Here is a 56,819-nt window from a genome sequence, read left to right on the forward strand (position 1 = left end):
CGTCCGGGCTACCCTCGCCCGGTGCAGAAGGGGACATCGACGGCGGCCGGGCTGCTATTGGGATTCGCGCTCGACCGGGTCTTCGCCGACCCGCGCCGCTGGCATCCGGTGGCCGGATTCGGCACGGCGGCAGCGGCCTTGGAGCAGCGTACCTATCTCGACGCGCGCGCGGCCGGGGTGGTGCACGAGGTGATCGCGGTGGGGTCGGTCGTCGGATTCGGGGTGCTGGCCGCGCGCGGCGGCACGGTGGCCACGGCGCTGGCCACCTGGACCGCGCTCGGCGGCCGCAGCCTGGCCAGGGCCGGTCGTGACATGGCCGACAAGCTCGACGCCGATGACCTGACCGGTGCCCGCGCGCTGCTCCCGTCGCTGTGTGGCCGCGATCCGTCGGTGCTCGATGCCGACGGCCTGGCCCGCGCCGCCCTGGAATCCATCGCCGAGAACACCTCCGACGCGACCGTCGCCCCGCTGCTGTGGGGCGGGGTCGCCGGGGTACCCGGCCTGCTCGGCTACCGCGCGGTGAACACCCTCGACGCCATGATCGGCTACCGCGACGAGCGCTACCGCAAGTTCGGCTGGGCCGCCGCCCGCGTCGACGACGCCGCCAACCTGGCCCCCGCCCGCCTCACCGGGATGCTGACCGTGCTGCTCGCGCCGCTGGTGGGCGGTACACCGGTGGCCGCGTGGCGGGCCTGGCGCCGGGACGCGGCCAAACATCCGAGCCCGAACGCGGGAGTCGTCGAGGCGTCGATGGCCGGTGCGCTCGGTGTCCAGCTGGGCGGTCGCACCCGATACCGGCACGGCGTCGAACTCCGGCCGACCCTCGGCGACGGTCGCCCGCCGACAACGACGGATCTGCGCCGGGCGGTACGGATGTCCGAAGCGGTGCAGTGCGGCGCCCTGGTCGTCGCGGTGCTGACCGCTGCCCTCGAACGGCGCCGGTGTTCGCGAGGATCGGGGTCCTGACCTGGCACCCGGGCGCTATATCGGCAAACACCCCGGCAGCGGGGCGTCGCCCGCGCTGAACGTGCCGTACGTCAGCAGCGAGTTGAGCAGGCACTCCGGGTTGCCGAAGTAACCGGCCGAGCCGGTGCCGGTGTCCGCGGCGGACACCGCGGCGGCGCCGATCACGAGCCCTGCCGCCGCGACCGCCACAAACGAACCTCGTGCGAATTCCCGCATGGTGACTTCCTTTCCCGGTGTCCGCGACCAACCTAGAGGAACCTCGGGCGGTGGGCCTGCCCCCAGTTTCCCCGGCTGCGGGCGGAGACTGCGGCGGTGTTGCCCGGGGCGGGCATCGGTCAGCGGTTGCGGCCGTAGCGGTCGGCGAGGCGGGCTTCGGTAGTGGTTTCCGCGGGGACCGGGGTCGGCTCGGTGGTGGTCTCGGGGTTCGGGGCGGCCGGGGTCTCGGCGCGTTCGCGGCGGCGGGCGCGGAGTTCGGCGAAGACGAAGTAGCCGAGGCCGAGCGGAGCCATGATGCCGAAGGCGAGCCATTGGAGGCCGTAGGAGAGGTAGGGGCCCGCGTCGAGCTGGGGGAGGGGTGACGGGGTGAAGGCGCCGGGCTGGCCCGCGTCGAGCTGGAGGTAGCCGCCCTTGTCGGTGCCGGTGGGGACGGGGGTCAGGGCGATGCCGAGGACGGTCGATTCCTGGGTGGTGTCGACCGTGTAGACCTGGCGATAGCCGTCCTGGGTGCTCGGCGCCTTGTCGGGGACCACGCCCTCCGACGCGCGAACCCGGGCCTCGAGCCGCTGCGGACCGGCCGGGGGCTCGGCGATCGTGGGCGGGCGGGTGCCGTCGACGGCGGCGACCAGGCCGCGGTCGACCAGGATCGTGCGGCCGTCGTCGAGACGGAATGCCGAGAGCACCGCGTAGCCGGGGGCGCCGTCGAGATGACGCAACCGGACCAGCACGGTCGAATCCGGCACATAACCGCCGGTCGCGGTCACCTTGCGCCATTCGGTGTGGGTGTCCGGATCGCCGGCGAGCACCTCGGTGACGGCGACCGGATCGGCCTGCACCGAGTCGGCGATGAGCTGGTTGCGGTGTTCGGTGCTGGTGTTCTTGCCCAGCTGCCAGGGCGCGAGCACGGTGAAGCACAGGTAGGCGAACGCGGCGACGATCACCGCGAGGATCAGCCAGCTGGGCCGCAGCAGGAAGGTGAGCCTGCGCATCAGTGCGGCGCGTTCGCTGGGGTGCGGGCGTCGAGTTCGGCGCGCACCCACTCGAGCAGACCGGGCACGGCGGCCTCGATCTGGTCGCGGACCAGGTCGAAGCCGGACTGGTCGCCGTAGTAGGGGTCGGGCACGTCGGGGCCGTCGGCGTCGGGGTCGAAGCTGCGCAGCAGCCTGCGCTGCTCGGTGGGGACGCCGCGGTGGGCCAGCTCCCGGTCGTGGCCGGTGTCGAGGGCCACGATCAGGTCGGCGTCGCGGTGCTCGGCGCCGAAGGTGGCGGCGATGTGCTCGGTGGCGTAACCGGCCCGGCGCAGGGTCGCCTCGGTGCGCGGGTCGGCCGGATCGCCGACATGCCACGCGCCGGTCCCCGCGCTGGTGACCCGCACGCGATTCGCCAGGCCCGCCCGGTACAGATGCGCCGCGAACATGTTCGCGGCCATCGGCGAGCGACAGATGTTCCCGGTACAGACAAACGTCACGTGAATCGCTCCCACGGGACCCATTGTCGCCCGAGCCGCCGAATCGCCGCCACGTAGGGTGTTCAGTTGTGTTCGAGGACTCGGTCGACCCCGCGATGCTGCGCCACCACGGTGACGTCGACGCGCGGCCGGGCATGCTCGACTTCGCGGTCAACGTCCAGGGCCTGGCCCCGCCGCCCTGGCTGCGCGCGCGCCTGGCCGCCCGCCTGGACGACCTCGGCCGCTACCCCGGCGCCGCCGACGACCTCGCCGCCCGCACCGCCGTCGCCGCCCGCCACGGCCGCACCCCCGACGAGGTCCTGCTGCTGTCCGGCGCCGCCGAGGGCTTCGCCCTGCTGCCCCGCCTGCGCCCCCGCCTGGCCGCCGTCGTCCACCCCTCCTTCACCGAGCCCGAACTGGCCCTGCGCGAGGCGGGCGTCCCGGTCACCCGCGTGATCCTCGACCGCCCCTACACGCTCGACCCGGACCTGGTCCCCGAGGAAGCCGACCTGGTCGTCCTCGGCAACCCCACCAACCCCACCTCGATCCTGCACCCCGCGCGCACTCTCCACGCCCTGCGCCGCCCCGGCCGCCTCCTCGTCGTCGACGAAGCCTTCGCCGACGCGGTGTTCGCCCCCACCCCCACCCCCGCGCAGTCCCGCGACCACCACCGAACCCCGCCCCGACCTGATCCCGCACCCACCGGCAACCTGCCTGCCGGTGCCGCGGCGAACGGCACGGTCGCGGGGCGTGACGCGGCGGATCAGGCGGGCTCGCGGCTCGGCGCTGCCGCGGCGAACGACATCGTGGCGGGCGCGGCGGCCCTCGGGGGCTCTGTGCCAGGTGCCCCGGCGAACGGTTCGGCCGCGAGTCGCGCGGACGAACCGGAATCCCTGGCCGGGATTGCCGCGCCCGATGTGCTGGTGTTGCGCAGTCTTACCAAGACCTGGGCGCTGGCCGGATTGCGCTGCGGCTATGCCCTCGGCGCCCCCGACGTGCTGGCCCGGCTGACCCACGGCCGCCCGCACTGGCCGCTGGGCACCCTCCAGCTCGAGGCCATCACCGCGACCGCCGAACCCGCCGCCGTCGCCGAGTCCCGGCGCTACGCCGCCCGCATCGCCACCGACCGCGCCGCCATGATCGAGCGCCTGACCGCCCTCGGCCTCGACGTGCACACCCCCGCCACCGGCCCCTTCCTCCTGCTGCGCGTCCCGGACGGCGCCCTCCTGCGCAAACGCCTCGCCGACCGAGGTATCGCGGTGCGCCGCGCCGACACCTTCCCCGGTCTCGGCCCCGACCACCTCCGCCTCGCGGTCCGCGGCCCGGCCGAGGTCGACCCGCTGATCGCCGCGCTGCGCGACGCGCTGTGGTGACCAGCCGGATGACCGCGGTGCTATCCGTCCTGTTCGCGTCGTGTGGTGACCAGCCGGATGACCGCAGGGCTGCCCGTCCTGTTCGCGTGCGCCCGGTTCGCGAGACAGGGTGCCGCACCTTCGGAGAACACGGTCGACCATGCTGGGGACGTACGGGATTCGGGGCATAGAACCATGACGTGGACTCAGGTGGAACGAAGGAGACAGTGGTGACCGACCTGGCCGAACTGATCGGGGTGCTCGACGCGGCGTATCCGCCGAAGCTGGCCGAGTCGTGGGACTCGGTCGGCCTCGTCTGCGGTGACCCCACTCAGCGGGTCGACAAGGTGGTCTTCGCCGTCGACGCCACCGCCGCCGTGGTCGACGAGGCGATCGCCTGGGGCGCACAGGCTCTCGTGGTGCACCACCCGCTGCTGCTGCGCGGAGTCGACACCGTCGCCGCCGACACCCCCAAAGGCGCGCTGCTGCACCGCCTGATCCGCTCGGGCTGCGCCCTGTTCTCCGCGCACACCAATGCCGACTCCGCCGACCCCGGCGTCTCCGACGCGCTCGCCGCCGCCGTCGGCCTCACCGTCACCGGCCCGCTCGACCCCAAACCCCTTGTCCCCGTGGACAAGTGGGTAATCCAGGTGCCGCAGACCCACACCGCCTCGCTGATGTCGGCGCTGTTCACCGCGGGCGCGGGCGCGATCGGCGACTATCGCGAGGCCGCCTGGTACACCGCGGGCACCGGCCAGTTCCGGCCGGTCGCGGGCGCGAACCCGGCGATCGGCAGCATCGGCACGGTGGAGACGGTCACCGAGGACGCCGTCGAGGTGGTGGCCCCGCCGACCTCGCGCCTGGCCGTGCTGGCGGCCCTGCGCGCCGCCCACCCCTACGAGGAACCCGCCTACCACGTCACCGAGCGCGTGCCACTGCCGTCCTCGCTCGGCATCGGCCGCATCGGCGAACTCCCCGAACCCGAGACCCTGCGCGCCTTCACCGAACGCGTCGGCGCTGGCCTGCCCCGCACGGTCTGGGGCGTGCGCGCCGCAGGCGACCCCGACCGTCTCGTCCAGCGGGTGGCCGTGTGCGGCGGCGCGGGCGACTCGTACCTGAACGCCGCGATCCGCGCGGGCGTGGACGCCTACCTCACCGCCGACCTGCGCCACCACCCCGTCGACGAACACCTGCGCCGCGGCGGCCCCGCCATCATCGACGCCGCCCACTGGGCCACCGAATTCCCCTGGTGCGGCCAGGCCGAACAGCTCGTCCGCACGGCCCTGCCCGACCTGACCACCCGGGTATCCACCCTGCGCACCGACCCGTGGACGGTCACCGGCTGACCAGCCGCACGCGCCGCCGGATCACCCGCCCCGGATGCCCGCCCGGTAAACCCCGGGATCGTTCCGCCTTCGTCGAGCCGTACCGCAATCCCGGGCCCGCGCCGTGCCGGGTGCCCGGCCCCGCCGCGTTCCCGGCCGTGCCCGTACCCGGCCCGCGCCCGGCCGCGTGGGTCCAGCCCGCGCCGTGCCCCTGGGTCCGGCCCGAGATCGTGCGCCCGGTGGGCGGAGGCGGATGCCCGGGTGAGCGGACCTTGTCACCGGGCCTGGTTCAGCCTCGAACAGGCCAGCGCGAAGTCCGGATGCACTGTGAGCGTGAGCGCGCTCGCGTCCGGCGTGATCGAGGCTGCGAGATAGCGGTCCATGCGGGCGAAGACCGAGGGACCGAGCACCACCGCGAGGGCCAGCACCAGCAGCCCGGCGGCACCGGTGAGCAGCGCGAACGACGACGGCGCGGCGAAATACAGCCCCACACCCAGCACCAGCGGGAACAGACTGCACACGTAGTAGGCGATCAGCGCCTTGACGCGCGTGTCCCGCCGCGCCACGCATCGCTCGCACTCCGGCCACGCGGCTTTGATCAGCGCTGTCGGTTCATTGCACTCGGCCACCAGCTTGCCGAGCGTCAGGCTCTTGACCGTCTCGAAGGTCCTGCGGCCGAACCCCTCCTGGCGATAGGCGCCGGGCTTGCCCCAGAACCGGAGGTATTCATCCTTGGGACCGGTGGCCGGGAGTCCGTGCACTGGGCATACCGGAGGTAAAGCGGTGGCCAGGGTCAGCTGGAGCTGCCGCTGCTCGCCCAGGGGATCGAAGGTGTGCGGGCGCAGGGGCAGGACCACATCGGTAGCGGGAGTCGAAGAGGTCATACGGACTTGGACGCATCCCGGCCCCGATCGGTTCCCTCGCATCCCCGGGTCCTTCGGGTCCTGGCATGACCACCCCCCTCGGCGCGGTACGGTTGACCAACCCATCCGTCCACCGTGTTCAGGAGTTCGTGCGCGTTGAATGTCGAACCGTCGGTCCAGTCCAAGCTGTTGCAGCTCGCCGCCGTCGATGCCGAGTTGACGCGGATCGCCCATCGCCGCACCGCGCTGCCCGAACAGCAGGAAGTGACCCGGCTGGCCGCCGAGCGCACCGGGTACAAGGACGCCGCCGTCGCCGTGGAGATCGGCATCGACGACCTCGATCGCGATATCCGCAAGCTCGAGGGTGAGGTCGAGGCCGTGCGTAAGCGCGAGGACCGCGACCGCGGCATGCTCACCGCGGGCACCGTCGCGGCCAAGCAGCTCTCGGAGATCCAGCACGAGCTGGGCAGCCTGGAGCGCCGCCGCTCGGTGCTCGAGGACGAGCTGCTGACCGTGATGGAGCAGCGCGAGGCGATGGCCGCCGACCATGATCACGCCGGTGCCCGGCTGAGCAAGGCCGAACAGGACCTCGCCGACGCCGAACGCCTGCGTGACGAGGCGATGGCCGATCTGGCCGTGGCCGAGCAGCGCTGCGACACCGACCGGGCCGGGCTGGTCGGGCTGTTCCCCGACGAACTGCTCGCCGTCTACGACAAGCAGCGCGCCGCGCACGGCGTTGGCGCGGCCCTGCTGCAGGCCCGCCGCTGCGGCGCCTGCCGGATCGAGATCGACCGCGGCGAGATGCAGCGCATCGCCAAGGCCGCCCCCGAGGCGGTGCTGCGCTGCCCCGAGTGCGGCGCGATCATGGTGCGTACCAAGGAATCCGGGCTGTGACGCGCCGATGACCGAGGTGATCGTCGAGGCCGACGGCGGCTCGCGTGGCAATCCCGGCCCGGCCGGGTACGGCGCGGTCGTCTTCGACGCCGACCACGCGCGGGTGCTCGCCGAGCGCAAGGAATACATCGGCGTCGCCACCAACAATGTGGCCGAATACCGCGGCCTGATCGCGGGTCTGGCGGCCGCGGCCGAACTCGGCGCCCGGGTGGTCGCGGTGCGGATGGACTCCAAGCTCGTCGTCGAGCAGATGTCGGGGCGCTGGAAGGTCAAGCACGCCTCGATGATCCCGCTCGCCGAACAGGCGCGGGCCCTGGTCGCCGGGTTCGACCGGGTGAGCTTCACCTGGATCCCGCGCGCGCGGAACTCCCACGCCGACCGGCTGGCCAACGAGGCCATGGACGACGGCGCGCTCACCGGCACGGTCCGCGCGGCCGTCGCCGCTGGCCACGCACCGGGCGATCAGGTCACCGCGCCCGATCCCGTCATCAACCAGCGCCAGCCCACGAAATCTACTGGTGCCCAATCGGTTTCGGCCCCGGGCTGGACCGGTGCCGTCGGCAGGCCGACCCGCCTGCTGCTGCTGCGCCACGGCCAGACCGCGCTGTCGGTGGAACGCCGCTACTCCGGCCGCGGCAACCCGCCGCTGACCGAGCTCGGCCGCGAACAGGCTGAACGCGCGGCGAAGATGCTGGCCGCCAAGGGCGATATCGCCGCCGTGGTGAGCTCCCCGCTGCAACGCGCCCGCTCGACCGCCGAGGCCGCTGCGGCCGCGCTGGGGGTCGGCGTGCGGGTCCTCGACGGGCTCATCGAGACCGATTTCGGCAGCTGGGAAGGACTCACCTTCGCCGAAGCGGCCCAGCGGGATCCGGAACTGCACAGCGCCTGGCTGGGCGACCCGTCGCTGCCCGCGCCCGGCGGCGAGAGCTTCGATCAGGTGCGCGAGCGCATCGAAGCGGTGCGCCGCGATCTGGTGGCGCTGTACCCGGAGCAGAACGTGGTGGTGGTCAGCCACGTCACCCCGATCAAGACACTGCTGCAGCTGGCGCTCGGTGTCGGCCCTTCGTTGCTGTACCGCCTGCACCTGGACCTCGCCTCACTGTGCGTCGCCGAGTTCTATCCCGACGGCGGCGCCTCGGTGCGGCTGGTCAACGACACCTCGTACCTGGCGGGCTAGCACCCCCTCGGGGTACGGTCGGCGCCGGCAGGCGGCCTGCGTAACGATCACGCGCGCGCACCCGAAAGGTTCACGGGCGCGCGGAATGCCGCGGCCATCGAGAAAGGTACTTGATGAGGTTTCTACGGATGGCGGCATTCGCGGCGGCCATCGCGGGGGCGCTCACCGCATCGGCCGGGGTGGGCAGCGTATCGGCCGACCCGAGCGTGGTGCTCGGCGCGGCCTCGGGCATCGTCTTCGACAACGACTCCGGCTGCTCGCTGACCACCATCGGTCACGACAACGCGGGCAGGCTGGTCGGCATCACCGCCGGGCACTGCGCCCCGACCGGGGCCAAGGTCGGCGCCGAGCAGGCGCTGCACGCCGGGGTGATCGGCACCGTCGCCTTCTCCGACGACGGCGACTACCTGGATTTCGCTGTGCTGCAGCTGGACGCGGCCAAGGTGCTGCCGGTGCGCACCGTCGGCCAGACCACCGTCGCCGGGATCGGTCCCGCGCCCGCTCCGGGCACCACGGTGTGCTCCGACGGCCGCACCAGCGGCCGCAGCTGCGGGGTGGTGTGGGGTGAGCTCGAGGGCACCTCGATCAACCAGTACTGCTCGCAGCCCGGCGATTCCGGCGGTCCGGTCGTCGTCGGCGACCGCCTGGTCGGCATGAACCAGGGCAGGCTCACCGGTCTCGGCCCGATCGACTTCGACGTGCCGTGCACCAACACCGCCAACCCGATCCACTCGCCCGCCTACTTCCAGCCCATCCAGGTCATCCTCGATGTGCTGAACCGCGCGGGTGGCGTCGGCGCGGGCTTCCAGCCCCTCTGATCGACCCGGCCGGGGCGCGGCAACCGATCCGGCTGCCGCGTCCCGCTGTTCATGGCCGCAGGACCGAGACCAGGAAATCGGTCTGGTCGCGCACGACCTGCTCGAAGACGTCGTCGAAGTACACGTCGAAGTGCCCGACCGGATACTGCTTGACCACCGCGTGCTTGGTGCGCTCGGCGGCCTTGCGGGTCGGCGCGGGCGGGGCGATCGAATCGTTCTCGGCGATCGCGTAGAACACCGGCACCTTCACCGCCTTGGCCCGGCGGCCCGGCGAATCGAACAGCGTCGAGAACGCCACGCGCGCCGAGACCTTCGGCTCGTAGGTGGCGCTCTCCTCGGCCAGCCTGCCGTACCCCTCCGGCACGTCCGAGGCGCTCATCAGCGCCGCCGAGCGCTTGCGCCCGGCCAGCCGGATACCGATCGGCTTGCGCCGGATCGGCCCCACCAGCAGGTCGGTGGCGGCGATGGTGGCCACCTTGGTCAGGCTGATCGGGCCCTTGGCCATCGACGAGGCCCACCCGCTGGTGAACGGCACCTGCGCCACCACCGCGGCGATGTAGTCGTCCTCGGGCGCCACCGCGAGCACGTGCCCGCCACCGAACGAGGTGCCCCACAACGCGATCCGGGTGGCATCGAAGCCCCGGATGCTGCGCGCGTAGGCGATCGCGGCCTTCCAGTCCTGCCGCTGACGGGCGATGTGCAGCAGCTGGCGCGGCGCGCCCTCACTGGCACCGAAATGCCGGTAGTCGAACGCCAGCACCCCCATCCCCGCCGCGACGAACCGCCGCGCATACCGATCCAACCCCATTTCGCGGGTTGCCCCCAGCCCGTGTCCCATGATCACCAACGGTCGCGGCCGGGGCGCGCCGTCGGGCAGGTAGAGCCAGGCAGCGCACTGCTGGTCACCCGAGGGGAAACTGACGTCGACACGTTCCATGAGAGATAACCGTACCGAGTAGGCTGTAGCGGCGGACGAGTCGGCCGGGCGACCGCGGCGACGGGAACGGGCACACAGTGCCGCTGCCCGTGGCCGAGGAAAGTCCGGACTCCACAGAGCAGGGCGGTTGTTAACGGCAACCCGGGGCGACCCGCGGGACAGTGCCACAGAAAACAAACCGCCGCGCGCACGCGCGGTAAGGGTGAAACGGTGCGGTAAGAGCGCACCAGCGCCCCGGGTGACCGGGGCGGCTAGGTAAACCCCGCCCGGAGCAAGGTCGAAGGTCGCACCTCGCGGTGCGGCTGCGCAGGTGTTCGAGGGCTGCTCGCCCGAGCCTGCGGGTGGACCGCTCGAGGCACCCGGCGACGGTGTGTCCAGATGGATGGTCGCCCCCCGGTGCGAACCGGGGACAGGATCCGGCTTACAGGTCGGCTCGTCCGCCCCCCGACGAACGACGAGGCGGCGCCCCCACCGTGGGAAGCGCCGCCTCGGCTCGCCGGGAACCGGCCTCAGCACATGAGTTTGGACATCTCGTAGATCGCCTGCGCCTCGTCGTTGGTCGCGGTGGTGGCGCCGTTGGTGGCGTTCTTCTCGATCCCGGCGACCACGTCGTCCTTGGACTTGCCCGCGGTGATGTCACCGCAGGTCTGGGCCAGCAGGCCGCTCAGGGCGGCGTCGTCGCGGCCGTCGGCCAGCTTCGGGAAGGCGTTGCGGTAACTCACCACGAACATGCCCGCCTTGCTCGCGTCGAGCTGGGCGGTGGGGGCGGCGGTGGTCGCCGCGGAATCGGTGGCCGCGGAATCGTCGCCGCAGCCTGCCAGCAGCAGGGCGAAGACGGTGGCACTGGCCGCGAGGGCGGCGGTAGTTCTACTCACGCAGCGGGATGCTAATACCCCGGAAAACGCGCCGCCTCCCGTCGGCGAGACGGGAGGCGGCAGGTCTGAGATCTGTTAGACGTCAGCTATGCCGGGTTGATCACCAGCAGCTGGGCCCAGTACGACGCCTGGTCCGGTCCGAGGATCGGCAACAGGTAATCGAAAAGCAGCGACGACATACGCGCGGAACTCCCCTTTATCGACGTGGGTGCCGCACCGTCCGGCGTCTGCCGGAGGTGCCGCCGACACAGTAACAACTGGCGCGCGGTGTATGTCGGGTCGGTGAAAATGCGCAGGAACTCGCCGGGAACGTGAGCGAGGTCATAGAGTGTTCGCCGTCGGCCCGGCTCGCCGCCGATCGTGGCGAGCCCAACACATTCGATCGCGGAAGCAGGTCACATACACATGCGGGTAGTTCGTTCCATTGTCGCCGGGGCACTGATCGCCGGAGCCGCGGCGGTTCTCACCTCGCTGGGCGCCGGCTCGGCGAGCGCGGTCGCGGTGACCCCGCTGGCCGGTGGGGTCCAGGTCGACCTCAGCCCGGCCGATACCGCCTGGGTCCACCAGACCCGCTTCGGCCTGACCGTCGCCGGGCTGCCGCACCCCTCGGCGGCCTCCTTCGGCCAGGCGCTCGACGCGGCGGCCGCGGTGTCCTCGGCGGTGCCCAACGGCCGGGTCACCTTCACCGTGTACGGCCCGTTCGATCAGCTCAACGGCACCATGCTGGCGCTGCAGTAATACGCTGCACGGATGGAACTCCATCCGCGGATCGTCTCGGCGCCGGTCGACTTCGGCGCCATCCGTTCCGAATTCGGGCTGGCCTCGGACTATCCGGCCGAGGCCGTCTCGGCGGCCCGCGACGCGGTGGACGCGTTCGCGGGCTCCCGGGTCGATCGCACCGACATCGAGTTCGTGACCATCGACCCACCCGGCGCCCTGGATCTGGACCAGGCGCTGCATCTGCTCCGCACCGACACCGGCTTCACCCTGCACTACGCGATCGCCGACCTCGGTGCCGTGATCGTGCCGGACGGCGCGCTCGCCCGCGAATCCCTCGCCCGCGGCCAGACCTTCTACCTGCCCGACGGCACCGTGCCGCTGCATCCGCCGGTGCTGTCCGAGGACACCGCCAGCCTGCTGCCCGGCGTCGACCGCCCCGCCACCCTCTGGACGATCGACCTCGACGCCGCCGCCGTGCCCCGCTCGGCCACGGTGACCCGCGCGCTGGTGCGCTCCCGCGCCCGGCTCGACTACGCCGGGGTCCAGGCCGACGCCGACGCGGGCACCCTGCATCCCTCGATCGCCGCGCTGCCCGAATTCGGCAAGCTGCGCATCGAGGACGGCTTCGACCGCGGCGCCATCTCACTGCGCCTACCCGCCCAGGACGTGGTCCGCGACGGCGAGAACTGGCGGCTGGAGCTGGAACCGCGCACCGAGGCCGACGACTGGAACGAACAGGTCTCCCTGCTCACCGGCATGTGCGCGGCCCGGATCATGCTGGAGCACAAGGGAACTCCGCTCGGCCTGCTGCGCACCATGCCCCCGCCCGCGCCGGGCGCCGTCGAGTCCATGCGCCGCACCGCCGCCGCCCTGGGCGTCACCTGGCCCGCCGACATGCCGGTGGGCCGGATGCTGGCCGGGCTCGACGCCAACTCCGCGGAGGCGCTGGTGCTGATGTCGGAGGCCACCTCGCTGCTGCGCGGCGCGGGCTACACCTCGCTCGCCGACCTCGACGACCAGAGCCCGGACCGCCTGACCCACAGCGCCATCGGCGCCCCCTACGCCCACGTCACGGCCCCCCTGCGCCGCCTGGCCGACCGCTACACCACCGAGATCTGCCTGGCCCACTGCGCGGGCACCGAGGTCCCCGCCTGGGTCCGTGACGGCCTCGACACCGCTGTGGACACCATGCGCCGCACCGACGCCCTCGCCAACAAGGTCGACCGCGCCTGCGTCGACCTCACCGAGGCCACCATCCTGCGCCCCCGCGTCGGCACCGGCTTCACCGCCGTCGTCCTGCGCGAGGCCACCGGCACCCGCGACGCCGAGATCTTCCTCCCCGAGCCGCCCATCCTGGCCCGCTGCACCGGCGAACCCCCCGAAGGCGCGACCGTCCCCGTCCGCCTCACCACCGCCGACCCCACCACCCGCACGATCGCCTTCACCTACGGGGATTGATCGTCACCGCCGACCTGTCGGTGCCCCCGGCTAGCGTGACCCGCGAAAGGGGTTCGGTACGGCGAGAAGGGGGCACGATGACGGTCGGCGCGCACCAGGAGAACCCGGCGTGAATACCGCGCGGCAGGCGGGTAGTTCACGCGAACACCCCGAGCGATTCGCCGCTCGGCCGAACGCGCTGATTCCGCCGGAGCAGCGGTACTGGATGGGCGCGACGCTCGCGCTGATGGTGTTCGCTGTGCTCGCGTCTGCGCTGGCGGGTAACCCAGGGGCCCCGCCGGGCCGAATTCGGTTCGGGTCAGGGGGTTCCGGTGATGAAGGCCGCGGCAGCGGGGTAGCGGGCCAGGGCATGGCCCGCGGCGGATTCCTCGGTGTCGGCGAGGAGTTCGAAGAGGGTGGCGCCGGTGGGGGAGAGGTCGGCCGCGGCGGCCTGAATCGCGTCGCGGGATTCGACGGCGTCGCGGTGGTCGCCCAGGACGGTCTGCAGGCGTTTGGCCTGGGTGCCAAGGGCGGCGGCGTCGGTACCAAGGAGGGGGGTGGCGGCCTCGGCGGAATACCGTAACCGCTTGGCGCTCTTACGGATGTCGTGCAGTAGTTCTATGCGGTCGGCGGGGGCGGCGGTGGGTTCGGCGAGGACCAGCTTGCGCAGGCGCTTGCGGTCGCGGCGCAGGACGTGGTCGAAGGCGGTGGCCGCGTCGGTGCGCGCCGCGTCGGCGGTGAGCGGGGGTGCGGTGCGCCAGGTGGTGAGGAGTTCGGCCAGGCGGCGGTAGCGGGGGCCGTCGAGGGTCGTGAGGATCTCGGCGTGGCCGGTCGCGTAGACGTGGCGGGAGGCGCCGACCAGGGCCCGGATCACCTCCACGGGGACCTCGTCGTAGCCGCGCAGCAGGGTGCGGAAGCGGGCGGCGCGCACCTCGGCGTCCCGGGCGACGCCGAGCAGGTCGGCCAGCCACTTCAGTTCGTGGCCGGTGGCCACCGCGTCCTCGGTGACGAACAGCGCGCGATAGGAGCGCAGCACGCTGCGCAGCCGCCGGGTGGCCACCCGCATCTGGTGCACCGAGTCGTCGGCGTCGGCGCGCACCTCGGGTTCGGCGGCCAGCAGCCGGTCGATGTCCTCGCACAGGGCGGTGCGCAGGGCGGTTGCGGCCGTGGGCGCCATGATTCAGTCTCGCTTCCCGAACGCGTCGGTCGCCGCCACCAGGTGGTGGGTGATGCCGGGCTCGTGCGCGGTGTGGCCCGCGTCCTCCACGATGTGCAGGGTCGAGCCGGGCCAGGCGGTGTGCAGGTCCCAGGCGCTGACCGCCGGGCACACGATGTCGTGACGGCCCTGCACGATCACCCCGGGGATGTCGGCGATCCGATCGATGTCACGCAGCAACTGTCCCTCGTCGAGGAATCCGCCGTGCCGGAAATAGTGGTTTTCGATGCGCGCGAAGGCCAGCGCGAAGCGCGCCTCGCCGGTCTCGGCGACCCGATCCGGTTGCGGCAGCAGCGAACTCGTCGCGCCCTCCCACGTCGACCAGGCGACCGCGGCGTCGAGCGCGACCTGCGGATCCTCGGCGTGCAGCAGCCGGTGATAGGCCGCCACCAGGTCGCCGTCGCGCTCCTCGACCGGCACCGGCGCCAGGAACTTCGCCCACTCGGCCGGGTAGACATTGCCCGCCGCGCCGTTGTAGTACCAGTCGATCTCCTTGCGCCGCAACAGGAAGATCCCGCGCAGCACCAGCTCGGTGACCCGCTCCGGATGCGCCTGCGCGTAGGCCAGCCCGAGGGTGGACCCCCACGACCCGCCGAACACCTGCCAGCCGTCGATCCCGAGCCGCTCGCGCAGCAGTTCCATGTCGGCGATCAGGTGCGCGGTGGTGTTGGTGGCCAGGCTCGCGCCATCGGCGATGTGCGGCACCGACTTCCCGCACCCACGCTGATCGAAGAGCACGATCCGGTACACCGCCGGATCGAAGAAGCGCCGCTGCATCGGGCCGGTGCCGCCGCCGGGCCCGCCGTGTACGAACACCACCGGCTTGCCCTGCGGATTCCCGCTGACCTCCCAGTACACCGACTGGCCGTCGCCCACGTCGAGCAGGCCCTGCTCGAACGGCTCGATCTCGGGGTAGAGAACGCGCATCAGAAGGCCAGTCCCGCAGCGAGATTCGGCAGCTCGAGGGCGGTGAGCGCCTCGTCGCGCACTTCGGCGCAGGTCCCCGTGGTGACCCGGTCGACGATCGCCTTGTCGGCCAGCACCTGCCCGTTGATCCCGCCGTTGCGCAGCGCCCACTCGTGCACCATCGCGTTGAGCGAGATCCGGCCCAGCGTCGGCCCCTGCACCCGGAAGTTCGACAGCTCGGGGCGGATCATCTCGCACAGCTGGGTGGCCGCGGCGTCACTGATGACCACCTCGCCGGGCTTGGCGGCCGTGGTGGTGGTCGCGACGGTGGTGGTGGTGGCCGCCGTGTCGTCCCGGGCCGGTTCGGCACCGCCGCAGGCGGTCAGACCTGCGACGGCGAGCGCTGCGGCCAGTGAAACGACGGTGCGGCATATCCCACGGCGGTGCATCGGTACCTCATGACTGGTCGGCGAAAGGTCGCCATCGAGTCTGCCAGGTCTGCTGGGCTTCGCGGGGAGTGCGAGTGGAACCAGGGTCTACCGCCCACAGAGGTTTGCGGCTGTGTTTGTTGGAGCGCTGGCGCGCTCGAGTCGCGGCCCCGAGGGGCCGCCGGTCAGCGCTCGAGACTCGCCTTCGGCATGCGCTTCGAGCGCTGACCGGCGACCCGGCCGCGACCGGCCACTTCGTGGCCGCCGCTCCTCGGGGTCGCGGGTGCGGGCCGGGAGTGCGGTCAGCTCAGAAGCTGTGTTCCGGTCCGGGGAAGGTGCCCTGGCGGACTTCCTCCGCGTACGCGGCCGCGGCGGAGCGCAGTTCGTCGCCGACATTGCCGAAGCGCTTGACGAACTTGGCGGTCTTGCCGCTGGTGTAGCCAGCCATGTCCTGCCAGACCAGCACCTGGGCATCGCAGTCGGCGCCCGCGCCGATGCCGACGGTGGGGATGGTGAGCTTGTGGGTCACCTGACCGGCCAGGTCGGCGGGGACCATCTCCATGACCACCGAGAAGGCACCGGCCTCCTGGACGGCGATGGCGTCGGCGATGAGCTGTTCGGCGCCGTCGCCGCGGCCCTGCACGCGGAAACCGCCCAGGGTGTTCACGCTCTGCGGGGTGAAGCCGATGTGCGCCATCACGGGGATGCCCGCGGCGGTGATCAGCGCGATCTGCTCGGCGACACGTTCGCCGCCCTCGAGCTTGACCGCGTGCGCGCCGCCCTCCTTCATGAACCGGGTGGCGGTGGCCAGCGCCTGCTGCGGGGAGGACTCGTAGGTGCCGAACGGCAGGTCAGCCACCACCAGCGCGTGCGGGGCGCCGCGGACCACCCCGCGCACCAGCGGGATCAGCTCGTCGACGGTGATCGGCACGGTGGTGTCGTAGCCGTAGACCACATTGGCGGCGGAATCGCCGACCAGCAGCACCGGAATGCCCGCCTCTTCGAACAGGCGCGCGGAGGAATAGTCGTAGGCGGTCAGCATGGACCAGCGTTCGCCCTCGGCCTTCATCTGCTGCAGATGCTGGACACGGGTCTTGCGGCGAGGTTTGGTTTCGGCGGGAGCGGCACCGTAGGCAGGGGTCTGCTCATCGGATACGGACATCATCGTCCCTTTCGTCTGGTTCCTCGAGGCCCGTAGCGGGTCCCCGGGTTTTTCTGACGAATCCAGTGTGCCACCCCGGCCGGGGGCCTTCTAAGGGGCCGAGCCGGTGTGATCGGTCACACCGGCGCTCGAGCTACCGTGACAGCGAGCCCCGTCGCTGGAACGGGCGCATCGTGCTGTGCGCCCCAGCGGCGCGGAAAGGTGGGCCCACTGTGCAGCGAGGCAGGCTCGTCGTACTCCTCGGCGCGATCAGCGCGTTGATCGTCACCGGGTGCTCGGCCACCGACGAGGCCGCTCCCGCCGCCCCGATGCCCGCGCCGCCTGCCGGACTGGACAGCTTCTATCAGCAGCAGATCGACTGGGGCTCGTGCGCGGAGTACGGCAGCCCCGATGACCGGCTGCCCCCCAACGCCGAGTGCGCGCGGGTCACGGTGCCCGTGGACTACGCGCGCCCTGACGGGGAGACCGCCCAGATCGCGCTCTCGCGCATCCCGGCCAGCGGTAAGAAACTCGGTTCGCTGCTGCTCAACCCCGGCGGACCGGGTGTCTCGGGCCTGTCCATGGTCGGCATCGGCAACCGCACGCCGCTGGCCGAGCGCTTCGACCGGGTCGGCTTCGATCCGCGCGGCGTCGGTTCGTCGCTGCCCGCCATCGTCTGCCTGACGCCGCAGCAGGCCGACGCCGAACGCGCCGAGCCTCCGCTGGACAACACCCCCGAGGGCATCGCCGCCGCCGAGGCCGACAACCGCGAATACGCCGACCGCTGTGCCCAGCGCACCGGCACCGATCTGCTCGCCCACGTCGGCACCCGCGAGGTGATCCAGGACATGGACGTCATCCGGGCCGCGCTGGGCGACCCGCGGCTGAGCTACCTGGGCTACTCCTACGGCACCCGGCTCGGCTCGGCCTACGCCGAGAAGTTCCCGCAGAACGTGCGCGCCATGGTGCTCGACGGCGCGGTGGACTCCTCGCAGGACCCGGTCCAGGAATCGCTGCGCCAGGCCGCCGGTTTCCAGGGCGTGTTCAACGCCTACGCCGCCGACTGCGCCACCCACGCCGAATGCCCGCTGGGCACCGACCCGGCCCAGGCGGTGGCCCGCTTCCGCGAGCTGGTCGGCCCGCTCGAGACCACCCCGGCCGCCACCGCCGACCCGCGCGGGCTCAGCTACGGCGACGCCATCACCGGTGTGCAGCAGGCGCTCTACACCGACGACCTGTGGAACATCCTCACCCAGGGCCTGCTGGAACTGCGCGAGGGCAAGGGCGACACCCTGCTGAAACTGGCCGACATGTACGACGGCCGCCGCGAGGACGGCAGCTACGCCAACACCCAGGACGCCTTCAACGCCATCCGCTGCGTCGACGATCCGCGCATCACCGATCCCGCCGTGACCGGCCGCCAGGACACCGAATACCGCAAGGCCGCCCCCTTCCTCGACGACGGCAAGGGCACCGGCGCGGCCCCGATGGAACTGTGCGCGTCCTGGCCGGTGCCCAACACCAGCACCCCGCACCGCATCTCGGCCCCCGGCCTGCCGCCCGTCGTCGTGGTCTCGACCACCGACGACCCGGCCACGCCGTACCAGGCGGGTGTCGATCTGGCCGACCAGCTGGGCGCCGAGCTGATCACCTTCCGCGGCAACCGGCACACCGCCGCGCTGGTCGCGGGGGACCGCTGCCTCGACGACGCGGTGATCGACTACCTCGTCGAACTCACCACGCCCGCCTCCGATCTCACATGCTGAGAGGCCCGATCGCCTCGTCCGCGCCGGTGAGAGGCGCGAACGAGGCGATCGGAACGCAAACCCGCGCGTGTATGTAACACGGATTTAACGCCAGGTGCTTACGCTCGCCGGTATGGATCGCCAGAAGGAATTCGTGCTGCGGACGCTCGAAGAGCGGGACATCCGCTTCGTGCGTCTCTGGTTCACCGACGTGCTGGGCTACCTCAAGTCCGTCGCGATCGCTCCCGCCGAGCTCGAAGGCGCCTTCGAAGAGGGCATCGGCTTCGACGGCTCGGCGATCGAGGGCTTCGCGCGGGTGTCCGAGGCCGACATGGTCGCGCGTCCGGATCCCTCGACCTTCCAGGTGCTGCCCTGGTCGACCTCCAAGGGTCACCAGCACTCCGCCCGCATGTTCTGCGACATCACCATGCCCGACGGCTCCCCGTCCTGGGCCGACCCGCGCCACGTGCTGCGCCGTCAGCTCAACAAGGCCGCCGACGTGGGCTTCAGCTGCTACGTGCACCCCGAGATCGAGTTCTTCCTGCTGGAGAACAACCTCAAGGACGGCGCCCCGGTCCCGGCCGACAACGGCGGCTTCTTCGACCAGGCCGTGCACGACTCGGCCCCCAACTTCCGCCGCCACGCCATCGACGCGCTCGAGTCGATGGGCATCTCGGTGGAGTTCAGCCACCACGAGGGCGCCCCCGGCCAGCAGGAGATCGACCTGCGCTACGCCGACGCGCTGTCGATGGCCGACAACGTGATGACCTTCCGCTACCTCATCAAGGAGGTCGCGATCGACGAGGGCGTGCGCGCGACATTCATGCCCAAGCCGTTCTCCCAGTACCCGGGTTCGGCCATGCACACCCACATGAGCCTGTTCGAGGGCGAGTCCAATGCCTTCGCCGACCCCGACGACCCGAACAACCTCTCGCTCACCGCGCGCTCGTTCATCGCGGGCATCCTCGAGCACGCCCCGGAGATCAGCGCGATCAGCAACCAGTGGGTCAACTCCTACAAGCGCCTGATCCACGGCGGCGAGGCCCCGACGGCGGCCTCCTGGGGCCGGTCCAACCGCTCGGCGCTGGTCCGCGTGCCGATGTACACCCCGAACAAGTCCTCCTCGCGCCGCGTCGAGATCCGCAGCCCCGATTCGGCCTGCAACCCGTACCTGACCTTCGCGGTGCTGCTGGCCGCCGGTCTGCGCGGCATCGAGAAGGGCTACACCCTGCCGCCCGAGGCGGAGGACGACGTGTGGGCCCTGACCGACGCCGAGCGTCGCGCCATGGGCTTCCGCTCGCTGCCCGGCACCCTCGACGAGGCGCTGCAGGCGATGGAGCGCTCGGAGCTGGTGGCCGAGACCCTCGGCGAGCACGTGTTCGACTTCTTCCTGCGCAACAAGCGCCGCGAATGGGCCGACTACCGCAGCCAGGTCACCCCGTGGGAGCTCAAAGAGTACTTGAGCCTCTGAGGACGGCGCCGAACCGACCGCTCGTTTCGGCGTGACGACTTCGTTGCCCGGACCATGTAGTTTTATCGGCATGGTCCGGCCCCCGACTGCCCGCTCCGCTGTTCCCGGCGTCGGCCGGCTCGGTCTCCTCGAACCGAACGCGGCGGCGTCTCTGCGCGAACTCGGCTGGGACAATGTCGACGGCGTGCCCGTGCTCTGGGCGCTGTCGCGTTCGCCCGACGCCGATCTCACGCTGTCCACGCTCATCCGGTTGCGCGAATCGCTGGGAGACGGGTGGGCCGAACTGGATTCGGCCATCCGCGCCGAAACCCGGTTGCGCGGCAGGCTGTTCGGGCTGCTCGGCTCCTCGACCGCGTTCGGTGACCACCTCGTCGCCGAGCCCGCCGCGTGGCGGCTGCTGCGCCGCCCGGAACTGCCACCCCGCGAGGAACTCATCGCGGATCTGCTCGACGCCGTCGACGCCGAGCCCGAGACCGGCCCGCACGCCGGACCCATGCTGTTCCGCGCCGGGATCGCCGGGCCGGAGGCGATCGCGTTGCTGCGCAGCAGGTATCGCGATCAGCTGATGCTGCTGGCCGCCGTCGACCTGGCCTCCACGGTGGAGAACGAGCCGGTGCCGCCCTACACCGTGGTCGGCATGCAGCTCTCGGACCTGGCCGACGCCGCGCTCACCGCGGCGCTGTCGGTCGCGGTGGCGCGGGTCTGCAAGAACGGTGAAGTGCCGGTGCGCCTCGCGGTGATCGCGATGGGCAAATGCGGTGCGCGCGAACTGAACTACGTCAGCGACGTGGACGTGGTGTTCGTCGCCGAACCCGCCGACGCCACCGCCACTCGCCTGGCCGCGGAGATGATGAGCGTCGCGGGCTCGGCCTTCTTCGAGGTCGACGCGGCCCTGCGACCCGAGGGCAAGGCGGGCGCGCTGGTGCGCACCCTCGACTCGCACCTGGCCTACTACAAGCGCTGGGCGCGCACCTGGGAATTCCAGGCGCTGCTGAAGAATCGGCCGATGACCGGCGATCTGGAACTGGGGCAGCAGTACCGCGACGCGCTCATGCCGATGGTGTGGACCGCTTCGGAACGCCCCGACTTCGTCGCCGACGTGCAGGCCATGCGCCGCCGCGTCGAAGACCTGGTCCCGGCCGATCTGCGCGAGCGCGAGCTCAAGCTCGGCGCGGGCAGCCTGCGCGATGTCGAATTCGCCGTGCAGCTGCTGCAATTGGTGCACGGGCGGGTCGACGAGTCGCTGCATGTGACCAATACCGTCGAGGCGCTGGCCGCGCTGGCGGCGGGCGGTTACGTCGGCCGTGACGACGCCGCCAACCTCACCGCCTCCTACGAATTCCTGCGCCTGCTCGAACACCGCCTGCAATTGCAGCGGCTCAAGCGCACCCACACCCTGCCCGCCGCCGACGACGAGGAGGGCATGCGCTGGCTGGCCCGCGCGGCCCACATCCGCCCGGACGGCCGCCAGGACGCCGTCGGCGTGCTCGACTCCGACATCCGCCGCAACGCGGTGCGGGTGCGGCGCCTGCACGCCAAGCTGTTCTACCGGCCGCTGCTCGACGCGGTCGCCCGGATGGACTCCGACGCGCTGCGCCTGAGCCCCGACGCGGCCGTGCGCCAGCTCGCCGCCCTCGGCTACGCGGCCCCCGAGAACGCCCTCGGCCACCTCAAGGCCCTCACCGGCGGGGTCTCCCGCAAGGGCCGCATCCAGGCGCTGCTGCTGCCGACCCTGCTGGAATGGCTCGGCGACACCCCCAACCCCGACGCGGGCCTGCTGGCCTACCGCCGGGTCTCGGAGGGCCTCGACGACCAGATCTGGTTCCTGCGCGAACTGCGCGACGAGGGCGCCATCGCGCAGCGCCTGATGATCGTGCTCGGCTCCTCGGAATACCTGCCCGACCTGCTGATCAACGCCCCCGAGACGATCCGCATGTACGCCGACGGCCCGGGCGGCCCGCAGCTGCTCGGCCCGCAGCCCGAGGACGTGGCGCGCGGCATCCAGACCGCCGCCGCCCGCTACGACGACCCGCGCCGCGCGGTGGCCGCCGCCCGTTCGCTGCGCAGGCACGAGCTGGCCCGGGTCGCCTCGGCCGATCTGCTCGGCATGCTGGATGTGCCGCGGGTGTGCGCGGCGCTGTCCTCGGTGTGGGTCGCGGTGCTCGAGGCCGCGCTGCGGGCGATCATCCGGGCCTCGGAAGCCGAGCGCGGCGCCCCCGCGCCCGCGGATTTCGCGGTCATCGGCATGGGCAGGCTCGGCGGCATGGAACTGGGCTACGGCTCCGACGCCGACGTGCTGTTCGTCTGCGATCCGCGCCCCGGCGAGGACGAGACCACCGCGGTGAAGTGGGCCATCGGCGTGGCCGAGAAGGTGCAGCGCCTGCTGGGCGCGCCGAGCACCGACCCGCCGCTGCAGGTCGACGCGGGCCTGCGCCCGGAGGGCCGCAACGGCGCGCTGGTCCGCACGCTGGCCGCCTACCAGGCCTACTACGACCAGTGGGCGCAACCGTGGGAGATCCAGGCGCTGCTGCGCGCGCACCAGGTGGCGGGCGATCAGGATCTCGGCGTGCGGTTCCTGCACGTCATCGACCCGATCCGCTATCCGGCCGGTGGCGTCTCGGCCGAGGCGGTCCGCGAGATCCGCCGGATCAAGGCACGGGTGGACTCCGAGCGGTTGCCGCGTGGCGCCAACCCGGCCACCCACACCAAGCTGGGGCGCGGCGGCCTGGCCGATATCGAGTGGACGGTGCAGCTACTGCAACTGCGCCACGCGCACGAGGTGCCGGGGCTGCACAACACCTCGACGCTGCAGTCGCTGGATGTCATCGAGGCCGAGGGCATCCTGGAACCCGAGGACGTCGCGCTGCTGCGCGAATCGTGGATCACCGCCACCGCCGCGCGCAACGCGCTGGTGCTGGTCAAGGGCAAGCCCACCGATCAGCTGCCCGGTCCGGGCCGGTTGCTCTCGGCGGTCGCGCGGGTGGCGGGCTGGCCGACCGACGACGGTTCGGAGTTCCTGGACAACTACATGCGGATCACCCGCCGGGCCAAGGCGGTCGTCGAGCGGGTGTTCGGCGGGGAGTGAGAACGAGAAAAGCCCCGCACCGAGGGTGCGGGGCTTGACTACGGTAGCGCCGGAATCAGATGGCGCGGACGTCCTGAGCCTGAGGGCCCTTCTGGCCCTGGCCGACCTCGAACTCCACCCGCTGACCCTCATCGAGGGACTTGAAGCCGGAGCCGCTGATGGCCGAGTAATGCACGAAGACGTCGGGGCCGCCTCCGTCTTGGGCGATGAAGCCGAAGCCCTTCTCGCCGTTGAACCACTTGACAGTGCCTTGAGTCATGATTTCTTAAAGTCTTTTCCGTAGATGAGCCATGGCGATCACTTGCGATCAGCCCAGTCTCAGCAGCCAAGTATGCCATACTCGTCGGCAAACTGCGCAGACGGCTTCGTCGGAGGGCGATCTGGGCGGAGTCTGCCCCACCGGTCCGGGCGTGTCGCACCAGGTACGAGCGCCTTGTACGCACCACCGCGCGGGATGTGCGAATCTGGGCACCATGGGTGAGAACGCGGAGCACGGGGACGGCTTCGATCTGGCGATGCGGGTGCTCGACGCGCACGTGGCCTTCGCCAAGGACCAGCTGCTGCGGCGGGAGAGCTTCTTCGAGTTCGTCGAGGAGGAGGTCGACGGCCTGCTCGACGAGACCGAACGGCTGACGCTGGCCGAGGCGGTGACCCGGGACCAGATCAAGGCGGTCGCGCACAAGTACGCGGTGCAGATCCCGGTGGAGGGCGCGATTCCCGAACTCGTCGGCGAGATCGCGGCCCGGCTGTACAACCATCGGGTCAACGACGAGCTCGAGGTGGGCGACGTGGTCGACCCGCGCCGCTTCGACGAACTGGTCGACGCGGTGGCCGAGATGGACGTCACCCATCGGCTGGTGCGGCTGGTGCTGTCGAGCCCGGTCACCGTCGACGCCTGCGTCGAGGCGGTGCAGCGCGCGGTGGTCACCGCCGTCGACGACGGCAAGCACGCGGGCGGCGGGCTGGCGCAGTCGCTGCGCGGCGCCCTCGTACGCCTGGCCGAGCCCGCGCTGCCCGCGATCGAGAACGGCGTCGGCAGGCTCACCCGCACCGGCGCGCGATTCGTGCTGCGCGGCAACAGCACCGACGCCGACGAGGTGCTGCTCGACGGTGCCCGTGCCACCTGGCGCAAGCACACCGGCGACGCGGTCGGTTCCTTCCGCGACCTGGTCTCGGCCGACGATGTCGAGGACACGGTGGTGCTCACGTTCGAGTTCTGGCGCACCTTCCGCGAGACCGGCTACTTCCACGCGCTGCTCGACGAGGGCATCGACCACGTCTTCGACAAATACGGCGACACCCCGCTCACCGAACTGCTCGCCGAACTGGGCATCAGCCGCGAGGACCTGATCGAGGAGGCGCTGCGATTCGGCCCCTCGGTGCTCGAAACCCTCGACGAGCGCGGCTATCTGGATACCGTGTTGCGCCGCAGGCTGGCCCCGTTCTACGCCTCGCCGCAGTTCCGGGACGCGGTGACGGGACCGCGGTAGCCGGGGACCGCGTCCGTCAGTTCCGTTCGGCCGCTGGAGTGTCGGTGTCTGTCGGTACGATCCGTGCAACGATGGGGCGCTGCGCCGTCACCGGATCGCGATCGAAAGGCTGCCGTGACACGTCTGTCCAACCTGCTCGACCAGATCGACTCCGGCGCGGTCCTCCTGCCGGAGTTCCAGCGCGGATACGTGTGGAACCGGGATCAGGTGCGCGGGCTCATGCGGTCGCTGTATCTGGGGTATCCGGTCGGTGGGCTGCTGGTGTGGGAGACCGGATCCGAGGACATCGCCGTGCGCGGCACGGCCACCGGATCGGGCCTGCGGCAGCTGCTGCTCGACGGGCAGCAGCGCATCACCACCCTCTACGGCATCGTGCGCGGGCGCGCGCCCTCGTTCTTCGAGGGCGACGCGATCGCCTTCACCGGCCTGCATTTCGACGTCGAGCGTGAGGTTTTCGAGTTCCAGCTCCCCGGCCGCGACACCAGCCCGGCCTGGATCGACATCACCGAACTCTTCGCCCAGGGCCCGATGCACTACCTGTCCCGGTTCACCGAGGAGTCCCCGGACACGCTGGCGGTCTATCTGACCCGGCTCAACAAGCTGCGCGAGATCACCCATCGCGAGTTCAACGTGGAGACCATCACCGGGTCGGATCGCACCGTCGACGAGGTCGTCGACATCTTCAACCGGGTCAACTCCGGCGGCACCAAACTCTCCAAGGGCGATCTGGCCCTGGCCACCCTGTGCGCGCAGTGGCCGCAGGCCCGCGGCAACCTGCGCGACCACCTGATCCGCTGGGACAAGGACGGCTACACCTTCACCCTGGACTGGTTGCTGCGCAATGTGATCGCCGTCGGCAACGGCCGCGCTCATTTCGACGCGCTCGGCGATCTGGCGCCCGCGGAGTTCGAGCAGGCGCTCAGCGACACCGCCACCCAGGTCGACTCCTTCCTCGACACGGTGGCGGGCCGCCTCGGCCTCGACCACGACCGGGTCCTGATGGGCCGCTACGCCATTCCGGTGATCACCCGCCTGCTGTTCCTCAACGGCGGCCGCTTCGACAACGACCTGCACCGCGACCGGGTGCTGTACTGGTATGTGCACCAGGCGCTGTGGGGCCGGTTCAGCGGCTCCACCGAGACCTTCCTGCAGCAGGACTACGAGACCCTCGAACGCGGCGGGATCGACGCGCTCATCGCCTCGCTGGAGCGCCTGCGCGGCGGCTCGCTGGACCTGTGCGCCGACGATTTCTCCGGCGCCACCCGTGGCTCGCGCTTCTACCCACTGCTGTATCTGCTGACCCGCGTGGACGGTTCGCGCGATCTGGGCTCCGGCACGGAACTGGGCATCGCCCAGTTCGGCGAGCGCACCCCGGTGCAGGTGCACTACCTGTTCCCGAAGACGATGCTGCGCGACGCGGGCTACGAGCGCAACGAGATCAACGCCATCGCCAACTTCTGCTTCCTGAGCCCGGACTCGGAAACCGAACTGGGCGAACGCGATCCCGCCGAGTACCTCGCCGAGGTGGAGCGGCGCCATCCCGGCGTGCTGGCCTCGCAGTGGATTCCGGCCGACCCGGCGCTGTGGCGGGTGGAGAACTACCGCGAGTTCCTGCGGGCGCGCAGGCTGCTGCTGTCGGCGGCCGCCGACGCCTTCCTCGAGCAGCTGCGCACCGGCGCCCTGCACCGGCCGAACCTGGTCAATGTCGGTGTCGCCGGGGCCACCCTGGGCGATCCCGCGGTCGATCAGGTGAACGAGCTGGTCGACGATCTGGTGGCCGACGGCTTCGGCTTCCCGCTGCTCGACAGCGAGGTCGCCGACCCGATCACCGGCCGCGAACTCGCCGTGGCCGAGGCGTTCTGGCCCGACGGCCTGCAGCCAGGTGTCGGCATGCCGGTGGTGCTGGTGTTCGAACCGGCCAATGCCGATCTCACCCGCCTGGCCCAGCTCGGCTACGCGGTGTTCACCTCCGTCGACGCGCTGCGCGGCTATGTCGACAACCTGCGCGTGGAGGCCTCCGGCGATCTCGGCTTCGACGGCCCGGCCGCCGATGTCGCGGCCCTGGCCGAGCGGCTGCCCGCAACCTGGGTGGGCAACTCCGAGCAGGTCTGGTTCCGGTTCGCCTGGAACCTGCTGGAGAAGGACCGGGCCGACGCGGGCGGCGCCGAACTCGGCCCCGAGCTGCTCGCACTGCGCTACATCGCGCTGTGGGCGCTGACCCGCACCTTCTACATCCACGCCTTCGACCAGGGCAATCCGGGCGAGTGGCGCTACTACCTGGGCGACGCGGTCGGCCCCAACCCGCTGATCCCCGGCACCTGGCTGGCCCAGCGCGTGGTCGAGTCCGGCGCGCTGGCGCCCGGCGCGCTGCCCGGCGACGAGGATATCGCCATCGCGCTGGTGCACGGCGTGCTCGGCACCGTCGAGGAGGTCGCCACCGCGCTGACCCACCTGCTCGGCGGTCCCGGCCTGTTCGCCTCGCTGTGGGCCTCGGCCGGGGCCGCCGAGCACTACGGCTATCCGCTGTCGACCGATCAGATCAACGATCTGATCAACCAGGTCGTCAACGATCCGCAGTCCCGCAAGATCCAGGCCTACAACTGGATCGAGGCGGGCCTGCCGCTCTGAGGCGGGCCTCAGAGATCCCTCAGAACCGCCACAGCGGGCTTTGGGATCGCGCCGCTTAGGCTGGCCCGATGATGCGTAAATGGATGGACCGGGCGTTGCTCGGCCTGGGGTGGGGCGCACTGGTCGCGGCGGTGGCGGGGATCGTCCTGCACGCCGGGCACTGGCAGCGGCGGAATCTGGTGCTGCTGGCCTCGGGGGCGATGTGGCTGATGCTGGGCGCCGTGCTCGGCGTGGTGCTGCTGCTCGCGGCGCGCAAGTGGCGCAGCGCGGGCGTGGCCGGGGTGGTGCTGGCGGGGGTGCTGTGGACGCTGGTGCCGCCGTTCGTGCCCGACAGCCGCGCCGCCGACGGTCCGGAACTGGTGGTACTGCAATCGAATCTGCTGTTCGGACAGGCCGACCCGACGGCGGTGGTCGACGCGGTGCGCGGCAACGCGGTCGACGTGCTCACCGTGGACGAACTCACCGACGACGCGATCGTGCGGTTGCGCGCGGCGGGCCTGGAGGAGCAGCTGCCGCACGTCTACCTGGAACCGGCCCGCTCCGGCGGGGGCGGCACCGGCATCTACAGCCGATACCCGTTGCGCGACACCGTGAAATACGACGGCTTCATCATGAGCAATATCTCCGCGACCATGCAGCACCCGCGGCGCGGTCCCGTCGCGGTGTTCGCCTTCCACCCGATCCCGCCGAACCTGAACTTCGATGCCTGGTCGGCGGAGCTGCGCCGGGTCGACGAGATCCTGGCCGGGGTCACCGGGCCCGCGGTGGTCGGCGCGGATTTCAATGCCACCCAGCACCATTCGGCCTACCGGGCCCTGCTGGACGGGCCCTTCGCCGCCGCCGCGGAACAGACCGGTGACGGCGTGCTGCTGACCTTCCCGGCCGATCGCCGCTGGGGTCCGGTGATCGGCATCGACCACATCCTCGTCGCCGGTGGCGTCGCCGAACAGGTGCGCACACTGACCATTCCGGGCAGCGATCATCGCGCGGTGCTGGCCACGGTCCGGCTGGACCACTGACCGATCTCGACTACCATGTGAGCGCTCGACTGCGGACTGCTCGTGTCCGCGTCATTCCCGGGGAGGAATCAGCGCATGATCAGACATCGCTTCGCCGTGACCGCAGCAGCGGCACTGGTGAGCGTCGGCCTTGTCACGACCGGCTGCACGGCGAACACCGTCGCCAGTGACAAGGCCGTCGCGGCCATCGACAATCCGTGGGAGGTGGCGGGGGCGGCCTCGGCCACCGGCCCGAGCGGGCCGCGTTCCGGAGTGCCGGACGCCGACAACAAGGCCGAGAACGGCGACGGCGGCGCGGTCGACCGCCTGGCCCTCAACGCCATCGCCGATATCGAGGAGTACTGGCAGACCGAGTACTCCAAGACCTTCCGCGGCGACTTCAAGCCCGCCTCGAAGTACATCTCGTGGTCGGCGAAGGCATCGGAGTCGGAGGCGGTGGACTTCTGCTTCAGCAGTACCTACGGCTCGATCAACGCCGCGTACTGCCCGCTCAACCACACCATCGGCTGGGACCGCTCGGTCCTGCTGCCGCTGCTGATCGACCGCTTCGACGAGATGTCGGTGGTCATGGTGCTGGCCCACGAATACGGCCACGCCATCCAGGCCCAGGCCGATCTGCTGCGCGGTCTCACCATGGACGCGCTGGTCAAGGAACAGCAGGCCGACTGCCTGGCCGGGGTGTTCCTGCGCCATGTCGCCGAGGGCAACTCGAAGCACTTCACCCTCAACACCACCGACGGCCTCAACGGCGTGCTCGGTGCGACGGTGGCGGTGCGCGACAGCGACCCCAACGACCCGAACGCCGTGCACGGCTCGGCCTTCGAACGGGTCACCGCGGTGCAGCTGGGCTACACCGAGGGCGCCGCGACCTGCAAGGGCATCACCAAGGACGAGATCGCCCAGCGTCGCGGCGGCCTGCCGACTACTTTCGGAGTGAATGAGCGGAACGAGCAGCTACCGATTGACAGTGAGACACTGCGCAACCTGGCTTCTCAGCTGGCTAAATCGATGCCGGTGAAGAACGCGCCGACCTTCGAATATGGGGGAGTTACCCGAAATTGCTCCTCGACGACTACCACCGAACCGGTGTCGTACTGTCCGGGCAGCAACACCATCAGTACTGATGTGCCCGCGCTCGCCAAGCTCGGCGGCGAGGTCTCGACCGACAAGGACGAGTCACTATCAGCGGTCGTCACCGGCGATTACAACGCGGCGGTGGTCTTCGTGTCGCGCTACGCCCTGGCGGTCCAGCAGGATCGCAAGTTGTCGCTGACCGGCGCCGAGTCGGCGGGCCTGCGCACCGCCTGCCTGTCCGGCGCGCTGACGACGAAACTCAGTGATCCGAGCAGTGATCCGAGGCTGTCGGCAGGCGACCTCGACGAGGCTGTGTCCGGACTGCTGGCAGACGGGCTCGCTGCCAGCGACGTCAATGGCAAAGTTGCGCCGAGCGGGTATCAGCGCCTCGAGGCATTCCGTATGGGCGTCATGGACGGTGAAGAAAGGTGCCTGAATCGGTTCGAATAATTCCGACATGCTGCTGGGGTGCCGCGTTGGCTTGCCAGGTCGCGAAACCCAGATGTTGGCATGGTGAGTCATGCTCCGCAGCAAAGAGTTTCGGCGATTGACACCGATGTGATCAGATGTAACGATGGAGGCAGTCGGTCGCTGAGTTGGAGGGGCCATCTGGCCGACTCGGGGTGAATTCCTACGTGGCCATTACGGAGTATGAGGATTCCGGTAATGTTCAAGAAACTGATGTCTGCTGCCTTTATCGGCGCGTCTTCCTGTGCCATTCTCTATCCGGTCTCGGCAACGGCGGACCCGGGCGAGTTCAACTCGGTTCTGGTGCGTGAGTTCGACACCGAAAGCGAGTGTATGGCGTGGGTACAAACGCAGTCGTACTACACCTGGTGTAGGCAGAACGACAACACCAGCACGCACCCGGGTGACGCGAATCGTGTTGGGAAGTGGCAGCCTCGTTAGGCGGCGCGTGCCGGGGATGTAAGGTACTCGTGCCAATTGGAGGGCAACCCCGCCTGACCATTCAAGTAGTAACCAGGCATAGGTGAGTATTCTCGGCGAATGAAACCGACATCCGATCTGGGGTCGACCGCATTGCGTGGTCGACCCCAGATCGATGAATCGGTGTCCGCAATCGTTGTTGGCGGAGTATTCAATTTATCGAGTGGATGGAAACCCTGGTGGCCTTGCGGAACAGGCCGTGCGAGTTGCTGCCAACCTGGAAGTCGACCCGTGTCCCCGGCTGAATTGAGGTTAGATCGCCCTCGAATTCATGTTCCGAGAACCACACATCACCGGCCTTGTCGGCGATCACGCCGACGAACCAGTAACCCAACCACCATCGCACCACGCCATCGAGGGAGTCATCTGGTCGATGGCCCGCACCAGCGCGACCATACGGCACCGACACCGTGGGGTCGCTCTCCCGATACCATCCGGTATCCCCCGGCACCAGCGGCTGGTCGCCGCCCCCGGGATCGGTCGGCCAGACCATGCCGGTCTTCGACAAGATGTCGTCTTGAAGATGGCTGGCCAGTTGGCAAGCCACCGACTCCGGGCTAGCTCCCTGCTGCGGGTGAAATCCCATCTCGACCCCCAGAGACGGAATTCGGATGCTGATCGAGCTCCGACTCTGGGGATCTGTGGTGTCAGACTGTGTGGAATTGACTTGGACCTCGTACCCCAGGCCTGCAGTGATGTCGTCGGCCAGTAGCTGCGCACCCGTGACGGGATTGAGTTCGATCACAAGGCAATTCTTTCACATTGTTATGGAATGACACATCGGTTGAGCGGTGTTACGTAGAGGTTCTTACCGGCAGCATGGGCAGCCTCGACGTGAAAGACAGAACCGGAGTGGTACCGAGCGGTGCCGTCGATGAACACAGTCCAGTCGTATCGGCCCGGAACGTCAGCTGTGATGTTGATGAACCAAGCCCAGCTCACCACGCCGATGGGGTCACCATCGTTGGATGGTCTCGTGTCGATGGTCAGCTTTCCCCACTCGGTGGCAACAACATAGTTGCTACATAGGGGCAAGCTCTCCGCGTGCGAGAGTTGTCACAGTCGCTATTGCGCCGAGAATGATGCTCCACGCACTATGAACCACTTATTGTTGAACATGTCGCCCCGTGAGTCTCCGACGTTACCGGCGTTCGGTGCGTCATTGGAATTGGACGGGACATGCCGATCCGAGGTTCCGTCGATCGTGGGTGACTTGGATCATATGTGACAGGGGATGCCCATGGTTCGATGCTGTTGGTCAGGGCGAAGGTGGATGGTGCCGTTTACTGACGCACAGGCAGGGACCGGAGGGAGCTGAGGGTGTTCGCCACCGCGCGGGCGGCCTCGGCTCCCTTCGTCACGAAATGGTTCGTGTAGTAGTCCACGTGCTCGCTGTGCTCGTGGAAGTGGTGCGGGGTGAGCACCACCGAGAACACCGGCACATCGGTGTCGAGCTGTACCCGCATCAGGCCGTCGATCACCGCCGAGGCGACGAAGTCGTGCCGGTAGATGCCGCCGTCGACGACCAGCGCCGCGGCCACGACCGCGTCGTAGCGGCCGGTGCGGGCCAGCCGCTGCGCGTGCAGCGGGATCTCGAAGGCGCCCGGCACATCGAAGACCTCGACCGCCGCCGGATCGAGCCCTAGTCCGGCGTACTCGGCGAGGAAGCCCTCGTGTGCCTTGGTGACGATGGAGCTGTGCCAGCTGGCGCGGATGAAAGCGACGGCGCCGGAAGAGGTGTTTCCCATGGGCGGAGTCTACTCGGCGATAAGTTACCCGTCGGTAATATGGGTGGTGTTCAGTGGACGGGCACCGGCGCCCGCCGCGCGGCAGCGCACATGCGGCCCGGTCAGGCCTCGGGCAGATGTCCGCTCAGCCAGTCGGTGACGTCGCCGAGCACCTGTTCCTTCTCGGGTTCGTTGAAGACTTCGTGGAACAGTCCGGGGTAGCGCAGCACGGTGAGGTCGGCCGAGCCCGCGTCGCGTTCGAGCACGTCGGCGCTCGACGGCGCGGCGATGGTGTCGTCGGTGCCGTGCAGCACCAGCAGCGGGGCGGTGAGGGCGTCGAGGCGCTGTTTGACCAGCGCGGTGTGCTGGAGGATCTCCACCGCGGTGCGCGCGGGCAGCTTGCCGCGGAACACCAGCGGGTCCTCGTCGTAGGCCCGGATCACCTCGGGGTCGCGGCTGATGGTCGACGAATCCAGGGTCAGCACACCGAGATTCGGGGCCACCCGGGTGAGCAGGGGTGCGGCCAGGCGCTGCAGCGGGTTGCCGAGCGGGATGTCCAGCGGCGGTGCCGAGACCACGATGCCCGCCACGTCGACGGGCCCGCGGGTGGCCAGGTGCAGCACCACCAGGCTGCCCATCGAGTGCCCGAGCAGGAACCGGGGCACGCCGGGATGGGCGGTGCCCGCGAGGTCGAGCAGCGTGGCCACATTGTCGGCGGCGGCCTGCATCGAGCCGATATTGGCCGAGCTCCCCTCGGAGAGCCCGTGCCCGACATGGTCGAGCGCGTAGACGGCGAAACCCGCGTCCGCCAGCGCCGACCCGACGTGTTCGTAGCGTCCGGAATGCTCGGCGACCCCGTGGACGAGCACCACCACCGCGCGCGGAGCAGACCCGGGTTCCCATGCGCGCCAGGCGATCCGGCCGCCATGGCCCGCGAATTCGCCGGTATCGGTCGTCATCACCGTGCTCCTGTGGGGTCGGGCGCCGGGGCGGCGAGCCGCTCGATCAGGCGCCGGTTGAACTCGATGAGCCGAGCGTAGTTCAGCCGCGAGAGCCGCTCGTCGGTTCCGTGGATCCGGGTCAGGTCCGTCGCGGTCAGCACGATGGGCGCGAAGTTGCAGCGGGTCTCGGCCAGGCCGTCGAAATGCCGGGAGTCGGTGGCGCCGGGCACCAGCCCGGTGGTGGTGACGATCCCCGGCACGAGTCCGGTGGCCAGCTCGTCGATCAGGTCGAAGGCCGGGCCGGGCCCGGTGACCCGCGAGGGCTCGGAGGTGGCCCCGTCGAGCTCGACCGCCACCGCGTCGTCGCGGATCACCCGGCGGCAGTGCGCGACCACCTCGGCGACCGAATCACCCGGCAGGATCCGGAAATTCACCAGCGCCTCGGCGCTCTGCGGCAGCACATTGGCCTTCACCCCACCGCTGATCACGGTCGGCGCGGTGGTGGTGCGCACCAGCGCCGCGGTGGTCGGGGCCGCGGCGAGGATCCGGGTGATCAGCGGGGTGGTCAGCACGCTCAGGCCGCGAGTGCCCGCGAGTTCGAGCAGCGTGCGGCGCGGTTCGGGCATGGCCACCCGCATCCGGGCGAGCATGTCGGCGATCACCGGGGTCAGCCGCAGCGGCAGGGGGTTGTCCTGGACCCGGGCGACCGCGCGAGCGAGCCTGCCCACCGCGGTCTGCGTGCCGGGCATCGAGGAATGCCCGCCCGCGTCGGTGACCGACAGCCGCACCGTCGCGAACCCCTTCTCGCCGAGCATGATGGTCGCCACCGGCCGGTCGACCCCGTCGACCACGTCCTGGGTGATCACCCCGCCCTCGTCGAGCAGCAGCCGCGCCCGCACGCCCGCCGCCCGCAGGTGTGCCGCCATCGGCACCGCGCCGTCAGCGCCCAGCGCCTCCTCGTCGTGGCCGAACGCCAGATACACGGTATGGCGGGGGCGCAGCCCGGCGGCCAGTGCCCACTCGACGGCCTCGAGAATGGCCAGCACCCGGCTCTTGTCGTCGATCGCGCCGCGACCCCAGATGTAGTCCTCGTCGACCACCCCGGCGAACGGCGGATGGGTCCAGAGCTGCGCGTCCTCGGCGGGGACCACATCCTGGTGGGCGAGCAGAATCGCCGCGACCGGGCCGGGGTCGGTGCCGTCCCAGCGGTAGAGCCTGCTGCGGCCGAAGGTGGTCAGCGTCAGGTGCGCGTGGACCAGCGGGAACTCCGCCGCCAGGTGGGCGGCCAGGGCGGCGAACTCCGCGTCGGCGTCGTGCCCGGGGTCCTCGGCCGACACCGTCGCGCAGCGCAGGGCGACGGCGAGGCGTTCGGCGGTCGCGTCGTCGACACCGTCGGTGACGGGGGAGTACGCCTGGTTCTCGATGATCGGCCGCATCCGGTCATTCTGGCCGGTCGGCGGCGGTCGCGCCGGGAAAAGCGGGCCGAATCGCCGCGCCGCGGGCCGCCGGGCGTCAGGCGGTCCGACCGGCCGGTGGCACGCCATCTAAGCTGACAGCATGGCAGGAGGCAAGGGCGGCAAGCCGTCGAAGGAAGCCAAGGCCGCGGCTAAAGCGGCCCGTAAGCAGGCATCACGCGAGCGGCGTCAGCAGTTGTGGCAGGCGTTCAACATGCAGCGCAAGGAAGACAAGGCGCTGCTGCCGCTGATGATCGGCGCACTCGTCGGCACCGCGGTGGTGTTCTTCCTCGTCGGTCTCATCTTCGACCTGCAGTGGTTCCTGCTGCCGCTCGGTGTGCTGCTCGGTGTGCTGCTGGCGTTCATCATCTTCGGGCGCCGCGTGCAGAAGAACGTCTACCGCAAGGCCGAGGGCCAGGCGGGCGCGGCGGCCTGGGTGCTGGAGAACCTGCAGGGCAAGTGGCGGGTGGCCAACGGCGTCGCCGCGACCACCCAGCTCGACGCGGTGCACCGCGTCATCGGCCTGCCCGGCGTGATCTTCGTCGCCGAGGGCTCCCCGCAGCGGGTCAAGTCGCTCATCTCGCAGGAGAAGAAGCGCACCGCGCGCCTCATCGGCGACACCCCGATCTACGAGGTGATCGTCGGCAACGACGAGGGCCAGACCCCGCTCAAGGATCTGCAGAAGTTCCTCACCAAGCTGCCGCGCAATATCGACGTCAAGCGGATGGACCAGATCGAGGGCAGGCTCGCCGCGCTCAGCTCACGCAGCGGCCCGGCCATGCCGAAGGGCCCGATGCCCCCCGGCGCCAAGATGAAGGGCATGCAGCGCGCGATCCGTCGCCGCTGAGCCACCGCGTTTCCCGCCGAGCCCGGCACCTGATCGCAGGTGCCGGGCTCGCCTCGTCTCAGGCGTCGGCCGCCCGGCCGGTCAGCAGCCAGCGGATCCGGTCGTGGGCCAGCAGGTGGTAGCCGACGAGCACGGCCGCCGAGAGCAGCGCGAGCCGGGGCAGTCCGGCGGCCCACAGGGCCCCGGCGCCACCGAACAGCACGGCGAACTCGACCAGCAGCCGGACCGGACCGGCGACCGGCACCGGCGACTCGCCGCTACGGCTGGGATCGCCGGGCACAGTGAACACGCCCCACACCGTGGCGGCGGCGATCGGCAGCAGCCCGACGAGCAGGTAGCGCCACGGCGAGTCGAACGCCAGCCAGCCGTAGACACCGAACGAGACGATGGCGATCAGTTCGAGCAGGAACCGGACGGCCAGCATGGCCGGATTCAGGGACACGGCCGCAGCGTATCGGCTCGGTGGGTCCGCCGCGCGCTACCGCATCATCGTCGAGACCCGCCGCTGGGCCGAGATGATCGATCAGCTCCGGCCGTCACCGGCCGGGCGGCTCAGCGCGCGTTGACCAGCGCGGTCCCGGTGGCCCGGTCGTGCATGCCGCGGCCGTCGGCGTCGGTGAACAGCGCGGGCACCACGAACACGATCAGCACCTGGCGCGCCAGCGCGCGCACGAACCCGACCGCCACCGGGGCGTCGATCCGCAGCACCCGCAGCTTCATGAAGTACTGGCCGGGGGTGAACCCGAACAGCGTCACCGCGGCCACGCCCACCACGAACCACACCAGCAGCGGCACCGACGAGCTCGCGAAGCTGCGGGTGATCACCGCGGCGACACCCACCGCGATGAACCAGTCCAGGAACAGCGCCACGACCCGGCGCCAGGTGGGCGCCAGCGAGCCCGCGCCCGTGCGCGGCAGGCCGTAGAGCTCACCGGGATACCCGGCGACGTCCTCGTCGCCCGGTTCCGCGGGATTGCCGGAGAGCCATGTGCCGGTGATGCGAGCCATGGTCTCCAGGATAGAGGCGCGCCGACGGCCGCTCACGACCGCATTAGTGGAGGTCACGTCGCCACGCGCGGGCACGGATGGCAGGATGAGGCATGCAGGTCGCGCCCGGATGGCAGACATCACCCCGAATCCGGCACGCGTAACACTGGCGAAACACAGCCTTGACTGTAGGGAAACACCGCGTCCATAGCGTCTGGTCGCGACGAACCCCTCGTAGCGATTGCTCGCAGGTCGCTCGAAATGGTCAGTATCGTGACTGGCTGGGAACCGATCCGTAAGGAGAACAAGTGACGTTCAGCACGGCCGAAGAGGTCATCCAGTACATCAAGGAAGAGGACATCGAATACGTCGATATCCGCTTCTCCGACCTGCCCGGCGTCCAGCAGCACTTCTCGATCCCGGCCAAGGCGTTCACCGCCGACCTGGCCGAAGAGGGTCTGGCGTTCGACGGCTCCTCGGTGCGTGGCTTCCAGTCCATCGACGAGTCGGACATGCTGCTGCTCCCCGACTTCAGCACCGCGCGGATCGACCCCTTCCGTGCCGCGAAGACGCTCAACCTGAACTTCTTCGTGCACGACCCGTTCACCCGCGAGGCCTACTCCCGCGACCCGCGCAACATCGCGCGCAAGGCGGAGGAGTACCTGCGTTCGACCGGCATCGCCGACACCGCCTACTTCGGTGCCGAGGCCGAGTTCTACATCTTCGACGGCATCCGCTACGGCTCGGGCATGAACGGCTCGTTCTACGAGATCGAGTCGGTCTCGGGTTCGTGGAACACCGGCAACGAGTTCAACCCGGACGGCAGCCGCAACCTCGGCTACAAGGTCCGCAACAAGGGTGGCTACTTCCCCGTCGCCCCGTACGACCACTACGTCGACCTGCGCGACAAGATCTCGACCAACCTGCAGAACGCGGGCTTCGAGCTCGAGCGCGGCCACCACGAGGTCGGCACCGCCGGTCAGGCCGAGATCAACTACAAGTTCGGCACCCTGCTGGGCGCCGCGGACGACCTGCAGCTGTTCAAGTACATCGTGAAGAACACCGCGTGGCAGGAAGGCAAGTCCGTCACCTTCATGCCGAAGCCGCTCTTCGGTGACAACGGCTCGGGCATGCACGTGCACCAGTCGCTGTGGAAGGACGGCAAGCCGCTGTTCCACGACGAGTCGGGCTACGGCGGTCTGTCGGATCTGGCGCGTCACTACATCGGCGGCATCCTGCACCACGCCCCGTCGCTGCTGGCGTTCACCAACCCGACCATCAACTCGTACCACCGTCTGGTGCCGGGCTACGAGGCCCCGATCAACCTGGTGTACTCGCAGCGCAACCGCTCGGCCGCCGTGCGTATCCCGGTGACCGGCAACAACCCGAAGGCCAAGCGCATCGAGTTCCGCGCGCCGGACTCCTCGGGCAACCCGTACCTGGCCTTCGCCGCCATGATGATGGCGGGTCTGGACGGCATCAAGAACAAGATCGAGCCGCTGGCCCCGGTCGACAAGGACCTCTACGAGCTGCCGCCCGAGGAGGCCAAGAACATCCCGCAGGCCCCCACCTCGCTGGCGACCGTCATCGACCGCCTCGAGCAGGACCACGACTACCTCACCGAAGGCAACGTCTTCACCGAGGACCTGATCGAGACCTGGATCCAGCTCAAGCGCGACAACGAGATCGCCCCGGTCAACCTGCGCCCCCACCCGTACGAGTTCGAGCTGTACTACGACGTCTAAGTCGTACCAGCCGATCCGTCGGTAGCAGTACCTGACAACACCCGCCACACCATCCCGGTGTGGCGGGTGTTGTCTATTCTGGCGGTCACCGTAGGTTTCCTACTCGCTTTGATATGACGGGTCGGTGGGTGAGATCGAGCACGGGATCGGGGAAGGGCCTGCTCAGCGCGTGAGTTTGTCGTTGCCCGATGGCACCGCGGACGCGGTGCGGCGGCGGGTGGGGAAGCGGGAGTTCTCCGCCTTCGTCACCGCGGCGGTCGAGCGGGAGTTGTGGGGGGCAGGTGCTCGACGAGTACCTGGCCGATGACGAGGATCGGGTCGGGCCGATCTCCGAGGAGGAGCAGCGCGCGGCGCGCGAGCTCTTCGACACCGCCCTCGCCGAATCCGGTGAGTGGCCGAGCACCAGCTGAGGGAGCCGATGCGGATCGGCCGTCCGGCTGATCTCCACCTAGGCGGCGCGCCCAGGGTTGTGGGGGCTGGACTCCGGCGGGGTGGACGGACATAGTCCAGGGGTGCGATGGGGTTTTGTGGTGCGGGTGATGGCCGGGGTGGCGTTGGTGCTGGGGATGGCCGCGCCCGTGTCGGCCGAGCCGGTGACGGTGGCGTTCACGTGGACGCAGGAGTATTTCACCGCGGCGGATGGGACGCGGTTGCATGCCGATGTATTGCGGCCGCCGGGGGTGGGGGCGGCGGAGCGGACGCCGGTGTTGCTGACGGCGAGTCCGTATCGGGCGCATCTGGCGTATCTGTCGCAGCCGCGACCCGAGGGTGGGCCGTCGACGGATAATCTGCCGGTCGAGTGGGCGCTGCGGGCGGGGTACACGTATGTGATCGTCGATCTGCGGGGGTTCGGCGGGTCCAACGGATGCCCGGATTTCGGTGGGCCGGGGGAGCGGTCGGATGTGTTCGCCGCGGTGGAGTGGGCGGCGAGCAGGCCGTGGTCGACCGGGCGCGTCGGCGTGGTCGGTACCTCGTATGAAGGCTGGACCGGGATGATGGCGCTGGCCGGGAAGCCGGAGGGACTGGCGGCGGTGGCCGCGTTCGAGCCGGTCGTCGACCCGTTCTCGTACCTGTACATGCAGGGCATCGCCTGGAAGTTCGGCGGCAAGCCGCTGACCGAGGACGGCGTCCGCCCCGCCGACACCGCGGGCGCCGAACACCTCGCCATCGCCGCGACCCCCGGCCACTGGGACGACTCCCCGGAATACCGGGCCAACGCCCTCGCGATGACCGAGCAGTGCGCCAGCGACTACCTCGCCCTCACCACCGACCACGACGCCACCAACCCCGGCTGGCGCGACCGCGACATGATCGACGCCCTGCGCGGCAACACCACGCCACTGTTCCTCGGCCAGAGCTTCCTCGACTCCAACACCCGCGCCGACCGCGTCCTCGAGGCCTGGGAGGCGCGCGGCCCCGGCGAGCACCGCGCCTGGTTCGGCCAGTGGGGTCACTCGGACTGCCGGGAGAAATGCGGCACCCCGCAATTCGCCGGTGAGCTGTACGCCTTCCTCGACCGGCATGTCGCCCGCGCCGATATCGAGGTCCCCGGCCCGCCGGTCACCGTCGGCCAGTTCGACGGCGGCTGGCGCGGCGAATCCGTCTGGCCCCCGGCCGATTCCCGCCGCACCGCGATCGACCTGCGCACCGGCACCTACACCGACCGCGGCCTGCTCCCCGGCCCCGACCGCGAAATCTGGTCCATCACCGAACCTTTCACCACCCCCGTCCACCTGGCAGGCCGCACCACCGCCACCCTCGCCCTGACCGGCCCGCCCGAGGCCACCGTCACCGTCGAGCTCTACGACATCGCCCCCGACGGCCACGCCACCGTCATCACTCGCGGCATCGCCCCGGTCCGCCCGCAGACCGAGGTCCGCCTGCTCTGGCAGGACGCCCGCCTCGCCACCGGCCACCGCCTCGGCGTCCGCATCACCGATGTCGTCGACGACGCCTGGTCCCACACCCCCGCCAACGCCGCCGTCACCGTCACCGCCGCCCGCCTCGACCTCCCCCTCCTCACCACCCCGCGGGACCTGAACCTCCCCGGCGGCGTCCCGACCTGGCACGCCCGCTGGCGCACCGTCGAAACCACCGACCTCACCCCGGAATTGCTCGCCGACCCCACCCACCGCATCGAACTCGACGCCCCGGCAGGCTGACGGGCACGATGGCCGAGTGGAAACCCCGTTCATCCCGCCGCACTGCCGCCTGGTGCCGGAGTCCCAGCGCTACCGCAGGAAGGTGGTCCGCGACCTGCGCTACGACGGTGAAACTCTCACCGTCGCCATCCAGGGTCTCGGATTCTCCTACGCCAAGGTCGTCTTCCGTGACCCGAGCGGATTCCGGGTGCTCGACGAACTCGATCTGAGAGAATTCTGGAGTACCTACAGCGAACCGAACGGCTGGCTGTGGGAGGTCGTCCGGGGTGGCTGGCACGATCTCGAACGCACCCGCCCGAGTTACTGGTGCGAGGACGGCGCGCTGAGGGAATACCTGCTCATCGACGACAAGTGCGTCAGTGTGCTGTGCGCGGACCCGCCCGAGATCATCGACCTCGGCACGGACCCCATACGGAACTGATCACCACGCGGAACTGATCACCACGCCACTCGACGTCTCCGCGGCGGACGGGATCTCGCCGCGCACGATCGCCGCGACCTGCGCCGGATGGGTCACCTGCGGGTAGTGTCCGGTGCCGTCGACCGTGTGCACCGGATGGACGGTGGGCTCGGTCAGCGGGTCGTCCGCGCCGACGACGATATCGACCGGAACCGTGACGCGCGCGAGCTTCTCGGCGAGCTCGGCGCGCGACGCCCCGGCCTGTCCCAGCGCCGTGAAGGTCCGCCGCGCCACCCCCGGTCGCCGCAGATTCGCTGCCGCCGACGCGATCGCCGGTCCCACGGGAACCCCCAGTCGCGCGGCGAGCGTCGCGACCGGCAGCCGCCGCACGACTTCCCCGGCCACCGGCGAACCCAACCACCACGCGGCGGGCTTCTGCAAGAACGCGGGCGCGATCAGCACCAGCCGCGACACCCGCTCCGGATGCCGCAGCGCGAATTCGACCGCCGCCCAGGAACCGAACGAATGCCCGACCAGCACCGGCCGCGACCGCACCGGCGCCATCAGCTCTTCGGCCCACTCCCCGATCGACAGCGCGGACGGGGCCGAGCGACCGATGCCGGGCATATCGGCCCGCAGCACCGGCCCGTCCAGCTCGCGCGCGAGCTCGTTCCAGGATTCGCCGTCGACCGGAATGCCGTGCAGCAGAACATAGCCGGGGTTCGCCCGCTCCCCGGCCAGCCACGTCCCGTTTCGGAACCCCGAGCCCGGCACCGGAACCACCTTCCCGTTGCGGCTCGCCACGATCCCGTCGGCGTAGCTCGTCAGCAGCTCGGCCACCGGGGGATGCTCGATCCCCAGCCGCCGGGCGACCTCGTCGGCGGCGGTGGTGTCGTACCGGTCGCTGCTGATGAAGGTCAGCGCCTCGGGATCGGCGTGCGTCAGCGCGCGCGGCAGCCTGCGTACCAGCGCGGTCGGGAGCGTGAAACGCGGTGTGGGAACACCCAGATGCGCGGCGACGAGCCGGATCAGTTCGGGCAGCACCGGCGTCGCCGGATCGAGCAGGGGATAGGACTCGCCGACGGTGTCGGGCAGGGTGGGCAGCCCCGCGAGGAACCGGGCGACATAGCCGAGATCGACCACCGGAATGAAGGTTTCGGCCGACCCCGGAAGCGCGGGCAGCTGGCCCTGCCACAGATTGTCGATGATGTCGGCGAGCCCGAAATACTGCCCTGGCCCGAGCACCCCGGCCGGGTTGGCGAAGGTCAGCGGAATGCCACGCTCGGCCGCGAGCGCGCGAAGCATCCCGTCGGCCTGGATCTTCGACGCCTCGTAGGCCCCGTCGCGATAGTCACGCGGCCCCTCGGCCGCCACCCGGTAGCCGGTGATGTGCACGACCCGGCGCAGCTCCGGTTGCCGCCCCGCCCATTCCAGCACGTGCCGGGCACCGTCGACATTGACCCGCCGCGCCACCTCGGCATCGAGCCCGAACTTCATCAGCGCCGCCGCGTTGTACACATCGCGCACCCCCTCGACGGAATCGCCGAGCGCGAGATCCGGTTCGCCGATATCGGTGGTGACGATCCGCAGCCCCGCGGTCTCGACCTCCTGCGCGGCCAGCCAGTCGCGCAGCCGGTCTTCGCTGCCCGCTCGGAGCGCGGCGGCGACGGTGTGCCCGGTGCGCAGCAATTCGGCGACCAGCGAACGGCCGATGAACCCCGCGGCCCCGAAGACGATGGAGTCGGTGTGAACCATGATGCCCTACTTTCAGTAGACCGATTTACATATTTTCTGTCGATGAGCCGGGCCGGACCGGCGACGAACTCAGACCAGGATGTCGATGGTGTCGGCGAGCTGCCGCAGCGGCCGCCGTGAACGATGTGCCCGCGCCAGCACCAGCCCGCCCTCGATCAGTGCGAGCGCGGCCGTGCTGACTCGCTCCGGCTCGGGATGGCCGAACCCGATCAACCGCTCCCGCAGAGCGTCCTCCCAGAGCCGATAGGTGGCCGAACATGCCTGCTGCACAGCATCATTGGTGGACGCGGTATCCAGCGCGACCGCCGCGACCGGGCACCCGACCGTCCAGTCCGAGGCCTCGAGCCGATCGCCGAGGAAGGTGATGACCTGGCGGGCGAGATCGCGCGCGTCACTCGCCTCGGTGGTGCGGATCATCTCCGCGATCTCGATCCCGCTGTCGGCCACCGCGGCGGCCACCAATTCGTCCTTGCCGCCGGGGAAATGGAAGTACAGCGACCCGCGCGGCGCGCCGCTGGTCCGCACGATCTGATTCAGTCCGGTGCCGAAATATCCGTGCGACTCGATCAGCGATCGCGTCGCCTTGATCAGCTTGCAGCGCGTCTCGGCGCCCTTCGTGCCCACAGACAAAAACTAGACCGGTCAACATATTTTTGCAAGGGGGTGGCTCAGCGCCCGGTCAGCAGCCCGGCCGCCGAGGCGCACAGGCGGTCGATAATGGCGGCCGCTGGTTCGATGTGGGTGACCAGCCCGACGCCTTGACCCGCGTCGACCGGCGCCAGGCGCGGATCGTCGGCGGCGATGGCCGCGCGCAGCCGCTCGGTGGAGGGCCGCTGATCGTCGTCGAGCCACGGATCGGTGAACTCGTTGCGCAGCACCCGGGCCGGGTAGATCGGCGGCCACGGCAGGTCGAGGGCCTCGTCGAAGGAGGTGGTCAGGACCGTGCCGGTGGAGTCGGCGGCCAGCATGGCCAGCCGGGCGGGTTCGGGCAGCAGCGATTCCTCGGCGGCGGCCAGGCAGGTGCCCAGCCACGCGCCCGCCGCGCCCGCCGCGAGCACCGCCGCGAGGGTGCGTCCCGAGCCGATCCCGCCCGCGGCCAGCACCGGCACGGTGGCGATCTCGAGCACGGCGTCGAGCAGCGGCATCAGGGCCATCCGGTCGGCGCCATGCCCGCCGCCCTCGTTGCCGCGCGCCACCAGGATGTCGATCCCGGCGTCCTGGGCGCGATGCGCGCCGGGCGCGTCGTAGACCTGGGTGACCGCCAGAATGCCCGCCGCCCGCACCCGCGGCACCCAGGAGAAATCCGTCCCGAAACTCACCGACAGGATCCGCGGTCGCGCCGCGATCGCGGCCTCGAGCAGCCCGGTTTCGCGCTGCCGCACCCAGTCGACCAGCCCGATCCCGTCGACCGGCCCCTCCGCCGCCGCCAGCTCGCGCTCCAGCGCCTCGACCGACCCGGCACTGCCCATGCCGATCATGCCGAGCCCGCCCGCCGCCGACACCGCGCGCGCCAGCCGTCCACCCGCCGCGCCGCCCATCGGGGCATTGACCACGGGCACCCGCAGTCCCAGCTCCCGTGACCACGGTGTCGACAGATCCAGCTCGGGCATCGGTGCGCCTTTCTCCCGGGACAGTGCCGCCTCCATCATGGCAGCCCGGCCGACCGGTCCGGGGGAGCCTGTGGCCCATCGCGACCGAGTACCGGCAGCGCGAGCGTCTCGAAGCGCTGCCAGGCCTGGTCGGTCGGCAGGGCGGTGGCGGGGTCGATCATGTCGGCGATCAGCCCGAGCAGTCCCCCAGGACAGGAACGTGAAAGGTGGACCGGCCCACGTTCGCCCTGGCGATGATATCGCTGACGCGCACCCGGTCGTAGCCGCGCTCGATCATCAGCTCGATCAACCGGCCTGGTCATCGAGGGCATGCTCCGCTACAACCTGTTCACCACGGCCTACTTCCTGGCAGGCAGCGCAGGCTGCTCGCCGAATTCGTCGCCCTGTCCGGTGCGCGGCCGGGCGCGGACACCCTCGATATCGGCTGTGGCCCCGGCAAACTCGTGCGGGCACTCGGCGCGGCGGTCGGGCCGGACGGGTCGGCGATGGGTGTCGACCCGTCGGCGACCGCGATCTCCGGCAACCGCCGCCGTGACCGGAACGCCCACCATCGCTACGAGGTCGGCCCGGCCCAGGATCTGCCGCTGCGCGCACTCGGCTTCGCCGATCCCCGCTACACCCCGAGCCGGGACCAGACCGGCATCCTCACCGCGACCAAACCCCGGTAGCTGTCCCGATCGCGGCATTCCTGTCGGTGGGCTCGGCTAGGGTCGATCCCGACGGAGCAATCGAACACGGGGGTGTCACATGGAGTTCGGCAGCGTTGCCCAGCAGGAAGCCGAGGCGCGGGAGTTCGCCCGCGCCGCGCACGGCGATCAGAAGTACGGTCAGGCGCCGTACCTCACCCATCTGGCCGCGGTGCGCGGCGTGCTCGCCGATTTCGGTTACGACGGGCCGCACGGCACCGCCGCCTGGCTGCACGATGTCATCGAGGACACCCCGGTGACCGCCGAGGAGGTCGAATCCCGTTTCGGCCGTGCGGTTCTCGACCTCGTCTGGGCGGTCACCGGCATCGGCCCCGACCGCAAGGCCCGCAATCTCAACGCCTACGAGAAGATCGCCGCCCACCCACCCGCGGTCATCCTCAAACTGGCCGACCGCACCGCCAACGCCGAAGCCAGTCCCCCCGACAGCAGCTGGATGGGCATGTACCGCACCGAACACGCCCTGTTCAAGGCCCACCTCGGTGACCTGCTGGCCGACGATCCCACCGTCGCCCGCATGTGGGCCCGCCTGGAGCGTCGCCTCGACCTCACCGTCACCCCGCCGACCACCGAACAGTGGGCCGAGATCGACCGCCTCTTCGCCGCGGGCGACAAACAGGCCGCCATCGACGCGGTGTGCGCGGCCTTCGAATGCACCCGCGACGAAGCGGAATCAGTGCTCATCGAACGCAGTTAGCCGCGACGGGATGCCGGGCGAGCCGCGCGCTCACCGCGTCCTGCACCGCGAACTCGAGCGCGGTCATCTCAGAACGACTGCCAGGCGGGCTTGTTCGCGAGCGCGTACCGGTAGTAGTCGGCGAGTTTCAGTTTGCTCGCCGCGGCCTCGTCGATCACCACGGTGACGTGCGGATGCCACTGCATGACCGAGGCGGGGCAGAACGCCGCCAGCGGGCCCTCGGCGGCGGCCGCGATGGCGTCGGCCTTGCCCGCGCCCAGCGCGATCATCACCAGATGCCCCGCGTCCCGGATGGTTCCGAGCCCCTGGGTGAGCACGTGGTGGGGTACGTCCTCGGGCCCGTCGAAGAAGCGGGCATTGTCCTCGCGGGTCTGTGCGGTGAGCGTCTTCACCCGGGTGCGGGAGGTGAGCGCCGAGCCCGGTTCGTTGAACCCGATGTGCCCGTCGGTACCGATCCCGAGCAGCTGCACATCGATCCCGCCCGCCGCGGCGATCGCGGCGTCGTAGCGGCGCCCCTCGCCCGCGATGTCCCCGGCCTCGCCATTGGGGCTGAGCACCCGGGTCGGGTCGAGATTGACATGGTCAACGAACTCCGACCGGATCACCGAGAAATACGACTGCGGATGCTCCCTGGGCAGACCCACGTACTCGTCGAGCAGGAACGCGCTCGCCGTGGCGAAATCGAGCTCGCCCGCGCGATACCGGCGCGCCAGCTCCTGATAGCTGCCCAGCGGCGAGGACCCGGTGGCCAGTCCCAGGATCGCGTTCCCGCGCTCGACATAGCCGCCGACGATATCGGCGACCGTGCGCGCCACCTCGTTCTCGTCCGCCCGGATGACGATTTCCATCAGGTTCCCTCCGTTCCGGCGACGAACACCCGCCGCGGCTGCAATGACTGATCGGTGACGAGCAGATCCGCGCGCATCCCGACCGCGAGCCGCCCGCGCTCACCGTCGACGCCGAGCACGCGCGCGGGCGTGCGGGTGGCGGCGGTGACCGCGTCGGCCAGCGGCACGCCGGCCACCCGCACCGTCCAGCGCAGTACGTCCACGAGCCGGGCCGTGCCGCCCGCGATGGCGCCGGGTGACCCGTCCTCGGTGGCCAGCCGGGCGACCCGGTCGCGCACCCGCACGTCGAGCGCCCCGAGCCGGTAGTCGCCGTCGCGCATGCCCGCCGCCGCCATCGCGTCCGAGACCAGCGCGATCTGGTCCGGCCCCACCGTGTCGAACACCATGGCGACGGTGTCCGGCGCGAGATGCACGCCGTCGGCGATCAATTCGACCACCATGTCCCCGCGACCGGCCGCGGCGAGGCAGGCGGCGACCGGACCGGGGGAGCGGTGGTGCAGTTCCGGCATCCCGTTGAACAGATGCGTCGCGGTGATCGGCCCACCCGCCGCGGCCCGGATCCGCGCGGTCGCGGTGGCGGCGTCGGCATCGGTGTGCCCGAGGCTGGGCAGCACCTCGTGGCGGCGCATGACGGCGAGCAGGTCCGCGAAGTGCGCGGTCTCCGGCGCCACCGTCATCGAGCGGACCGTGCCCCGTGCCGCCGCGAGCACCCGCTCGAACAGCGCCGGATCACCGGGAACGATCGCGTCCGGATCCTGCGCCCCACACCGCACCGCATTGAGGAACGGCCCTTCGAGATGCACCCCGAGCAGCTCCCCGTCCTCGACCAGACCGGCGAGCATCGCCGCCTGCTCGACCAGCACCTCCGCCCGCGCCGACACCAGACTTCCCAGCAACCCGGTCGTCCCGTACTCCCGATGATGCGCCGCGGCCACCCGAGCCCCCGCCGCGTCCGCGTTGGGAAACCCGAACCCGGCCCCACCGTGACAGTGCAGATCGATCAGCCCGGGCAGGACCACCTCGGCGCCGAACTCTGGAAGCTGTTCGGGCGCAGGATATTCGGCGGCGCTACCCACCCAGCGGATCCGCCCGTCGGCGAACTCCACCACCCCGTCGGCGATCTCACCGGTCGCGGTACCGACGAGCCGACCCCGCACGATTCCCATCACGGCCACCCTCGGGACGACGACCTGATTCGCGACGACGGCCCCCGCGCCGCCCAATCCGCGCGCGGCCGATCGGCAGCAGGCTCCCGGCACCCCACCGCCATCGAGCTCCCGTCGTCACGTCGCACGATCACGCACGTCCGATGATCGCCGCCACCGCGTCCCGCGCGGCCTGCGGATTCCGGGCCGACCTCGCCGCCTCGGCCGCCTCCCGGCATCGCTCGATCGCGACCCCCGCCAAGGCCACCCGCACCCCGGGCAACGCGGGCGTCGACATCGACAGACTCGTCACCCCGAGCCCCACCAGCACCGGCGCCAGCATCGGATCCGAGGCCGCCTCACCGCACACCCCGACCGGCTTCCCCGCCGCCGACCCCGCCGCCCCGACCATCGCGATCAGATCGAGCACCGCGGGCTGCCACGGATCGAGCAGATGCGCGAGCCCCCCGGCCATCCGGTCCACCGCGCAGGTGTACTGGCTCAGATCATTGGTGCCGATACTCACGAAATCCAGCCGCTCCAGCAGATCCGGCGCGCGCAGGGCCGCCGCCGGGATCTCGATCATCGCGCCCACCGTCGTCAGCCCGGACTCCCGTGCCAGCGCGGCGAATCCGGCCGCCTCGTCGGCGGTGGCCACCATCGGCGCCATCACCCACAGATCCGCCCCCGTCGCCTCTCCGGCCCGTGCCAGCGCGGTGAGCTGAGTGGTGAGCGTGTCCGGGAAGACCGTGCCGATCCGCAGCCCGCGCACACCGAGCGCCGGATTCTCCTCGGTGCCCAGATCGAGGAAGGGCAGCGGCTTGTCGGACCCGGCATCGAGCGTGCGCACCACCACCCGCCGCCCGGCGAACTGCTCGAGCACCGTGCGGTAGGAAGCGGTCTGCTCGTCGAGCGAGGGCGCCGACGCCTTGCCCAGATACATGAACTCCGTCCGGAACAGGCCGACCCCCTCACTGTCGACCGGTCCCGCCTTCGCCGCGTCGTCGACGGTGCCGATATTCACCAGCAGCCGCACCGGCGTCCCGTCGGCGGTGTGCCCCGGCCCGCTCGCCGCCGCGAGCCGGGCCGCGTCGGCGGCCGCCCGCTCGGCCGCGACCTGCTGCCGTGCCGGGCTCGGATCGATGACCACCTCGCCGGTCCCGCCGTCGAGCAGCACCGGCGCGCCCTCGATCAGCCGATCGGTGTCGGGACAGTTCACCACCGCGGGCAGACCCAGCGATTTCGCGAGAATCGCGGTGTGGCTGGTGGGGCCACCCTCGGTGGTGAGCAGCCCGACCACCTCGCTGTCGCCGAGCATCGCGGTATCGGCGGGCGCGAGATCCCGCGCGACCAGCACGAACGGATACCCGGGTGCCGGAATGCCGGGCATCGGCTGGCCGAGCAACACCGCGACGGTGCGCCCGCCGATATCGCGCAGGTCGGTCGCCCGCTCGGCCATGTACCCGCCCAGCGCCTCGAGCTTGGCACAGAACCCCTCGAAGGCCAGCTGCACCGCGTGCGCCGTCGGCATGCCCGCCGCCAGCTCCTTCTCGGTGGCGGCCACGATGCCTGGATCCCGTGCCATGGTCGCCGACATGGTCAGGATCTCCGCGGCGACTCCGGTCACCCGTTTCGCCCTGGCCTGCATCTCGTCGGCCACCCCGCCGAGCGCCTCCTGCACCCGGGCGAGCTCCGCCTCGGGGGAGCCGCCGACCGGATCCTGCGCGGAGGTCTCGAGCTGCGAACCGAAGCGCAGCCACGGCGCGGACACCACACCGGGACTCACCCCGAGGCCACGGATCACCAGTTCGGACATCGGGGCGTCACTCACCTTTCAGCTTCTTGTCCAGCTTCGCTTCGGTCTCGGCGACCATCGGTGCGTCGGTGCGGGTGTCGCCGGTGGCGGTCAGCGCCGCCTCGGCCTCGACCGCGGCCACATCAGGTCTACCCACCTCGACATCGGTCTCGGCCTCGCGACCCGGCGTGCGCAGGTTCCACTTCTTGATCACGAAGCTGAACAGCACGTAATAGATCACCGCGTACCCGAGCCCGATCGGGATCAGCATCCACGCGTTGGTGGCCTTGCCGAAGTTCAGCAGATAGTCGATCGCGCCCGCCGAGAAGGTGAATCCGTCGTGGATACCCAGCGCGTTCACCAAGGCCATCGACGTACCGGTCAGGATCGCGTGCACCACATACAGTGGCCAGGCCACGAACATGAACGCGAACTCCAGCGGCTCGGTGATGCCGGTGACGAACGCGGTCAGGCCGGTGGAGAGCATGATGCCGCCGACCAGCTTCTTCTGCGAGGGCCGCGCGTTGTGCCAGATGGCCAGCGCCGCCGCGGGCAGCGCGAACATCATGATCGGGAAGAAGCCGGTCATGAAGGTGCCCGCGCTCGGGTCACCGGCGAAGAACCGGTTGAGGTCGCCGCGCACCAGCTGGCCCGAGGCGTCGGTGTAGTCGCCCACCAGGAACCAGACCGTGGAGTTCAGGATGTGGTGCAGACCGGTGGGGATGAGCAGGCGGTTGGCCGCGCCGTAGATGCCGCCGCCGAGCACGGTGTTGTCCGCGACGGTCTCACCCACCCAGGTGAGCGCGGAATTGAACGCCGGATAGACGAACGACATCGCCACACCGACCACCAGACCGGTCACCGCGGTCAGGATCGGCACCAGCCGCCTGCCGTTGAAGAAGCCCAGGAAATCGGGCAGTTTCGTGCGGTAGTACCGCTGCCACAGGATCGCCGAGAGCAGACCCATCACGATGCCGCCGAGCACGCCGTAATTGATCAGCGCCTGCTCGCCCTTGGGGTCGGTCTTGCCCTCGAGCACGATCGGCGACATGGCCTCGAACACGCCGTTGATCACCATGTACCCGACCACCGCGGCCAGCGCGGTCGAGCCGTCGGCCTTCTTGGCCCAGCCGATCGCGATGCCGACGGCGAAGATCAGCGGCAGCCAGGTGAACACCGCCTGCCCGGCCGCGGAGATGACCGCCGCGGTGCTGTGCAGGGGGGAGAACCGGCCGAGCAGATCGTCCTGACCCAGCCGCAGCAGGATGCCCGCCGCGGGCAGCACCGCGATCGGCAGCATCAGGCTGCGACCCAGGCGCTGCAGACCCGCGAACACCTTCGATTCCTTCTGGGGGCTGTCGGTAACGGCAGTCATGTCGACCCTCTTCGACGAGCCGGACGGCTGGGCGGCGATCCGGGAGAACTGTTGTGAACCAGTGACCCTGACGGGTACTGTCCGGTCATAACCAGTTGTCAGTTTGACCAGGTGGGTGTCGGATGTCAACCGCGAAATATGACGTGGCGCACATTCGAGGCTCCCATACTGGAACCGGCAACCACCGCGGAAAGGGAGAAGACATGTCCAAAGCGGAAGCGATTGTCGCTGGCCTGGGTGGCGCGGACAATATCGTCGAGATCGAGGCCTGCATCACCCGGCTGCGCACCGAGGTCAAGGACGGCGGCAAGGTCGACGAGGCCGCGCTCAAGGCCGCGGGCGCGCACGGTGTGCTCAAGTCCGGATCGGTGGTTCAGGTCGTCGTCGGTCCCGAGGCCGACACCCTCGCCGAGGACATCGAGGACATCCTGTGAGCGTGCCCGTCCTGGCCCCGCTGCCCGGTACGGTCCGCGCGCTCGCCGACGTCCCCGACCCGGTGTTCGCCGGTCAGATCGTCGGCTCCGGCGTGGCCATCGACCCCGACCGCACCCGCGGCCCCCTCACCGTCGTGGCCCCCATCGCGGGCAAGATCCTCAAACTCCACCCGCACGCCTTCGTCATCCTCGGCGCGGGCGTCGGCGTCCTGGTCCACCTCGGCATCGACACCGTCAAACTCGAGGGCAAGGGCTTCGAGCTCCACGTCAGCGAGAAATCCGACGTCACCGCGGGCACCCCCATCGTCACCTGGGACCTGACCACCCTCGACGGCACCGGCTACGCCCCGGTCTGCCCGATCGTGGTCATGGACTCCGCGAAGGACTCCATCCAGCCCACCATCCTCGGCACCGCCGTCGAACCCGGCGCCCACCTGTTCGACGCGCCGTAGCCCCCGCGCTTTTCAGACGAGCTCGCAGCCGATGCCGTTTCCGTCGTCGTCCAGTTCGTACTCATCCGGCCCGATCACGCGCACGCGGCCGGAATAGCCGGGCCCGTCTCCATTACCGCCGATGCAGTCGACATCGCTGTTGATCGGGACGCACGGGTCATAGGACGGATGACAGTTATCCGCCACCGGTGATACCGGATTCGCGGTCGCTGCCGAAGGCAGCGCAAGCGCGATCGCCAGTGCGGCGCCCGCGAGTGATCCGACCAGCGCGGTGGTTCTCATGACGACTCCGATCCTCCGAAACGAACCCGGCAATTCTCCCGCAAATAGCGGGCAACATGCCCGGTGGAGATCGAATCGTTCGGGTGGACGGCGCACGGTTGCGAGCGCGCACCGCCTCCGTTACAAACCGGCCACGCTCACCGCACCGAGAGAGAGGTGCTCGGCGCCTCGGTCTGGCTGGTCGGGGGGAGTTCGGTCTGGAGGGGCCAGTGGCTGGCCAGTTCCTCGAAATAGCGCTGGCTGCTCCACAATCGGTGGTTGCCGATCACGTACACGCGACGGCGGGCGCGGGAGACGGCGGCATTGAGGACACCGGGGCTCGCGGCGGCCCAGCGGCGCGAGTCGCCCGCGGGCGGTGAGGTGCCGAGGATCAGGACGATCACCTCGGCGGAATCGCTGTGCATGGCGTGCACCGTGCCGACCTGACGGGCCGCGAACTCCGCACCGAGCACCCCGCGGGCAACCTCTCGCGCGCCCCGCGCGACATCGCGGAACGGGCTGACCACCCGGATGTCGGCGGCCGCCACCCCCTCCTCGATCAGCTGACCGAGCAGCGCCCCCAGCGCCTCACCCTCACCGGGAATCCAGTTCCCCTCCGCACCGACGGACCGCACATCGATCCACCGGTTCCCGCCGGGATACTCCGCCCGGTCGGGCGTGCCGAAGAACAGCAGGTCGTCCTCGTAGGCGATGCGGTGGGTCAGCTCGAAGATCGGCAGATCGCTGCGCCGGTGCACCCGTAGCGGCGTGCCGACCCACACCGGCTCATCGGCATCGGCCGGGGTCAGCCAGGTCCCGTAGCGCACCCCGCGATCGGCGGCACTGCGCGCCGTCGCCCGGTCCGGCAGCCACTCCCGTTCCAGCCCGTACTGGCGCACCAGCGCCTCCTGCGCCGAGGTCGGCAGCACCCCGACCGGCCCCAGCTGCCGATGATCACCCACGATCACCGCCCGCCGCGTCCGCCACACACCACCCGCCACCGATTGCGGCGCCGCCTGCCCGGCATCGTCGACAAACAGCCAGCCCAGCGCCTCGCGCCCCAGCCCGGCGAACAGCGTCGGCAGGGCCGCGAAAGTCGTGGCGACCATCGGTACGGCCAGGAACAGCGTCTGCCAGGCGGCCGCGATGGTCTCCGCCTTCGGCGCCACCTCCAGCTCACCCCGGATCAGCGCGATCACCACGATCAGGTTGTCGCGCACCCGCGGCGCCGCGTTGAGCAGAAACGCCCGGTGCACCTTCAGTGCCGAGACGAACAACTCCCGCCGCGCGGTCGCGAACTGTTCGTCGGCCCACGGATTGCACAGCTGGAACTGCTCCTCGTCCCCGGCCACATCGCCGAACGGGATGGTGCGCGACCAGGTCTCGCGCGCCCGCTCGATCACATCGAGCGCGTTCTCCCGCCGCGTCGTCAGCGCCAGGTGGTCGCGGATGAGCCCGCGCCCGTGCTCGGCGGCCTGGGCCCACTGCTCGCGGGTGTAGTCGACCTCGCTCTGCCTGCGCCGCATCTCCGCCTCGGCCGCGTGCCGTTCCCGCAGCAGCTCGGTGCTGCGCGCGCTCCACCGGCGCCCGGCCCGGAAGCCGGTCGAGAGCGAGGCCAGGAACCCCGGCTTGTCCGCGCTGTGTTCCCCGAGCGACTTGCCCGCCCGGTGATGCGCGGCCTGCGCGGCCCGCAGCTGCTCGGCCGCCGCCTGATGACGTTCGCGCCAATGCGCGTGCGCGTCATCGGCATCGGCGATCTCGTCGGCCATCGTCTGCAGCGCGATGTTCATATCCGGCAGCTCGGCCACCGCGTCGGCCACGTCCTGACGCTCCCGCGCGAGCCCGCGCACCTGCGCGCGCCGGTGCGCGAAGTCCCGCACGGCCGTCGACCAGTCCGGCAGCGAATCCGGGTCGGCCTCGGCCTGTTTGAGAATGTCGAGCATGCCGACCGCCGACGGTTCGCTCTTGCGTTCGGTGGCGAACCGGTCGCCGAACCAGAACTGCTCGCCGTAACTGCGCCGGGCACCGCCGAGCGCCGCGGCGACCAGCCCCCAGGCGGGCTCGCCGCCCACGAGCTCGGCCAGTTCGGTGAAATGGTTGAGGTGTGTGCCCGGATCGACGGCCTCGCGCTGCTGCAGTTCGGCGACCACCGCGGTGGCGGCCTCGTCGCTGCCGGTCGTCAGCACCACCTCGAACCCGGTCACCTGCGGGGCGAGCCGGTGCGCGCCGACGGTGTAGTTCCTGGCCACCTGCACCTGCTCGGTGATCCCGGTGAACGCGGCCATCGGATCGTCGAAGGTGGCCAGCTGGGTGGCCCGTTCGACCACGATGCCCGCCAGCAGATCCCGCAGCATGGTGGTGGTTCCGGTGCCGGGCGCGCCGTGCACGGCGAAGATCCCGGCGTCGTCGCGCAGGTCGGCCAGCGCCCGGTCGACGGCGAACTGCTGACCCGAGACCAGCGGGTCGCCCGGCCAGCGCCCGTCCGGCACCAGTTCGGGGAGCAGCCCCTCGACCACCGCGTCCTGCCTGCGGCGCACATCGATGCGATCGTCGGTCGGCAGCGTGGCGGTCGCGGCGAGGTAATCGCGCAGCGCGGCACCGATATCGCCGCGCTCCACCGCCTCGGCCAGCGCGCCGAGATCGGCCCCGAGACCGCTGTTGAGCCGGTCCTCGAGCGTGTCGGCGTCGCGGGTGGCGACCTGCACACACGCCACCCGCACCCCGCCCGCGCGCAGTTCCGACCGGATGCCCAGCGCACTGCACAGCTCACCGGTGAAGATCTGCAGCTCCCGCCCGGTCAGCTGCGGCGCCTCGACCAGGCCCTCGGGATCGGCGGACCGGATCCATTGCGCGAAGGCCAGTGCCGACATCCCCGCCAGCCCCGGCGAGATCACCCCGTCGGCCCCCGCCGCGATGAGTGAGGCGCCGACACCGCGTCCGGCGACATCCAGCCAGCGGGCGGACTGCTGTTCGGCGTCGGGTGTCACCGCGTCGGTGACCAGGGTGTCGAAGGCGGCGGTGAAGGCCGCGGAGTCGTGCCCGAATCCGTGCGCCCAGTTCGGGTCCGCGGCCCCCGGTTCGCGCAGCCGGTTGATCGCCCAGGCCAGCCCCGACAGCGTGGCCGAACCACCCACCACCACACCGTCACCGGTGAGTGTCACAGCGAAGGCGGCGGTGGTGCCCGCCCGCCGGGCGTCGGCCGCGCGGTGGTCGTCGCCGAACGCGCGGATCAGCGCCTCGCGCGCCCGGCTCAGCCCGAACAACCCGCCGTACACGACGAACTGCCACCCGCGCCCGGCTCGCAACGCAGGCAGTGCCGCGCCGTCCTCCCACGGCGCGGGCCCCTCGGCGGCGAGCTCGACAACGAGCCCGTCCGCCGTCGGCCCGACATCGGGAACACGATGCGGACCGAACAACTCCAGGGTCTGCCAGAAACGTACGAGCCGCGCGGCGTGCTCGGATCCGCCCACGATGCACCCCATTCCCTCGGCCATCATGACAACCCCGACCACGCTACGCGATCACAATTCCCCTGGCACGACCCCCCGATGGTCCCGCCCGGCGTGGCGGGACCAGCACGCCACGCCTACCGCGTCGGCAGGCACCCCGCCGCCCGCATCCGCGCCGCGAGCGACGAGGAAACCAGCGCACTCGACCCACTACCGCCCCCGAGCGCGACCAGAACATCGCCCCCCAACCCGGCCCCGAACGAACACCCCAACACCGAGACATCGATATAGATGTTCTCCTTCGGTTCAGGTTCCGCGACAGCCGAACCCACCCCCAACCCCATCCCGGCCGCCACCACCACAGCAACCCCCACAACCTTCACGATCCGCACACATCCTCCTACCAACGCGCCATCCAGCGCCCAACTCGACCAGCCCGCCATCCGGCGAACCGCTCACAAATTGCCCCACCCATCCCAGGAATATGCATGCCCCGGGGAACATCACGTCGGCGCGGGCGAAGTGACGGACCGCTGTTCGACCGTGCGGAGGGCCGGTTCAGCTCGCGTCGCCGAGGTCGGGGAGTTTCTCGGCGGCGCTGACCGCGTCGGCCAGTTGGTCGGCCGCGAGGTGGAGTTGATCGGTGGTGTGTTCGGAGGTCAGGAAGAAGCGGACGCGTTCGCCGCCGGGTGGGACGGCGGGGGCGGAGATGGGCCCCGCGTAGATGCCGTGCTGGAGCAGGCGGGAGGCGACGTAGCCGACGCGCAGTTCCTGGGGGATGAGGACCGGGCAGATCGGGGTGCCCTGGGAGACACCGAGATCGAGTCCGCGTTCGGTGAGCAGGGTGTGGAACAAACCGGCGTTGGCCCACAGACGGGTGAGCCGTTGTGGTTCGCGGTCGAGGATGTCGAGCGCGGCCAGCGCGGCCCCGATCGTGGACGGTGCGGGCCCGCCGCTGAGCGTGGCCACCCCGGGCGCGCACACCTTCATCGCCCCGATCAGATCCGCGTCCCCGGCGACGAACCCGCCGCAACTACCCAGCGCCTTCGACAGCGTCCCCATCCAGATGTCCACGGCGTCACCAGCGAGCCCGGCCTGCTCGCGCACCCCACGCCCGCTCTCCCCGAGCACCCCGAACGAATGCGCCTCGTCCACCATCACCGCACAGTCGAATTCCCGTGCCACCTGGGCGATCTCGGCTACCCGCCCGATCGTGCCGTCCATGCTGTAGTGCCCCTCGAGCACCACCAGCGCCCGATCGAAATTGCCCCGCGCCATCCGCAACACCGACCGCAACGACTCGGGATCGTTGTGCCGGAAGGTGAGCTGCCGTGCCCCCGCCCATCGCACCCCCGAACTCACACTGCGATGGATCAGCGCATCACAGATCGCGACATCACCACTGCCCAGCAGAAACCCGATCACCCCGGCGTTGGTGAGATATCCGCTGGTCGTCACCATGGCGTCGTCGACGTCGTACATCACCGCCAGCCGCTGTTCGAGCTCGGCGTAGAGCGGGATCTCCCCGGCGACGATGCGCGAGGCCGACGCGGACGCGCCATAACTGTCGAGCGCGTCCTTGGCCGCCTGCACCACCTTCGGATGATTGGCCAGCCCGAGATAGTTGTAGGCGCTGAAGTTCACCAGTTGCCGCCCCTGCCACCGGATCACGGTGTCGTTGGGACTCTCCCGGGTGAGGAACACCGGATTCGGCATCCCGAACTGCTCGTGCACCGCCGCGATGGTGGCGCGCTTGTTCGCCATGGCCGCCACCTCGGGATGATCGGCGAACTGCCGCCCCGGCCCCCGTCGCCGACGTACCGGAACCGGCGCCGCCGTCGGCACCCCGGCAC

General features: G+C 70.4%; 55 protein-coding genes and 1 other RNA gene. 26 read left to right on the forward strand and 30 right to left on the reverse strand.

Features of this window, described 5'->3' with window-relative positions; genetic code table 11:
- Positions 1-21 precede the first annotated feature (21 nt).
- The gene (locus tag WA675_RS08925; protein ID WP_336083484.1) at positions 22-966 is read left to right on the forward strand and encodes a cobalamin biosynthesis protein; all 945 of its coding nucleotides are present in this window, start codon (positions 22-24) and stop codon (positions 964-966) included.
- A gap of 15 nt (positions 967-981) precedes the next feature.
- Here WA675_RS08925 and WA675_RS08930 read toward each other — a convergent pair whose 3' ends face one another.
- The 3 genes from WA675_RS08930 to WA675_RS08940 all read right to left on the reverse strand — a co-directional run bounded on the left by WA675_RS08930 (position 982) and on the right by WA675_RS08940 (position 2,674).
- Entirely contained in the window at positions 982-1,182 is a 201-nt protein-coding gene (locus WA675_RS08930) for a hypothetical protein (protein ID WP_336083486.1), read from the reverse strand.
- 119 nt (positions 1,183-1,301) lie between these two features.
- On the reverse strand, positions 1,302-2,171 hold the full coding sequence (locus WA675_RS08935) for an SURF1 family cytochrome oxidase biogenesis protein (protein WP_336083487.1): 870 nt from the start codon (positions 2,169-2,171) through the stop codon (positions 1,302-1,304).
- Complete coding sequence (locus WA675_RS08940) at positions 2,171-2,674, reverse strand: low molecular weight protein-tyrosine-phosphatase (protein ID WP_336083489.1); 504 nt, start codon at positions 2,672-2,674, stop codon at positions 2,171-2,173. Before WA675_RS08940 ends, WA675_RS08935 begins: the two co-directional genes overlap by 1 nt.
- A gap of 71 nt (positions 2,675-2,745) precedes the next feature.
- Here WA675_RS08940 and WA675_RS08945 point away from each other — a divergent pair, with 71 nt between their 5' ends.
- On the forward strand, positions 2,746-4,002 hold the full coding sequence (locus WA675_RS08945; RefSeq protein ID WP_442945587.1) for an aminotransferase class I/II-fold pyridoxal phosphate-dependent enzyme: 1,257 nt from the start codon (positions 2,746-2,748) through the stop codon (positions 4,000-4,002).
- 209 nt (positions 4,003-4,211) lie between these two features.
- The gene (locus WA675_RS08950; protein WP_336083492.1) at positions 4,212-5,327 is read left to right on the forward strand and encodes a Nif3-like dinuclear metal center hexameric protein; all 1,116 of its coding nucleotides are present in this window, start codon (positions 4,212-4,214) and stop codon (positions 5,325-5,327) included.
- Between the two features lie 254 nt (positions 5,328-5,581).
- Here WA675_RS08950 and WA675_RS08955 read toward each other — a convergent pair whose 3' ends face one another.
- Positions 5,582-6,163, reverse strand: a complete 582-nt coding sequence (locus WA675_RS08955) for a hypothetical protein (protein ID WP_336083494.1) — start codon at positions 6,161-6,163, stop codon at positions 5,582-5,584.
- 162 nt (positions 6,164-6,325) lie between these two features.
- Between WA675_RS08955 and WA675_RS08960 the strand changes: the two genes are divergently transcribed.
- From WA675_RS08960 to WA675_RS08970, 3 genes are all read left to right on the forward strand, one after another.
- Entirely contained in the window at positions 6,326-7,063 is a 738-nt protein-coding gene (locus tag WA675_RS08960) for a zinc ribbon domain-containing protein (protein WP_336083496.1), read from the forward strand.
- 7 nt (positions 7,064-7,070) lie between these two features.
- Positions 7,071-8,240, forward strand: a complete 1,170-nt coding sequence (locus WA675_RS08965; RefSeq protein WP_336083498.1) for a bifunctional RNase H/acid phosphatase — start codon at positions 7,071-7,073, stop codon at positions 8,238-8,240.
- Positions 8,241-8,368: 128 nt separating this feature from the next.
- Positions 8,369-9,058: a S1 family peptidase gene (locus WA675_RS08970; protein WP_336083500.1), complete on the forward strand. Its 690-nt coding sequence runs from the start codon at positions 8,369-8,371 to the stop codon at positions 9,056-9,058.
- A gap of 49 nt (positions 9,059-9,107) precedes the next feature.
- Here WA675_RS08970 and WA675_RS08975 read toward each other — a convergent pair whose 3' ends face one another.
- Positions 9,108-9,995 (reverse strand): alpha/beta hydrolase, encoded by an 888-nt coding sequence (locus WA675_RS08975; protein WP_336083502.1) that lies wholly within the window; start codon positions 9,993-9,995, stop codon positions 9,108-9,110.
- Between the two features lie 36 nt (positions 9,996-10,031).
- Here WA675_RS08975 and rnpB point away from each other — a divergent pair.
- Positions 10,032-10,435: RNase P RNA component class A (gene rnpB / locus WA675_RS08980), an RNA gene on the forward strand.
- A gap of 69 nt (positions 10,436-10,504) precedes the next feature.
- Here rnpB and WA675_RS08985 read toward each other — a convergent pair.
- Positions 10,505-10,870 (reverse strand): hypothetical protein, encoded by a 366-nt coding sequence (locus tag WA675_RS08985; RefSeq protein WP_336083504.1) that lies wholly within the window; start codon positions 10,868-10,870, stop codon positions 10,505-10,507.
- A gap of 405 nt (positions 10,871-11,275) precedes the next feature.
- On the opposite strand from WA675_RS08985, the gene WA675_RS08990 reads away from it, so the two are divergent.
- Positions 11,276-11,608 (forward strand): hypothetical protein, encoded by a 333-nt coding sequence (locus tag WA675_RS08990; protein ID WP_336083506.1) that lies wholly within the window; start codon positions 11,276-11,278, stop codon positions 11,606-11,608.
- Positions 11,609-11,620: 12 nt separating this feature from the next.
- Complete coding sequence (locus WA675_RS08995) at positions 11,621-13,048, forward strand: RNB domain-containing ribonuclease (protein WP_336083507.1); 1,428 nt, start codon at positions 11,621-11,623, stop codon at positions 13,046-13,048.
- 298 nt (positions 13,049-13,346) lie between these two features.
- On the opposite strand, the gene WA675_RS09000 is transcribed toward WA675_RS08995, so the two are convergent.
- The 4 genes from WA675_RS09000 to panB form a co-directional block, all read right to left on the reverse strand.
- Complete coding sequence (locus WA675_RS09000) at positions 13,347-14,204, reverse strand: CHAD domain-containing protein (RefSeq protein ID WP_336083509.1); 858 nt, start codon at positions 14,202-14,204, stop codon at positions 13,347-13,349.
- Between the two features lie 3 nt (positions 14,205-14,207).
- Positions 14,208-15,170, reverse strand: coding sequence for a prolyl aminopeptidase (gene pip, locus WA675_RS09005; RefSeq protein ID WP_336083511.1), 963 nt, complete (start codon positions 15,168-15,170; stop codon positions 14,208-14,210).
- Complete coding sequence (locus tag WA675_RS09010) at positions 15,170-15,598, reverse strand: hypothetical protein (protein WP_336083513.1); 429 nt, start codon at positions 15,596-15,598, stop codon at positions 15,170-15,172. Before WA675_RS09010 ends, pip begins: the two co-directional genes overlap by 1 nt.
- A 286-nt stretch (positions 15,599-15,884) precedes the next feature.
- Positions 15,885-16,739, reverse strand: coding sequence for a 3-methyl-2-oxobutanoate hydroxymethyltransferase (gene panB, locus WA675_RS09015; RefSeq protein WP_336083514.1), 855 nt, complete (start codon positions 16,737-16,739; stop codon positions 15,885-15,887).
- A gap of 212 nt (positions 16,740-16,951) precedes the next feature.
- Here panB and WA675_RS09020 point away from each other — a divergent pair, with 212 nt between their 5' ends.
- From WA675_RS09020 to WA675_RS09030, 3 genes are all read left to right on the forward strand, one after another.
- A complete protein-coding gene (locus WA675_RS09020; RefSeq protein ID WP_442945576.1) occupies positions 16,952-18,484 on the forward strand; it encodes an alpha/beta hydrolase in 1,533 nt (510 codons plus the stop codon).
- A 112-nt stretch (positions 18,485-18,596) separates the two neighbouring features.
- Positions 18,597-19,934: a type I glutamate--ammonia ligase gene (gene glnA / locus WA675_RS09025; protein ID WP_278262622.1), complete on the forward strand. Its 1,338-nt coding sequence runs from the start codon at positions 18,597-18,599 to the stop codon at positions 19,932-19,934.
- 70 nt (positions 19,935-20,004) lie between these two features.
- Positions 20,005-23,019 (forward strand): bifunctional [glutamine synthetase] adenylyltransferase/[glutamine synthetase]-adenylyl-L-tyrosine phosphorylase, encoded by a 3,015-nt coding sequence (locus tag WA675_RS09030; protein WP_336083517.1) that lies wholly within the window; start codon positions 20,005-20,007, stop codon positions 23,017-23,019.
- Between the two features lie 55 nt (positions 23,020-23,074).
- Here the strand turns inward: WA675_RS09030 and WA675_RS09035 are convergent, their stop codons facing one another.
- Positions 23,075-23,278, reverse strand: coding sequence for a cold-shock protein (locus WA675_RS09035; protein WP_019046048.1), 204 nt, complete (start codon positions 23,276-23,278; stop codon positions 23,075-23,077).
- A gap of 214 nt (positions 23,279-23,492) precedes the next feature.
- Between WA675_RS09035 and WA675_RS09040 the strand changes: the two genes are divergently transcribed.
- The 5 genes from WA675_RS09040 to WA675_RS09060 all read left to right on the forward strand — a co-directional run bounded on the left by WA675_RS09040 (position 23,493) and on the right by WA675_RS09060 (position 30,139).
- Positions 23,493-24,509, forward strand: a complete 1,017-nt coding sequence (locus WA675_RS09040) for a hypothetical protein (RefSeq protein ID WP_336083520.1) — start codon at positions 23,493-23,495, stop codon at positions 24,507-24,509.
- A gap of 114 nt (positions 24,510-24,623) precedes the next feature.
- Positions 24,624-27,137 carry a GmrSD restriction endonuclease domain-containing protein gene (locus tag WA675_RS09045; RefSeq protein ID WP_336083522.1) on the forward strand — a complete coding sequence of 838 codons (2,514 nt, stop codon included), beginning with the start codon at positions 24,624-24,626 and terminating at the stop codon, positions 27,135-27,137.
- A gap of 68 nt (positions 27,138-27,205) precedes the next feature.
- Positions 27,206-28,156 (forward strand): endonuclease/exonuclease/phosphatase family protein, encoded by a 951-nt coding sequence (locus WA675_RS09050; protein ID WP_336083524.1) that lies wholly within the window; start codon positions 27,206-27,208, stop codon positions 28,154-28,156.
- A gap of 75 nt (positions 28,157-28,231) precedes the next feature.
- Positions 28,232-29,680: a metallopeptidase gene (locus WA675_RS09055; protein ID WP_336083525.1), complete on the forward strand. Its 1,449-nt coding sequence runs from the start codon at positions 28,232-28,234 to the stop codon at positions 29,678-29,680.
- A 216-nt stretch (positions 29,681-29,896) separates the two neighbouring features.
- Positions 29,897-30,139: a hypothetical protein gene (locus tag WA675_RS09060; protein WP_336083526.1), complete on the forward strand. Its 243-nt coding sequence runs from the start codon at positions 29,897-29,899 to the stop codon at positions 30,137-30,139.
- Between the two features lie 190 nt (positions 30,140-30,329).
- Here WA675_RS09060 and WA675_RS09065 read toward each other — a convergent pair whose 3' ends face one another.
- The 4 genes from WA675_RS09065 to WA675_RS09080 form a co-directional block, all read right to left on the reverse strand.
- Positions 30,330-30,923, reverse strand: coding sequence for a hypothetical protein (locus tag WA675_RS09065; RefSeq protein ID WP_336083528.1), 594 nt, complete (start codon positions 30,921-30,923; stop codon positions 30,330-30,332).
- A 538-nt stretch (positions 30,924-31,461) separates the two neighbouring features.
- On the reverse strand, positions 31,462-31,926 hold the full coding sequence (locus tag WA675_RS09070; protein WP_336083529.1) for a 6,7-dimethyl-8-ribityllumazine synthase: 465 nt from the start codon (positions 31,924-31,926) through the stop codon (positions 31,462-31,464).
- Positions 31,927-32,027: 101 nt separating this feature from the next.
- Positions 32,028-32,864 carry an alpha/beta hydrolase gene (locus WA675_RS09075; RefSeq protein ID WP_336083531.1) on the reverse strand — a complete coding sequence of 279 codons (837 nt, stop codon included), beginning with the start codon at positions 32,862-32,864 and terminating at the stop codon, positions 32,028-32,030.
- On the reverse strand, positions 32,864-34,282 hold the full coding sequence (locus WA675_RS09080) for a M20/M25/M40 family metallo-hydrolase (protein WP_336083533.1): 1,419 nt from the start codon (positions 34,280-34,282) through the stop codon (positions 32,864-32,866). Before WA675_RS09080 ends, WA675_RS09075 begins: the two co-directional genes overlap by 1 nt.
- 121 nt (positions 34,283-34,403) lie before the next feature.
- Here WA675_RS09080 and WA675_RS09085 point away from each other — a divergent pair, with 121 nt between their 5' ends.
- Complete coding sequence (locus WA675_RS09085) at positions 34,404-35,147, forward strand: DUF4191 domain-containing protein (RefSeq protein ID WP_336083535.1); 744 nt, start codon at positions 34,404-34,406, stop codon at positions 35,145-35,147.
- Positions 35,148-35,205: 58 nt separating this feature from the next.
- Here WA675_RS09085 and WA675_RS09090 read toward each other — a convergent pair whose 3' ends face one another.
- Together WA675_RS09090 and WA675_RS09095 are read right to left on the reverse strand one after the other, a co-directional pair.
- Positions 35,206-35,589 (reverse strand): YrdB family protein, encoded by a 384-nt coding sequence (locus WA675_RS09090; RefSeq protein WP_336083537.1) that lies wholly within the window; start codon positions 35,587-35,589, stop codon positions 35,206-35,208.
- 110 nt (positions 35,590-35,699) lie between these two features.
- On the reverse strand, positions 35,700-36,155 hold the full coding sequence (locus tag WA675_RS09095; protein WP_336083538.1) for an RDD family protein: 456 nt from the start codon (positions 36,153-36,155) through the stop codon (positions 35,700-35,702).
- A 287-nt stretch (positions 36,156-36,442) separates the two neighbouring features.
- On the opposite strand from WA675_RS09095, the gene glnA (WA675_RS09100) reads away from it, so the two are divergent.
- The 4 genes from glnA (WA675_RS09100) (at position 36,443) to WA675_RS09115 (ending at position 40,462) form a co-directional block, all read left to right on the forward strand.
- Positions 36,443-37,879, forward strand: coding sequence for a type I glutamate--ammonia ligase (gene glnA / locus WA675_RS09100; protein ID WP_336083540.1), 1,437 nt, complete (start codon positions 36,443-36,445; stop codon positions 37,877-37,879).
- Between the two features lie 281 nt (positions 37,880-38,160).
- Positions 38,161-38,289, forward strand: a complete 129-nt coding sequence (locus tag WA675_RS09105) for a hypothetical protein (protein ID WP_336083542.1) — start codon at positions 38,161-38,163, stop codon at positions 38,287-38,289.
- A gap of 102 nt (positions 38,290-38,391) precedes the next feature.
- A complete protein-coding gene (locus WA675_RS09110) occupies positions 38,392-40,041 on the forward strand; it encodes a CocE/NonD family hydrolase (protein ID WP_336083544.1) in 1,650 nt (549 codons plus the stop codon).
- Between the two features lie 16 nt (positions 40,042-40,057).
- Positions 40,058-40,462, forward strand: coding sequence for a hypothetical protein (locus tag WA675_RS09115; RefSeq protein WP_336083546.1), 405 nt, complete (start codon positions 40,058-40,060; stop codon positions 40,460-40,462).
- Here the strand turns inward: WA675_RS09115 and WA675_RS09120 are convergent, their stop codons facing one another.
- The 5 genes from WA675_RS09120 to WA675_RS09140 form a co-directional block, all read right to left on the reverse strand.
- The gene (locus WA675_RS09120) at positions 40,463-42,196 is read right to left on the reverse strand and encodes an alpha/beta fold hydrolase (RefSeq protein WP_336083548.1); all 1,734 of its coding nucleotides are present in this window, start codon (positions 42,194-42,196) and stop codon (positions 40,463-40,465) included.
- Positions 42,197-42,265: 69 nt separating this feature from the next.
- Positions 42,266-42,820 (reverse strand): TetR/AcrR family transcriptional regulator, encoded by a 555-nt coding sequence (locus tag WA675_RS09125; protein WP_336083550.1) that lies wholly within the window; start codon positions 42,818-42,820, stop codon positions 42,266-42,268.
- 44 nt (positions 42,821-42,864) lie between these two features.
- On the reverse strand, positions 42,865-43,806 hold the full coding sequence (locus tag WA675_RS09130) for an NAD(P)H-dependent flavin oxidoreductase (RefSeq protein WP_336083552.1): 942 nt from the start codon (positions 43,804-43,806) through the stop codon (positions 42,865-42,867).
- A 35-nt stretch (positions 43,807-43,841) separates the two neighbouring features.
- Positions 43,842-43,967, reverse strand: coding sequence for a hypothetical protein (locus WA675_RS09135; protein WP_336083554.1), 126 nt, complete (start codon positions 43,965-43,967; stop codon positions 43,842-43,844).
- A gap of 8 nt (positions 43,968-43,975) precedes the next feature.
- A complete protein-coding gene (locus WA675_RS09140; RefSeq protein ID WP_336083556.1) occupies positions 43,976-44,095 on the reverse strand; it encodes a TetR family transcriptional regulator in 120 nt (39 codons plus the stop codon).
- A gap of 94 nt (positions 44,096-44,189) precedes the next feature.
- Between WA675_RS09140 and WA675_RS09145 the strand changes: the two genes are divergently transcribed.
- Both WA675_RS09145 and WA675_RS09150 read left to right on the forward strand, forming a co-directional pair.
- On the forward strand, positions 44,190-44,474 hold the full coding sequence (locus tag WA675_RS09145) for a methyltransferase domain-containing protein (RefSeq protein WP_336083622.1): 285 nt from the start codon (positions 44,190-44,192) through the stop codon (positions 44,472-44,474).
- A gap of 79 nt (positions 44,475-44,553) precedes the next feature.
- Positions 44,554-45,207, forward strand: a complete 654-nt coding sequence (locus WA675_RS09150) for an HD domain-containing protein (RefSeq protein WP_336083558.1) — start codon at positions 44,554-44,556, stop codon at positions 45,205-45,207.
- A 68-nt stretch (positions 45,208-45,275) separates the two neighbouring features.
- Here the strand turns inward: WA675_RS09150 and nagB are convergent, their stop codons facing one another.
- The 4 genes from nagB to WA675_RS09170 all read right to left on the reverse strand — a co-directional run bounded on the left by nagB (position 45,276) and on the right by WA675_RS09170 (position 50,370).
- The gene (gene nagB, locus WA675_RS09155; RefSeq protein ID WP_336083560.1) at positions 45,276-46,055 is read right to left on the reverse strand and encodes a glucosamine-6-phosphate deaminase; all 780 of its coding nucleotides are present in this window, start codon (positions 46,053-46,055) and stop codon (positions 45,276-45,278) included.
- Positions 46,055-47,221, reverse strand: coding sequence for an N-acetylglucosamine-6-phosphate deacetylase (locus WA675_RS09160; RefSeq protein ID WP_336083562.1), 1,167 nt, complete (start codon positions 47,219-47,221; stop codon positions 46,055-46,057). The genes nagB and WA675_RS09160 overlap by 1 nt, the downstream gene beginning before the upstream one ends.
- A 130-nt stretch (positions 47,222-47,351) precedes the next feature.
- On the reverse strand, positions 47,352-49,016 hold the full coding sequence (gene ptsP / locus WA675_RS09165; RefSeq protein ID WP_336083623.1) for a phosphoenolpyruvate--protein phosphotransferase: 1,665 nt from the start codon (positions 49,014-49,016) through the stop codon (positions 47,352-47,354).
- Positions 49,017-49,023: 7 nt separating this feature from the next.
- Complete coding sequence (locus WA675_RS09170) at positions 49,024-50,370, reverse strand: PTS transporter subunit EIIC (RefSeq protein WP_336083564.1); 1,347 nt, start codon at positions 50,368-50,370, stop codon at positions 49,024-49,026.
- A 203-nt stretch (positions 50,371-50,573) separates the two neighbouring features.
- Here WA675_RS09170 and WA675_RS09175 point away from each other — a divergent pair, with 203 nt between their 5' ends.
- Both WA675_RS09175 and WA675_RS09180 read left to right on the forward strand, forming a co-directional pair.
- Positions 50,574-50,804, forward strand: coding sequence for a PTS glucose/sucrose transporter subunit IIB (locus tag WA675_RS09175; RefSeq protein WP_278262592.1), 231 nt, complete (start codon positions 50,574-50,576; stop codon positions 50,802-50,804).
- On the forward strand, positions 50,801-51,256 hold the full coding sequence (locus tag WA675_RS09180; RefSeq protein ID WP_336083566.1) for a PTS sugar transporter subunit IIA: 456 nt from the start codon (positions 50,801-50,803) through the stop codon (positions 51,254-51,256). Before WA675_RS09175 ends, WA675_RS09180 begins: the two co-directional genes overlap by 4 nt.
- 12 nt (positions 51,257-51,268) lie before the next feature.
- Here the strand turns inward: WA675_RS09180 and WA675_RS09185 are convergent, their stop codons facing one another.
- The 4 genes from WA675_RS09185 to WA675_RS09200 all read right to left on the reverse strand — a co-directional run bounded on the left by WA675_RS09185 (position 51,269) and on the right by WA675_RS09200 (position 56,730).
- Positions 51,269-51,538, reverse strand: a complete 270-nt coding sequence (locus WA675_RS09185) for a hypothetical protein (RefSeq protein ID WP_336083568.1) — start codon at positions 51,536-51,538, stop codon at positions 51,269-51,271.
- A 137-nt stretch (positions 51,539-51,675) separates the two neighbouring features.
- The gene (locus WA675_RS09190) at positions 51,676-54,987 is read right to left on the reverse strand and encodes a DEAD/DEAH box helicase (RefSeq protein ID WP_336083570.1); all 3,312 of its coding nucleotides are present in this window, start codon (positions 54,985-54,987) and stop codon (positions 51,676-51,678) included.
- Positions 54,988-55,103: 116 nt separating this feature from the next.
- Positions 55,104-55,358, reverse strand: coding sequence for a hypothetical protein (locus tag WA675_RS09195; RefSeq protein WP_336083572.1), 255 nt, complete (start codon positions 55,356-55,358; stop codon positions 55,104-55,106).
- Positions 55,359-55,524: 166 nt separating this feature from the next.
- The gene (locus WA675_RS09200) at positions 55,525-56,730 is read right to left on the reverse strand and encodes an aminotransferase class I/II-fold pyridoxal phosphate-dependent enzyme (protein ID WP_336083574.1); all 1,206 of its coding nucleotides are present in this window, start codon (positions 56,728-56,730) and stop codon (positions 55,525-55,527) included.
- Between the last annotated feature and the right edge of the window lie 89 nt (positions 56,731-56,819).

The organism is Nocardia sp. SSK8, from assembly GCF_037034205.1.
Taxonomy (GTDB): domain Bacteria; phylum Actinomycetota; class Actinomycetes; order Mycobacteriales; family Mycobacteriaceae; genus Nocardia.

Coding starts and splice junctions, on each gene's coding strand:
- WA675_RS09120 (WP_336083548.1), bottom strand. CDS start 42,196: ATGGTTCACACCGACTCCATCGTCTTCGGGGCCGCGGGGTTCATCGGC.
- WA675_RS09185 (WP_336083568.1), bottom strand. CDS start 51,538: ATGAGAACCACCGCGCTGGTCGGATCACTCGCGGGCGCCGCACTGGCG.
- WA675_RS09050 (WP_336083524.1), top strand. CDS start 27,206: ATGATGCGTAAATGGATGGACCGGGCGTTGCTCGGCCTGGGGTGGGGC.
- ptsP (WP_336083623.1), bottom strand. CDS start 49,016: ATGTCCGAACTGGTGATCCGTGGCCTCGGGGTGAGTCCCGGTGTGGTG.
- WA675_RS08975 (WP_336083502.1), bottom strand. CDS start 9,995: ATGGAACGTGTCGACGTCAGTTTCCCCTCGGGTGACCAGCAGTGCGCT.
- WA675_RS08965 (WP_336083498.1), top strand. CDS start 7,071: ATGACCGAGGTGATCGTCGAGGCCGACGGCGGCTCGCGTGGCAATCCC.
- WA675_RS09040 (WP_336083520.1), top strand. CDS start 23,493: ATGGGTGAGAACGCGGAGCACGGGGACGGCTTCGATCTGGCGATGCGG.
- WA675_RS08945 (WP_442945587.1), top strand. CDS start 2,746: ATGCTGCGCCACCACGGTGACGTCGACGCGCGGCCGGGCATGCTCGAC.
- WA675_RS09095 (WP_336083538.1), bottom strand. CDS start 36,155: ATGGCTCGCATCACCGGCACATGGCTCTCCGGCAATCCCGCGGAACCG.
- WA675_RS09070 (WP_336083529.1), bottom strand. CDS start 31,926: ATGGGAAACACCTCTTCCGGCGCCGTCGCTTTCATCCGCGCCAGCTGG.
- WA675_RS09075 (WP_336083531.1), bottom strand. CDS start 32,864: ATGACGACCGATACCGGCGAATTCGCGGGCCATGGCGGCCGGATCGCC.
- WA675_RS09085 (WP_336083535.1), top strand. CDS start 34,404: ATGGCAGGAGGCAAGGGCGGCAAGCCGTCGAAGGAAGCCAAGGCCGCG.
- WA675_RS08990 (WP_336083506.1), top strand. CDS start 11,276: ATGCGGGTAGTTCGTTCCATTGTCGCCGGGGCACTGATCGCCGGAGCC.
- WA675_RS09080 (WP_336083533.1), bottom strand. CDS start 34,282: ATGCGGCCGATCATCGAGAACCAGGCGTACTCCCCCGTCACCGACGGT.
- WA675_RS08970 (WP_336083500.1), top strand. CDS start 8,369: ATGGCGGCATTCGCGGCGGCCATCGCGGGGGCGCTCACCGCATCGGCC.
- WA675_RS09175 (WP_278262592.1), top strand. CDS start 50,574: ATGTCCAAAGCGGAAGCGATTGTCGCTGGCCTGGGTGGCGCGGACAAT.
- glnA (WP_278262622.1), top strand. CDS start 18,597: ATGGATCGCCAGAAGGAATTCGTGCTGCGGACGCTCGAAGAGCGGGAC.
- WA675_RS09200 (WP_336083574.1), bottom strand. CDS start 56,730: ATGGCGAACAAGCGCGCCACCATCGCGGCGGTGCACGAGCAGTTCGGG.
- WA675_RS08930 (WP_336083486.1), bottom strand. CDS start 1,182: ATGCGGGAATTCGCACGAGGTTCGTTTGTGGCGGTCGCGGCGGCAGGG.
- WA675_RS09030 (WP_336083517.1), top strand. CDS start 20,005: ATGGTCCGGCCCCCGACTGCCCGCTCCGCTGTTCCCGGCGTCGGCCGG.
- WA675_RS09055 (WP_336083525.1), top strand. CDS start 28,232: ATGATCAGACATCGCTTCGCCGTGACCGCAGCAGCGGCACTGGTGAGC.
- WA675_RS09135 (WP_336083554.1), bottom strand. CDS start 43,967: ATGATCGACCCCGCCACCGCCCTGCCGACCGACCAGGCCTGGCAGCGC.
- WA675_RS08940 (WP_336083489.1), bottom strand. CDS start 2,674: ATGGGTCCCGTGGGAGCGATTCACGTGACGTTTGTCTGTACCGGGAAC.
- WA675_RS09160 (WP_336083562.1), bottom strand. CDS start 47,221: ATGGGAATCGTGCGGGGTCGGCTCGTCGGTACCGCGACCGGTGAGATC.
- pip (WP_336083511.1), bottom strand. CDS start 15,170: ATGCGCGTTCTCTACCCCGAGATCGAGCCGTTCGAGCAGGGCCTGCTC.
- WA675_RS09035 (WP_019046048.1), bottom strand. CDS start 23,278: ATGACTCAAGGCACTGTCAAGTGGTTCAACGGCGAGAAGGGCTTCGGC.
- WA675_RS09130 (WP_336083552.1), bottom strand. CDS start 43,806: ATGCCCGAGCTGGATCTGTCGACACCGTGGTCACGGGAGCTGGGACTG.
- WA675_RS09060 (WP_336083526.1), top strand. CDS start 29,897: ATGTTCAAGAAACTGATGTCTGCTGCCTTTATCGGCGCGTCTTCCTGT.
- WA675_RS09000 (WP_336083509.1), bottom strand. CDS start 14,204: ATGGCGCCCACGGCCGCAACCGCCCTGCGCACCGCCCTGTGCGAGGAC.
- nagB (WP_336083560.1), bottom strand. CDS start 46,055: ATGGAAATCGTCATCCGGGCGGACGAGAACGAGGTGGCGCGCACGGTC.
- WA675_RS09150 (WP_336083558.1), top strand. CDS start 44,554: ATGGAGTTCGGCAGCGTTGCCCAGCAGGAAGCCGAGGCGCGGGAGTTC.
- WA675_RS09010 (WP_336083513.1), bottom strand. CDS start 15,598: ATGCACCGCCGTGGGATATGCCGCACCGTCGTTTCACTGGCCGCAGCG.
- panB (WP_336083514.1), bottom strand. CDS start 16,739: ATGTCCGTATCCGATGAGCAGACCCCTGCCTACGGTGCCGCTCCCGCC.
- WA675_RS08935 (WP_336083487.1), bottom strand. CDS start 2,171: ATGCGCAGGCTCACCTTCCTGCTGCGGCCCAGCTGGCTGATCCTCGCG.
- WA675_RS08995 (WP_336083507.1), top strand. CDS start 11,621: ATGGAACTCCATCCGCGGATCGTCTCGGCGCCGGTCGACTTCGGCGCC.
- WA675_RS09170 (WP_336083564.1), bottom strand. CDS start 50,370: ATGACTGCCGTTACCGACAGCCCCCAGAAGGAATCGAAGGTGTTCGCG.